Annotated in this window: 54 protein-coding genes (1 of these 54 only partly in view); 29 read left to right on the forward strand and 25 right to left on the reverse strand. The window is 70.9% G+C overall.

Annotation, left to right across the window (positions count from 1 at the left end):
* Positions 1 to 110: 110 nt before the first annotated feature.
* Together ACIA73_RS13110 and ACIA73_RS13115 are read right to left on the reverse strand one after the other, a co-directional pair.
* Complete coding sequence (locus tag ACIA73_RS13110) at positions 111 to 1,952, reverse strand: threonine/serine exporter ThrE family protein (RefSeq protein WP_399438595.1); 1,842 nt, start codon at positions 1,950 to 1,952, stop codon at positions 111 to 113.
* Between the two features lie 203 nt (positions 1,953 to 2,155).
* Positions 2,156 to 2,650: an inorganic diphosphatase gene (locus ACIA73_RS13115; RefSeq protein WP_185034151.1), complete on the reverse strand. Its 495-nt coding sequence runs from the start codon at positions 2,648 to 2,650 to the stop codon at positions 2,156 to 2,158.
* Between the two features lie 179 nt (positions 2,651 to 2,829).
* Between ACIA73_RS13115 and dacB the strand changes: the two genes are divergently transcribed.
* The 6 genes from dacB (at position 2,830) to folE (ending at position 10,296) form a co-directional block, all read left to right on the forward strand.
* Complete coding sequence (gene dacB, locus ACIA73_RS13120; RefSeq protein ID WP_399438508.1) at positions 2,830 to 4,239, forward strand: D-alanyl-D-alanine carboxypeptidase/D-alanyl-D-alanine-endopeptidase; 1,410 nt, start codon at positions 2,830 to 2,832, stop codon at positions 4,237 to 4,239.
* 80 nt (positions 4,240 to 4,319) lie between these two features.
* Positions 4,320 to 5,450 carry a zinc-dependent metalloprotease gene (locus ACIA73_RS13125; RefSeq protein WP_399438509.1) on the forward strand — a complete coding sequence of 377 codons (1,131 nt, stop codon included), beginning with the start codon at positions 4,320 to 4,322 and terminating at the stop codon, positions 5,448 to 5,450.
* Positions 5,451 to 5,638: 188 nt separating this feature from the next.
* Positions 5,639 to 6,736, forward strand: coding sequence for a tRNA lysidine(34) synthetase TilS (gene tilS / locus ACIA73_RS13130; RefSeq protein ID WP_399438510.1), 1,098 nt, complete (start codon positions 5,639 to 5,641; stop codon positions 6,734 to 6,736).
* 29 nt (positions 6,737 to 6,765) lie between these two features.
* Complete coding sequence (gene hpt, locus ACIA73_RS13135) at positions 6,766 to 7,326, forward strand: hypoxanthine phosphoribosyltransferase (protein ID WP_399438511.1); 561 nt, start codon at positions 6,766 to 6,768, stop codon at positions 7,324 to 7,326.
* 209 nt (positions 7,327 to 7,535) lie between these two features.
* Positions 7,536 to 9,569 (forward strand): ATP-dependent zinc metalloprotease FtsH, encoded by a 2,034-nt coding sequence (gene ftsH, locus ACIA73_RS13140; RefSeq protein WP_399438512.1) that lies wholly within the window; start codon positions 7,536 to 7,538, stop codon positions 9,567 to 9,569.
* Positions 9,570 to 9,690: 121 nt separating this feature from the next.
* Positions 9,691 to 10,296: a GTP cyclohydrolase I FolE gene (gene folE / locus ACIA73_RS13145; RefSeq protein ID WP_399438596.1), complete on the forward strand. Its 606-nt coding sequence runs from the start codon at positions 9,691 to 9,693 to the stop codon at positions 10,294 to 10,296.
* A 162-nt stretch (positions 10,297 to 10,458) separates the two neighbouring features.
* Here the strand turns inward: folE and ACIA73_RS13150 are convergent, their stop codons facing one another.
* The 6 genes from ACIA73_RS13150 to ACIA73_RS13175 all read right to left on the reverse strand — a co-directional run bounded on the left by ACIA73_RS13150 (position 10,459) and on the right by ACIA73_RS13175 (position 13,954).
* Positions 10,459 to 10,935, reverse strand: coding sequence for a DUF3180 family protein (locus ACIA73_RS13150; protein ID WP_399438513.1), 477 nt, complete (start codon positions 10,933 to 10,935; stop codon positions 10,459 to 10,461).
* Between the two features lie 63 nt (positions 10,936 to 10,998).
* Positions 10,999 to 11,598 carry a 2-amino-4-hydroxy-6-hydroxymethyldihydropteridine diphosphokinase gene (gene folK, locus ACIA73_RS13155; RefSeq protein WP_399438514.1) on the reverse strand — a complete coding sequence of 200 codons (600 nt, stop codon included), beginning with the start codon at positions 11,596 to 11,598 and terminating at the stop codon, positions 10,999 to 11,001.
* The gene (folB, locus tag ACIA73_RS13160) at positions 11,595 to 11,954 is read right to left on the reverse strand and encodes a dihydroneopterin aldolase (RefSeq protein WP_399438515.1); all 360 of its coding nucleotides are present in this window, start codon (positions 11,952 to 11,954) and stop codon (positions 11,595 to 11,597) included. The genes folK and folB overlap by 4 nt, the downstream gene beginning before the upstream one ends.
* A gap of 179 nt (positions 11,955 to 12,133) precedes the next feature.
* Complete coding sequence (locus ACIA73_RS13165) at positions 12,134 to 12,592, reverse strand: nuclear transport factor 2 family protein (protein WP_399438516.1); 459 nt, start codon at positions 12,590 to 12,592, stop codon at positions 12,134 to 12,136.
* On the reverse strand, positions 12,589 to 13,458 hold the full coding sequence (gene folP / locus ACIA73_RS13170) for a dihydropteroate synthase (protein ID WP_399438517.1): 870 nt from the start codon (positions 13,456 to 13,458) through the stop codon (positions 12,589 to 12,591). Before folP ends, ACIA73_RS13165 begins: the two co-directional genes overlap by 4 nt.
* Before the next feature lie 16 nt (positions 13,459 to 13,474).
* Positions 13,475 to 13,954 carry a MarR family winged helix-turn-helix transcriptional regulator gene (locus ACIA73_RS13175; protein WP_399438518.1) on the reverse strand — a complete coding sequence of 160 codons (480 nt, stop codon included), beginning with the start codon at positions 13,952 to 13,954 and terminating at the stop codon, positions 13,475 to 13,477.
* Positions 13,955 to 14,056: 102 nt separating this feature from the next.
* Here ACIA73_RS13175 and ACIA73_RS13180 point away from each other — a divergent pair, with 102 nt between their 5' ends.
* On the forward strand, positions 14,057 to 14,983 hold the full coding sequence (locus ACIA73_RS13180) for an NADP-dependent oxidoreductase (RefSeq protein WP_399438519.1): 927 nt from the start codon (positions 14,057 to 14,059) through the stop codon (positions 14,981 to 14,983).
* 117 nt (positions 14,984 to 15,100) lie between these two features.
* Here the strand turns inward: ACIA73_RS13180 and ACIA73_RS13185 are convergent, their stop codons facing one another.
* A complete protein-coding gene (locus ACIA73_RS13185) occupies positions 15,101 to 16,948 on the reverse strand; it encodes a phosphatidylglycerol lysyltransferase domain-containing protein (protein WP_399438520.1) in 1,848 nt (615 codons plus the stop codon).
* Positions 16,949 to 17,098: 150 nt separating this feature from the next.
* On the opposite strand from ACIA73_RS13185, the gene ACIA73_RS13190 reads away from it, so the two are divergent.
* The gene (locus tag ACIA73_RS13190; protein ID WP_399438521.1) at positions 17,099 to 18,211 is read left to right on the forward strand and encodes an alpha/beta hydrolase; all 1,113 of its coding nucleotides are present in this window, start codon (positions 17,099 to 17,101) and stop codon (positions 18,209 to 18,211) included.
* A gap of 130 nt (positions 18,212 to 18,341) precedes the next feature.
* Here the strand turns inward: ACIA73_RS13190 and ACIA73_RS13195 are convergent, their stop codons facing one another.
* Positions 18,342 to 19,505, reverse strand: a complete 1,164-nt coding sequence (locus tag ACIA73_RS13195) for a betaine/proline/choline family ABC transporter ATP-binding protein (RefSeq protein WP_399438523.1) — start codon at positions 19,503 to 19,505, stop codon at positions 18,342 to 18,344.
* Between the two features lie 154 nt (positions 19,506 to 19,659).
* On the opposite strand from ACIA73_RS13195, the gene ACIA73_RS13200 reads away from it, so the two are divergent.
* From ACIA73_RS13200 to ACIA73_RS13215, 4 genes are all read left to right on the forward strand, one after another.
* On the forward strand, positions 19,660 to 20,409 hold the full coding sequence (locus ACIA73_RS13200; RefSeq protein ID WP_399438524.1) for an ABC transporter permease: 750 nt from the start codon (positions 19,660 to 19,662) through the stop codon (positions 20,407 to 20,409).
* 5 nt (positions 20,410 to 20,414) lie between these two features.
* Complete coding sequence (locus tag ACIA73_RS13205) at positions 20,415 to 21,083, forward strand: ABC transporter permease (RefSeq protein ID WP_399438525.1); 669 nt, start codon at positions 20,415 to 20,417, stop codon at positions 21,081 to 21,083.
* Between the two features lie 132 nt (positions 21,084 to 21,215).
* Entirely contained in the window at positions 21,216 to 22,205 is a 990-nt protein-coding gene (locus ACIA73_RS13210; RefSeq protein WP_399438526.1) for an ABC transporter substrate-binding protein, read from the forward strand.
* Positions 22,206 to 22,347: 142 nt separating this feature from the next.
* Positions 22,348 to 23,436 (forward strand): hypothetical protein, encoded by a 1,089-nt coding sequence (locus tag ACIA73_RS13215; RefSeq protein WP_399438527.1) that lies wholly within the window; start codon positions 22,348 to 22,350, stop codon positions 23,434 to 23,436.
* 39 nt (positions 23,437 to 23,475) lie between these two features.
* Here ACIA73_RS13215 and ACIA73_RS13220 read toward each other — a convergent pair whose 3' ends face one another.
* Together ACIA73_RS13220 and ACIA73_RS13225 are read right to left on the reverse strand one after the other, a co-directional pair.
* A complete protein-coding gene (locus ACIA73_RS13220) occupies positions 23,476 to 24,633 on the reverse strand; it encodes an NADH-quinone oxidoreductase subunit D (RefSeq protein WP_399438529.1) in 1,158 nt (385 codons plus the stop codon).
* Positions 24,634 to 24,733: 100 nt separating this feature from the next.
* Positions 24,734 to 25,732, reverse strand: a complete 999-nt coding sequence (locus ACIA73_RS13225; RefSeq protein WP_399438597.1) for an SAM-dependent methyltransferase — start codon at positions 25,730 to 25,732, stop codon at positions 24,734 to 24,736.
* Between the two features lie 129 nt (positions 25,733 to 25,861).
* Between ACIA73_RS13225 and ACIA73_RS13230 the strand changes: the two genes are divergently transcribed.
* A complete protein-coding gene (locus ACIA73_RS13230) occupies positions 25,862 to 27,052 on the forward strand; it encodes a sensor histidine kinase (RefSeq protein ID WP_399438530.1) in 1,191 nt (396 codons plus the stop codon).
* A gap of 73 nt (positions 27,053 to 27,125) precedes the next feature.
* Positions 27,126 to 27,809 (forward strand): response regulator, encoded by a 684-nt coding sequence (locus ACIA73_RS13235; protein ID WP_399438531.1) that lies wholly within the window; start codon positions 27,126 to 27,128, stop codon positions 27,807 to 27,809.
* A gap of 54 nt (positions 27,810 to 27,863) precedes the next feature.
* Here ACIA73_RS13235 and ACIA73_RS13240 read toward each other — a convergent pair whose 3' ends face one another.
* Positions 27,864 to 28,988 (reverse strand): DUF5937 family protein, encoded by a 1,125-nt coding sequence (locus ACIA73_RS13240; protein ID WP_399438598.1) that lies wholly within the window; start codon positions 28,986 to 28,988, stop codon positions 27,864 to 27,866.
* A gap of 138 nt (positions 28,989 to 29,126) precedes the next feature.
* Between ACIA73_RS13240 and ACIA73_RS13245 the strand changes: the two genes are divergently transcribed.
* Positions 29,127 to 29,495, forward strand: coding sequence for a hypothetical protein (locus ACIA73_RS13245; protein WP_399438532.1), 369 nt, complete (start codon positions 29,127 to 29,129; stop codon positions 29,493 to 29,495).
* 145 nt (positions 29,496 to 29,640) lie between these two features.
* On the opposite strand, the gene ACIA73_RS13250 is transcribed toward ACIA73_RS13245, so the two are convergent.
* The gene (locus tag ACIA73_RS13250) at positions 29,641 to 30,804 is read right to left on the reverse strand and encodes a threonine aldolase family protein (protein WP_399438533.1); all 1,164 of its coding nucleotides are present in this window, start codon (positions 30,802 to 30,804) and stop codon (positions 29,641 to 29,643) included.
* A gap of 348 nt (positions 30,805 to 31,152) precedes the next feature.
* Between ACIA73_RS13250 and ACIA73_RS13255 the strand changes: the two genes are divergently transcribed.
* From ACIA73_RS13255 to ACIA73_RS13305, 11 genes are all read left to right on the forward strand, one after another.
* Positions 31,153 to 32,013 carry a Rossmann-like and DUF2520 domain-containing protein gene (locus tag ACIA73_RS13255; protein ID WP_399438599.1) on the forward strand — a complete coding sequence of 287 codons (861 nt, stop codon included), beginning with the start codon at positions 31,153 to 31,155 and terminating at the stop codon, positions 32,011 to 32,013.
* Complete coding sequence (panC, locus tag ACIA73_RS13260) at positions 32,010 to 33,056, forward strand: pantoate--beta-alanine ligase (protein ID WP_399438534.1); 1,047 nt, start codon at positions 32,010 to 32,012, stop codon at positions 33,054 to 33,056. Before ACIA73_RS13255 ends, panC begins: the two co-directional genes overlap by 4 nt.
* Positions 33,053 to 34,795 carry an L-aspartate oxidase gene (locus ACIA73_RS13265; RefSeq protein WP_399438535.1) on the forward strand — a complete coding sequence of 581 codons (1,743 nt, stop codon included), beginning with the start codon at positions 33,053 to 33,055 and terminating at the stop codon, positions 34,793 to 34,795. The genes panC and ACIA73_RS13265 overlap by 4 nt, the downstream gene beginning before the upstream one ends.
* Positions 34,792 to 35,823 (forward strand): carboxylating nicotinate-nucleotide diphosphorylase, encoded by a 1,032-nt coding sequence (gene nadC, locus ACIA73_RS13270; protein ID WP_399438536.1) that lies wholly within the window; start codon positions 34,792 to 34,794, stop codon positions 35,821 to 35,823. The genes ACIA73_RS13265 and nadC overlap by 4 nt, the downstream gene beginning before the upstream one ends.
* Positions 35,823 to 36,623: a type III pantothenate kinase gene (locus tag ACIA73_RS13275; RefSeq protein WP_399438537.1), complete on the forward strand. Its 801-nt coding sequence runs from the start codon at positions 35,823 to 35,825 to the stop codon at positions 36,621 to 36,623. Before nadC ends, ACIA73_RS13275 begins: the two co-directional genes overlap by 1 nt.
* Positions 36,624 to 36,666: 43 nt before the next feature.
* Entirely contained in the window at positions 36,667 to 38,115 is a 1,449-nt protein-coding gene (locus ACIA73_RS13280; RefSeq protein ID WP_399438538.1) for a hypothetical protein, read from the forward strand.
* A gap of 99 nt (positions 38,116 to 38,214) precedes the next feature.
* On the forward strand, positions 38,215 to 38,820 hold the full coding sequence (locus tag ACIA73_RS13285; RefSeq protein ID WP_399438600.1) for a hypothetical protein: 606 nt from the start codon (positions 38,215 to 38,217) through the stop codon (positions 38,818 to 38,820).
* Positions 38,821 to 38,833: 13 nt separating this feature from the next.
* Complete coding sequence (locus tag ACIA73_RS13290; RefSeq protein ID WP_399438539.1) at positions 38,834 to 38,989, forward strand: hypothetical protein; 156 nt, start codon at positions 38,834 to 38,836, stop codon at positions 38,987 to 38,989.
* A gap of 137 nt (positions 38,990 to 39,126) precedes the next feature.
* Positions 39,127 to 39,600: a BlaI/MecI/CopY family transcriptional regulator gene (locus ACIA73_RS13295; protein WP_399438540.1), complete on the forward strand. Its 474-nt coding sequence runs from the start codon at positions 39,127 to 39,129 to the stop codon at positions 39,598 to 39,600.
* 9 nt (positions 39,601 to 39,609) lie between these two features.
* On the forward strand, positions 39,610 to 40,140 hold the full coding sequence (locus tag ACIA73_RS13300; protein ID WP_399438541.1) for an amino-acid N-acetyltransferase: 531 nt from the start codon (positions 39,610 to 39,612) through the stop codon (positions 40,138 to 40,140).
* A 145-nt stretch (positions 40,141 to 40,285) separates the two neighbouring features.
* Positions 40,286 to 40,618: an Lsr2 family protein gene (locus tag ACIA73_RS13305; protein WP_399438542.1), complete on the forward strand. Its 333-nt coding sequence runs from the start codon at positions 40,286 to 40,288 to the stop codon at positions 40,616 to 40,618.
* Here ACIA73_RS13305 and ACIA73_RS13310 read toward each other — a convergent pair.
* Positions 40,597 to 41,268 (reverse strand): SCO3374 family protein, encoded by a 672-nt coding sequence (locus ACIA73_RS13310; protein ID WP_399438543.1) that lies wholly within the window; start codon positions 41,266 to 41,268, stop codon positions 40,597 to 40,599. The two genes, ACIA73_RS13305 and ACIA73_RS13310, sit on opposite strands and share 22 nt — an antisense overlap.
* A gap of 429 nt (positions 41,269 to 41,697) precedes the next feature.
* Between ACIA73_RS13310 and ACIA73_RS13315 the strand changes: the two genes are divergently transcribed.
* Positions 41,698 to 44,223 carry an ATP-dependent Clp protease ATP-binding subunit gene (locus tag ACIA73_RS13315; protein ID WP_399438544.1) on the forward strand — a complete coding sequence of 842 codons (2,526 nt, stop codon included), beginning with the start codon at positions 41,698 to 41,700 and terminating at the stop codon, positions 44,221 to 44,223.
* Between the two features lie 74 nt (positions 44,224 to 44,297).
* Here the strand turns inward: ACIA73_RS13315 and ACIA73_RS13320 are convergent, their stop codons facing one another.
* From ACIA73_RS13320 to ACIA73_RS13335, 4 genes are all read right to left on the reverse strand, one after another.
* Entirely contained in the window at positions 44,298 to 46,799 is a 2,502-nt protein-coding gene (locus tag ACIA73_RS13320) for an NACHT domain-containing protein (protein WP_399438545.1), read from the reverse strand.
* Positions 46,800 to 46,812: 13 nt separating this feature from the next.
* On the reverse strand, positions 46,813 to 47,157 hold the full coding sequence (locus ACIA73_RS13325; protein WP_399438546.1) for a trypco2 family protein: 345 nt from the start codon (positions 47,155 to 47,157) through the stop codon (positions 46,813 to 46,815).
* Between the two features lie 84 nt (positions 47,158 to 47,241).
* Entirely contained in the window at positions 47,242 to 47,487 is a 246-nt protein-coding gene (locus ACIA73_RS13330; protein ID WP_399438547.1) for a hypothetical protein, read from the reverse strand.
* Positions 47,484 to 47,852: a hypothetical protein gene (locus ACIA73_RS13335; RefSeq protein ID WP_399438548.1), complete on the reverse strand. Its 369-nt coding sequence runs from the start codon at positions 47,850 to 47,852 to the stop codon at positions 47,484 to 47,486. The genes ACIA73_RS13330 and ACIA73_RS13335 overlap by 4 nt, the downstream gene beginning before the upstream one ends.
* Before the next feature lie 548 nt (positions 47,853 to 48,400).
* Between ACIA73_RS13335 and ACIA73_RS13340 the strand changes: the two genes are divergently transcribed.
* Positions 48,401 to 48,961: a M23 family metallopeptidase gene (locus ACIA73_RS13340; RefSeq protein ID WP_399438549.1), complete on the forward strand. Its 561-nt coding sequence runs from the start codon at positions 48,401 to 48,403 to the stop codon at positions 48,959 to 48,961.
* A gap of 26 nt (positions 48,962 to 48,987) precedes the next feature.
* On the opposite strand, the gene ACIA73_RS13345 is transcribed toward ACIA73_RS13340, so the two are convergent.
* Positions 48,988 to 49,572: a TetR/AcrR family transcriptional regulator gene (locus ACIA73_RS13345; RefSeq protein WP_399438550.1), complete on the reverse strand. Its 585-nt coding sequence runs from the start codon at positions 49,570 to 49,572 to the stop codon at positions 48,988 to 48,990.
* Positions 49,573 to 49,713: 141 nt separating this feature from the next.
* Between ACIA73_RS13345 and ACIA73_RS13350 the strand changes: the two genes are divergently transcribed.
* Positions 49,714 to 51,369 carry an MDR family MFS transporter gene (locus ACIA73_RS13350; protein WP_399438551.1) on the forward strand — a complete coding sequence of 552 codons (1,656 nt, stop codon included), beginning with the start codon at positions 49,714 to 49,716 and terminating at the stop codon, positions 51,367 to 51,369.
* A 217-nt stretch (positions 51,370 to 51,586) separates the two neighbouring features.
* On the opposite strand, the gene cseC is transcribed toward ACIA73_RS13350, so the two are convergent.
* The 5 genes from cseC to ACIA73_RS13375 all read right to left on the reverse strand — a co-directional run.
* Entirely contained in the window at positions 51,587 to 52,891 is a 1,305-nt protein-coding gene (cseC, locus tag ACIA73_RS13355) for a two-component system sensor histidine kinase CseC (protein ID WP_399438553.1), read from the reverse strand.
* Positions 52,892 to 52,915: 24 nt separating this feature from the next.
* Positions 52,916 to 53,623 (reverse strand): two-component system response regulator CseB, encoded by a 708-nt coding sequence (cseB, locus tag ACIA73_RS13360; RefSeq protein WP_399438554.1) that lies wholly within the window; start codon positions 53,621 to 53,623, stop codon positions 52,916 to 52,918.
* 111 nt (positions 53,624 to 53,734) lie between these two features.
* Complete coding sequence (locus ACIA73_RS13365) at positions 53,735 to 54,508, reverse strand: hypothetical protein (RefSeq protein ID WP_399438555.1); 774 nt, start codon at positions 54,506 to 54,508, stop codon at positions 53,735 to 53,737.
* Between the two features lie 62 nt (positions 54,509 to 54,570).
* Complete coding sequence (locus tag ACIA73_RS13370) at positions 54,571 to 55,212, reverse strand: SigE family RNA polymerase sigma factor (protein WP_399438556.1); 642 nt, start codon at positions 55,210 to 55,212, stop codon at positions 54,571 to 54,573.
* Between the two features lie 178 nt (positions 55,213 to 55,390).
* Positions 55,391 to 55,959: the 3' portion of an A/G-specific adenine glycosylase gene (locus tag ACIA73_RS13375; RefSeq protein ID WP_399438557.1), read on the reverse strand. It continues 397 nt past the right edge of the window; 569 of the gene's 966 nt are visible here — the last part of the coding sequence; the start codon falls outside the window, past its right edge; the stop codon is at positions 55,391 to 55,393.

A 55,959-nucleotide genomic window follows, 5' to 3' on the forward strand; every position in this document is an offset into this window, starting at 1 on the left:
GCCCCCCCCCGCCGCGCCCCCCGCCCCCCCCCCGGCCCGCCCCCCGCCGCCCCCCGCCCCCCCCCCCCCCCCCCCCCCCCCCCCCCCCCCCCTCGGCGTACCCCCACGAGTTAGAAGCCGCGCGTCCGCTTCGCCGCGCGCCGTGCGCCGTCCCGCGCCCCCGGCATCCGCAGGAACAGCCGGGAGATCTCACCACCGAGGTTCACCCCGATCGCGATGGCCAGGGCGATCGCCGCCGCCTTGGACAGGGACGCGAGACCGGTGTTCAACGCGTTCTGGGCGATGCCGAGAAGGCCGTAGTACGTCGCCGAACCGGGCAGCAGCGGGCCGATCGCGGCCGTGACGTACGGCAGCGCCGACGCGTACTGGTAGCGCGAGAAGAGCTGGCCGAAGAGGCCGACCAGACCGGCCGCGACCGCCGTCGCGGCCACCACCGAGATGCCGCCGGTGGAGGTCATCGCGCCGAAGACGATCCAGGCGACACCACCGTTCAGGGCCACCATCAGCACCGTGTTGCGCTCCTGCTGGAGCAGGATCGCGAAGGCGAAGGACAGGGCGATCGACGCCAGGATCTGGATGACGGGGCGGGACTGGACCTGCATGGTCGCGTCCGGGTGGAGGTTCGGGTTCAGGCCCGCGCCCGCGTACAGCACGATCAGCACGCCCAGCACGATCGCGATGAAGAAGTACATGACTTCGAGCAGTCGCGCGGACGCGGTGATGTAGTAGCCGGTCAGGCCGTCCTGGACGCCCGCGACCAGCGCACGTCCGGGCAGCAGCGCGAAGAGCCCACCGGTGATGACGGCGGACGGGAGGATTCCGCTCACCACGTTGTCGGGGACGAACGCCAGCCCCACCCCCATCGCCGCCGGAGGCATCGCCGCGGCCACGAACTGGTAGAACTCCGGCAGCCCGCGCCCGGCACACAGCCAGGCCAGCCGGTCGCCCAGAATCGCGCCCAGGCTCGCCACGATGAAGACGATCACCCCACCGCCGACCAGCACCGACGCCGATCCGGCGAGCAGCCCGCTGGCACCGGTGAGCGCCCAGCCGGGGTACGGGTGACGGTTACGGCGGATCTCGGCGAGGCGCCGGTACGCCTCCTCCAGGGTGACGTCGATGTCCTCGGCCGCGATGTCCGCGATCAGCCGGTAGACGCCCGCCAGGCGGGTGTAGTCGGTGCCCCGGCGACGTACCGTACGGCTCGCCGTCACCGGGTCGTCGACCAGCGAGGGCTGGTACGAGATCGAGAGCAGCGTGAAGGTCACATTGGGCTCGCAGCGGTCGAGCCCGTAGGCCCGGCAGACCGCGAACATGGCCGCCTCGACGTCCTCGGCCCCCTCGCCGCCCGCCAGCAGCAGCTCGCCGATACGCAGCGTCAGGTCGAGCACCCGGGGCACGGCCGGACCCGAGTCCTCGTCCTCCCCGTGCCGCTGCACGCTGTCCGGTACCGGGCGGTCGCCGACCGGCATCCGCAGCAGCGTCCGCATCCGGTCCTGCCAGGGGGCTTCCTTGGTCAGCTTGACGACCGGTATGCCGTGCGCGGGCGTGAACGCGGGCGGCGAGTGCCTCGCTCCGTACGTCCGCGGGGTGTCGAACCCGCCCGCCCTGGCGCCCGCGCCCTGCGCCTTCTTCTGCGCGGCGGTCCTCGGCGCGTTGAAGGCGGAACCTTCCTGCACGGCCGGGGCCTCGGGGCTCAGCCCTTTGGGCAGCGCGAATTCGGAGGTCGCCTGCGGGTCCTCCTCGGGCGGCTGGGCCAGCCCCTTGGGCAGCGCGAACTCGGAGGTTGGCTGCTCGTCCTCGACGGCGGGCGGGGCAATGATCGGGATGGCCTGGACGGCGTCCACGCCGGGGGGCGTGGAGAAACCGCTCCGTGCCTCGTCGGACACCGGCTTCCGGTCCTCCGGGGCTGCCGTGCCCTTGCCTTCGGCCCGTCCCGACTCCGCCACCACTCGCCTCTCTCCCGCCACTCCAGCACCTCGGTGCCCCGTCTGCCCAGTATGTCCACGAACCCACGTGGGGGCAGCCGGACAAATCCGCCCCCCACCGGTCGACACGCCTCTTCTCGCCCGCGGCCCCGGCATGCGAAACGGGCGGCTCACCCCCGGTTCGAGGGTGTGCCGCCCGCCGCACGACTACTGGCTGTCTGCCGGTGTCAGTGCGCCCCACCCTGCGCCTCAAGGCGCTTGTAGGAAGCCTCGATCTCCGCCTCGGCCTCCGTGCGGCCGACCCAGTCGGCGCCCTCGACCGACTTGCCCGGCTCCAGGTCCTTGTAGACCTCGAAGAAGTGCTGGATCTCCAGGCGGTCGAACTCCGACACGTGGTGGATGTCGCGCAGGTGCTCCACCCGCGGGTCCGACGCCGGGACGCACAGCAGCTTGTCGTCGCCGCCGGCCTCGTCCGTCATACGGAACATGCCGATGGCGCGGCACTTGATGACACAGCCGGGGAAGGTCGGCTCGTCGAGGATGACCAGCGCGTCCAGCGGGTCACCGTCCTCACCGAGGGTGTTCTCGACGAATCCGTAGTCCGCGGGGTAGCTGGTCGAGGTGAAGAGGCGACGGTCCAGACGGATCCGGCCGGTCTCGTGGTCCACCTCGTACTTGTTCCGCGAACCCTTCGGAATCTCGATGGTGACGTCGAACTCCACGGGTGGCTCCTCCATGATCAACACAATGTTCTCGGGTGTTGCGTCCCCCCGGAGGAAACCGACCCCCGGAGCTCCGGCCGAATGGGCCGGTGTGCCCCGCCAGGTGCTCTGCTCGCGCAAGACGCAGTGATTAAGTGTCCCTCACGCAGACCTGTGATCGCGAAAGGGGCTGGTCCGCAGTGCCCAAGCTCAAAACCTGGCAGTTCACGGCGGGCTCCGCCGTGGCCGGACTGGCGCTGGCGGCCGGTGCGGTGACCGTCGCCGGGCCCTGGGACTCCGGTCAGCGTAAGGCCGAGCGGGAGCTGGCGGCCGCCCAGGACCGAACGGGTGGCGCACATCACGAAACCCGGCGCCCGGATCCGGCCGAACCGGCCCCCGCGCCGAGCGCCCGCAGCGTCCTGGCAGGCCTCGGAGCCCCCGGCGCCCCCGACGCCGCCCGCCTCGGGCGCACCCTGGGACCGCTGCTCGACGACCCGGCCCTCGGCCCCCTCCGTACGGCCTCCGTCGTCGACGTGGCGACCGGCAAGCAGCTGTACGGACGCGGCGCGGACACCGCGATGACCCCCGCCTCCACCGTCAAGATCGCCACCGCGGTCGCGGCCCTCTCCGCCCTGGGCCCCGACCACCGCATCGCGACCACCGTGCTGGCCGCCCCCGACGCCAAGGGCATCGTCCTCAAGGGCGGCGGTGACCCCACCCTGGAGAAGGAGCAGCTCCGCTCCCTCGCCGCCGACACAGCCCGCGCCCTGCGCGACCGGGGTGCGGGACCGGTCTCCCTCTCGTACGACACGACGCTCTACACCGGCCCCGCCGTCCACCCGATCGGCGCGGGCAACGAGAACCTCGCCACGGTCACCTCCCTGATGGTCAACGAGGGCCGCACCGACGGCACCCGCAGCGGCACCGGCGACCGCACCCCCGACCCGGCGGGCGACGCGGCCCGCACCTTCGCGGCCGAACTCCGCTCGCTCGGCGTCAAGCTGACCGGCGACCCCGCCTCCGCCAAGGCCCCGGCCGGCGCCACCCCCGTCGCCAAGACCCTCTCCGCCCCGCTCTCCGCCCTCGTCGAGCGCACCCTCACCAACAGCGACAACGACATCGCCGAGGCACTCGCCCGCCAGACCGCCCTCGCCGCGGGCGAGCAGGCGAGCTTCGAAGGGGCCGGCCGGGCGACGTACGACCGGCTGGCCAAGCTGGGTCTGCCGGGGAAGGGCCTGCTCACCGGGGCCCACTTCGCCGACGGCAGCGGCCTCGACCGCAACGACCGCGTCTCCGCCTCGCTCCTCACCGCCCTGCTCGCCCGTGCGGCGGACCCGGCCCACCCGGAACTCCGCTCGGTCCTCACCGGCCTGCCGGTCGCCGGTTTCTCCGGCACCCTCCAGACCCGGTACTCGGCCGGCTCCTCCGGCACCGGCCTGGTCCGCGCCAAGACCGGCACCCTCTCGCACATCAACACCCTCTCCGGTACGGCCGTGGGCCCCGACGGCCGCCTGCTCGCCTTCGCCTTCCTGGCCGGCGACACGGTGGCCCCCGGCCCGGCCCAGAAGTCACTGGACAAGCTGGCGTCGGCACTGGCCACCGGGGCGTAGGGGGTACGGGGGCGAGGGGGGCGCGGGGCGGCTGCGCCGACCCTCCTCCCCGGACGCCGTTGGCAACGTACGGTTGACGCATGACGAGCATCGGTGGTGCGGAGATGGTCGACTGGAAGCTCGCGGTGGCAACCGCGACACGACTCGTGAGGCCGGGCCCCGACATCGGTCGGGACGAGGCGCGAGCCGTCGTCGCGGAGCTGCGCAGGCATGCCAAGGCGTCCGAGGAACATGTCCGGGCCTTCACCCGGATGATCCCCGAGGGTGTGGAGCCGCAGGACACCCCAGTACTGGTCGTGGACCGGGCAGGCTGGGTCAAGGCCAATGTGGAGGGGTTCCGGGAACTGCTCAAGCCGCTCCTCGGCAAGATGCAGGAACGGCGCGGATCCACTCCCGGCGGCGCCGTGCTCGGCGCGGTCGGCGGCAAGGTCACCGGCGTCGAGGTGGGGATGCTGCTGTCGTTCCTCTCCTCCAGGGTCCTCGGCCAGTACGAGACCTTCGCCCCGGCCGGCCGGGACCTCCCGTCCGGCGGCGAGGGCGGCGGCCGGCTCCTGCTGGTCGCCCCCAACATCGTCCACGTCGAGCGCGAGCTGGAAGTGGACCCGCACGACTTCCGGCTCTGGGTCTGCCTGCACGAGGAGACCCACCGCACCCAGTTCACCGCGGTGCCCTGGCTGCGCGCCCACCTGGAGGGCGAGATCCAGTCGTTCCTCGGCGAGACCGAGGTCGACCCGATGACCGTCCTGGAGCGCTTCCGCGAAGCCGCCCAGGCCTTCGCGGGCGGCCGCCCCGAGGGTGAGCAGGGCGAGGACGGGCGCAGCCTGGTCGAGCTGGTCCAGACCCCCGCCCAGCGGGAGATCCTCGGCCGCCTCACCGCGGTGATGTCGCTGCTCGAAGGGCACGCGGACTACGTCATGGACGGGGTCGGCCCCCAGGTCGTCCCGTCCGTCGCCGAGATCCGCGAGAAGTTCCAGCAGCGTCGCGCCAAGGGCGCCAGCCGCCTGGACCTCGCCCTGCGCAAGCTGCTCGGCATGGACGCCAAGCTGCGGCAGTACAAGGACGGCGAAAGGTTTGTGCGCGCGGTCGTCGACGAGGTGGGAATGGACGGATTCAACCGGGTCTGGACCTCGCCCAACACCCTGCCGACCAAGTCGGAGATCGCCAAACCGGCTGACTGGGTAGCGAGGGTGCACCGTAAGGGAGAAGCGTGAGGGCGGTGCGTACGACGGCAGGAACGGTAAGGGATACGCCCCCTAAATCACCCATCTGAGGGACCGTGAGGGCTGGGTAGGCGTGCAATGCTCGGGTAGTCGCTCGTTTCTGTCACCATCTACGCACTCTGCGTGACAGAGGCGCTCCTCCCCCCGACGCACCCCAACTCCACCGAAGGGCACCGGACATGGGTCCCCATCCTGCGGTCGCAGCGATACGCCTGGCGGTCCGCCGCGTACTCCACGACGTCCTGAACGAACACAGCCGGAACGAACACAGCCGGAACGAACACAGCCTGAACGAACACAGCCCGAGCAGGCGCAGCCCGAACGTCCGCGGCCGATCCGAGGAGAACCCGCGCACGGACGGGCCCGCCCCGCTCGTGCTCGTGGCGTGCTCCGGCGGCGCCGACTCCATGGCGCTCGCCTCCGCCCTCGCCTTCGAAGCCCCCAAGCTCGGCATCCGGGCGGGCGGCGTCACCATCGACCACAATCTCCAGGCAGGCTCCGGCACCCGTGCCACCGAGGTCGTCAGCCGGATGACCGCCCTGGGCCTGGCCCCCGCCGAGGCCGTCGCCGTCACCGTCGGCCGGGCCGGTGGGCCCGAAGCCGCCGCCCGCGACGCCCGCTACGCCGCCCTGGACGGTGCCGCCCTGCGCCACGGCGCCGCCGCCGTCCTCCTCGGCCACACCCGCGACGACCAGGCCGAAACCGTCCTGCTCGGCCTCGCCCGCGGCTCCGGCACCCGTTCGCTCTCCGGAATGGCGGCCGTCTCGGGGGCGGCCGGCCGTTACCGGCGCCCCTTCCTCCAGCTCGACCGGCAGACCGCCCGCAAGGCCTGCATGGTCCAGTCGCTGCCCGTCTGGGACGACCCGCACAACGCGGACCCCGCCTACACCCGCTCCCGGCTCCGCCAGGAGGGCCTGCCCGCCCTGGAGAAGGCGCTCGGCAAGGGCGTCGTCGAGGCGCTCGCGCGTACCGCCCAGCTCTCCCGTGACGACGCTGACGCCCTGGACACCTGGGCCGCCGAAGCCTCCGCCTCCGTACGGGACGACAGCGGGAAGCTGGAGTGCGCCAAGCTCTACGCGCTGCCGCCCGCGGTGCGCCGCCGGGTGCTGCGCCGGGCGGTCGTCGACGCCGGTTCACCCGCGGGGTCGCTCTTCGCCCGGCACATCGAGGAAGTCGACCGCCTGATCACCGGTTGGCGCGGCCAGGGAGCCATCAACCTCCCCGGCCGGGTGGAGGCTCAGCGGCAGGGTGGCAGACTGGTCATTCGGCAGGGCTGATTCGGCAGGGCCGAAGTTCTACGAAAGTGATGCGGGTGGACGCGAACGACATGGGCACCGACCTCAAGTCGGTGCTCATCACCAAGGAAGAGATCGACGCGAAGCTGGCCGAACTGGCCGCCCAGGTCGACGCGGAGTACGCGGGCAAGGACCTCCTCATCGTCGGAGTCCTCAAGGGCGCCGTGATGGTGATGGCGGACCTGGCGCGTGCGCTGTCCACCCCGGTCACCATGGACTGGATGGCGGTGTCGTCCTACGGCGCGGGCACCCAGTCCTCCGGCGTGGTCCGGATCCTCAAGGACCTCGACACCGACATCAAGGGCAAGCACGTCCTGATCGTCGAGGACATCATCGACTCCGGCCTGACGCTGTCGTGGCTGCTGTCGAACCTGGGCTCGCGCGAACCGGCCTCCCTCAATGTGTGCACGCTGCTGCGCAAGCCGGAGGCCGCGAAGGTCGCGATCGACGTGAAGTGGGTCGGTTTCGACATTCCGAATGAGTTCGTCGTCGGATACGGCCTGGATTACGCCGAGAAGTACCGCAACCTCCCCTTCGTCGGGACCCTGGCCCCCCACGTCTACGGGGGCTGAACCGGCTCGGACGGGCCATTGGGGGCTTGTGGCCCCTTCGCGGGGAACCCTCGCGCAATTCCCGCCGTTGGAGCAGGGGAAGGCAGCTTTGTCAGCCGTCCCCTGCGGTCGCGGGTGACAATGCTGGGGTACCGTCCGAAGAACAGTCTTTTATTCAGCGGCATTTACCTACGGGCAGGAGGGACGGGGCATCAGTTCGCCCCGTATGGATGGACGTGAAGCGATACTTCCGTGGGCCGGTCATGTGGATCGTGCTGGCCGTCCTCGCCGTGGTCGTGCTGATGCAGGTCGTCGGCTCGTCTGGCGGCTACAAGACGGTCGACACCGGCAAGGTCATCCAGGCCATCGACAAGGACCAGGTCGATCAGGTCAAACTGACGACCGGTGAAGAACAGATCATCAAGGTGCAGCTGAAGGACGGCCAGAAGGTCGACGACAGCTCCAAGATCCAGGCGAGCTACATCGGGGACCAGGGTTCCCGGCTCTCCGCCAAGCTCGACCAGAAGTACGAGGCAGGCAAGATCAAGGACGGGTACACCGTCTCGCCGACGAAGCAGAACGCCTTCGTCGGGATCCTGCTGACCCTGCTGCCCTTCGTCCTCATCGTCGTCGTCTTCCTGTTCCTGATGAATCAGATGCAGGGTGGCGGCTCCCGGGTCATGCAGTTCGGGAAGTCCAAGGCGAAGCTCATCACCAAGGACACCCCGAAGACGACCTTCTCCGATGTGGCCGGGTCCGACGAGGCGGTCGAGGAACTCCACGAGATCAAGGAGTTCCTCCAGGAGCCGGCGAAGTTCCAGGCCGTCGGCGCCAAGATCCCCAAGGGCGTGCTGCTGTACGGCCCGCCCGGCACCGGCAAGACGCTCCTCGCGCGCGCCGTCGCGGGCGAAGCAGGGGTCCCCTTCTACTCCATCTCGGGTTCCGACTTCGTCGAGATGTTCGTGGGTGTCGGCGCCTCGCGTGTCCGCGACCTCTTCGAGCAGGCCAAGGCGAACGCCCCGGCGATCGTCTTCGTCGACGAGATCGACGCCGTCGGCCGCCACCGCGGCGCCGGCATGGGCGGCGGTCACGACGAGCGCGAGCAGACGCTCAACCAGCTGCTCGTCGAGATGGACGGCTTCGACGTGAAGGGCGGCGTCATCCTGATCGCCGCCACCAACCGCCCGGACATCCTCGACCCGGCGCTGCTGCGCCCGGGCCGTTTCGACCGGCAGATCGCGGTCGACCGCCCGGACATGCAGGGCCGTCTGGAGATCCTCAAGGTTCACCAGAAGGGCAAGCCGGTCGCCCAGGACGTCGACCTGAGCGCGGTTGCTCGTCGTACCCCCGGCTTCACCGGCGCGGACCTGTCGAACGTGCTGAACGAGGCTGCGCTGCTCACCGCGCGCAGCAACAAGAAGCTGATCGACAACCACATGCTCGACGAGGCGATCGACCGCGTCGTGGCCGGTCCGCAGAAGCGCACCCGGATCATGTCCGACAAGGAAAAGAAGATCACCGCGTACCACGAGGGCGGTCACGCCCTGGTCGCCGCGGCCCTTCCGAACTCGGACCCGGTCCACAAGATCACGATCCTGTCGCGCGGCCGGGCCCTGGGTTACACCATGGTCCTGCCCGAGGAGGACAAGTACTCCACCACCCGCAACGAGATGCTCGACCAGCTCGGCTACATGCTGGGCGGGCGTGCTGCGGAGGAGCTGGTCTTCCACGACCCGACGACGGGCGCTGCGAACGACATCGAGAAGGCCACCGGTACGGCCCGCGCGATGGTCACGCAGTACGGCATGACCGAGCGCCTCGGCGCGATCAAGTTCGGCGGCGACAACACCGAGCCCTTCCTGGGCCGGGACATGACGCACCAGCGCGACTACTCGGAAGAGGTCGCCGCGCTCGTCGACGAAGAGGTCAAGAAGCTGATCGAGACCGCGCACAACGAGGCGTGGGAGATCCTGGTCGAGAACCGCGACGTTCTCGACAACCTGGTTCTGGCCCTCCTGGAGAAGGAGACGCTGAACAAGGAGCAGATCGCCGAGATCTTCCAGCCGATCGTGAAGCGCCCGGCCCGCCCCGCGTGGACCGGCTCCTCCCGTCGTACGCCCTCCACCAGGCCTCCGGTGCTCTCGCCGAAGGAACTGGCGCTGACCAACGGCTCGGCCAATGGCGCGACGCCCGCGATCACCTCGGTGACCAAGGACGCCCCGCAGGCCGACCCGGTCCCGGAGGACCGCCCGGAGAACAGCTAGCCCCCTGCGTGCCCGGGGTCACACCCGGTCCGGAATGGATGCCGCGACCCCCAGGTTTTAGCCTGGGGGTCGCGGCATTTTTCGTATGCCCGCGCAGGTGAACCACAGGAACGAGGCACTGATGACCGATCCGGTGACGCTGGACGGCGATGCCACCATCGGCGAGTTCGACGAGAAGCGCGCCGAGAGCGCGGTGCGCGAGCTTCTCATCGCCGTCGGCGAGGACCCGGACCGCGAGGGCCTGCGGGCGACTCCGGGCCGGGTGGCGAGGGCGTACAGGGAGATATACGCCGGGCTGTGGCAGAAGCCGGAGGACGTGCTGACGACGACGTTCGACCTGGGCCACGACGAGATGGTCCTCGTGAAGGACATCGAAGTGATGAGCTCCTGTGAACATCACCTGGTCCCGTTCCACGGTGTGGCGCACGTCGGGTACATCCCGTCCACGGACGGGAAGATCACCGGGCTGTCGAAGCTGGCCCGGCTGGTGGATGTCTTCGCGCGGCGTCCGCAGGTGCAGGAGCGGCTGACCACTCAGGTGGCGGACTCCCTGATGGAAATCCTGGAGCCGCGGGGGGTGATCGTGGTCGTGGAGTGCGAGCACATGTGCATGACGATGCGGGGGGTGCGGAAGCCGGGGGCGAAGACGATCACCTCGGCGGTGCGGGGGCAGTTGCGGGATCCGGCCACCCGCGCGGAGGCGATGAGCCTGATCATGGCTCGCTAGCGTCGGACGACCGGGGCCGGGGCCGGGGCGGGTGGGGTGCGACTCCGTCGGGGGCCGCCCCCTTGCCCGCCCGTTCCGTCTCCGGGGGCGGCCTCGCCGCCGAGGGCGACGACGGTGTGGCGGGGAGGTGGCCCCGCCGCGCGAGGGGGCTGACGGGGGCGCTCAGGCCGCCGCCGCGCCCTCCTCGTCCTCCGGCAGCTTCAGTACCCGCTCCAGGAAGAACGCCGCGGCGATGACGCATGCCGCCGCCAGCACCGAGAAGCCCGAGTAGAGGGCCTGGGTGCGGCGGAGGGGCAGGTCGAGGCCGTCGAGCAGGAGGTAGAGGCCGAGGCCGCCGTAGACACCCGCGGCGAGGGCGGAGACGAGTGCGCTGGCCTGGCCGAAGACGACCGCGCGGGCGGCGAGCATCGGGTCGACGCCCTTGGCGTCCGGGCGGCGCTCGCGCTGCGCGCGCAGCCGGGTGCGCAGCGCCAGCGCGGTGGCCAGCAGGACCGCCGCGATCAGGGCCAGCACGACCGGGGCCGCGACCGGCACCCCGGGAAGGGTGTCGATCGAGGCCCACAGCCGGGCGCCCGCCCAGGACAGCACGCCGGACACGGCGAAGATTCCGGCCAGTACCCCGAGCCGTAGTTGCTTCACGAGGTTCCGCTCTCCGTCAGGTCAGAGGGTCAGAGGGGCAACGCGTCAGTGCCTGTACAACGCTTACTCCGGCAGCCGGAGTTCCAGGTCCGCGCGGGGCATTACGCCGTCCGTTCCGAGGGCGCTGAGGAGCTCGGCGACCGGGCCGTGGCCCGGGACCACGGCTTCCGCGTCCACGTCGTGCCAGGGGGCCAGCACGAAGCCGCGCTCGTGGGCGCGCGGGTGCGGAAGGGTGAGGACGGGGTCGTCGGAGACGACATTGGCGTACGACACGATGTCGACGTCGATGGTGCGCGGGCCCCAGCGCTCCTCGCGGACGCGGTCGAAGGCCTCCTCGATGGCCTGGCCGCGTTCGAGCAGCGAGGACGGCGGGAGGGTGGTCTTCAGGAGGACGACCGCGTTGAAGTACGAGGGCTGGGAGCCGCTCTCGACGCCCCACGGCTCCGTCTCGTACACCGGGGAGACCGCCTTGACCCGGACGCCGGGGGTGTCCTCCAGGAGGTCCACGGCGCCTTGCAGGGTCTCCAGGCGGTTGCCCAGGTTGCTGCCGAGGGCGATGACGGCCCACTTGGGGTTGGAGAGGGTGATGTCCGCGGCGTCGACCTGTTCGGTCACCGAGGCGGGAACCGGCTGGACGGTGGGGTCGCTCTGCATCGGTTTCATACACGGCTCCGGGTGATGGTGATGGTCACGTCGTCGAAGGGGACGGTGATCGGGGCGTCCGGCTTGTGGACGCGGACCTCGACCTCGTCGACCCCGTCGTGCTTGAGGCACTGCTGAGCGATCCGCTCGGCGAGCGTCTCGATCAGATTGACCGGCTCGCCCTGCACGACCTGCACGACCTCCTCGGCCACCACGCCGTAGTGGACGGTCTTCGTCAGGTCGTCGTCGGCCGCCGCGGGCCGGGTGTCCATACCGAGGACGATGTCCACGATGAAGGTCTGGCCCTCCTCGCGTTCCCTGGGGAACACGCCGTGGTGCCCACGGGCCTTGAGGCCGCGCAGCGCGACACGATCCACGCGAATCACTCCTGCTGTTCGTAGCGAAAGGGGGGTCGGTGCCACATGCGGATGGCACTTCCCCTGGATCGAATCTACCTGCGAGCACCGACAGCTCCCGCCCGCGGGGCCGCGGACGCCGCCGGAGGAACCTCGGGCAGGAGCCCCTCCGAGGCCCTTCTTCCAAGGTCTCTACCCATTCAGGAGGAGGAATCGCCGTCCTCGTCGTCCTCGTCCGCGTCCGCCAGCACGGGGGAACCGTGGTGCGCCCACAGCCGCCACCCGTCCGGGGTGCGCCGGAACACATTGGTGGCCACCACCAACTGGCCCACCAGCGGCCCCAGTTCACCGCTCTCCTCGTCGGCGGGGCCGCCGCTGAGGATGTTCTCGGTGCAGGTCGCCAGGGCGGTGTCGCCCATCACGGAGACCTTCACATCGGTGAGGAAGAACTGGATGTAGTCGGTGTGGGCCATGATCAGGGCGTACGAGCGCAGCACCTCGCCCCGCCCGGCGAGCACCGGCCAGCCGGGGTGGACGCAGGTGATCTCGTCGTCCATCCAGAGGGCGGACAGCTCCTCGAAGTCGCCGCGCTCCAGGCACTCGTAGAAGGCGGTGTTGGCCGCCTCGACCCGTTCCGCGTCGGTGCCCCGGGGCGTCACTTGGCGCCTGCCACGGCGCGGGCGACCCGGACCGCGTCGGCGGTCGCCCGTACCTCGTGGACCCGGACCGCCCAGGCGCCCTCGTGGGCGGCGATCGCGGAGACCGCGGCGGTGGCGGCGTCCCGTTCGCGGGCCGGCGGCGGGGTCTCGCCGTCCCCGGCCAGGATGCGGCCCAGGAAGCGTTTGCGGGAGGCGGCGACCAGGATCGGGTGGCCCAGCGCGCGCAGGTCGCCGAGGTGGGCGAGCAGGGCGAGGTCGTGCTCGGCCCGCTTGGCGAAGCCGAGGCCGGGGTCGACGACCAGGCGCTCGGGGGCGACGCCGCCCGCGACGACCGCGTCGATACGGGTGCGCAGTTCCGCCAGGACCTCGGCGACCACGTCGTCGTACACCGCCAGGCTGTTCATGTTCTCGCTGAAGCCGCGCCAGTGCATGACCACGAAGGGGACCTCGGCGGCGGCCACCGCGCGGACCATGCCGGGGTCGGCGAGGCCGCCGGAGACGTCGTTGACCAGGACCGCGCCGGCGGCGATCGCCTGCTCGGCGACGCGGGCGCGCATGGTGTCCACGGAGACGGTGACGCCCTCGGAGACCAGGCCGCGCACCACCGGCACGACCCGCTTGAGTTCCTCGTCCGGATCGACGCGGCTGGCGCCGGGGCGGGTGGACTCACCGCCCACGTCGACCAGGTCGGCGCCCTCCGCGACCAGTGCCAGGCCCCGCTTGACCGCCGCCGAGGTGTCGAACCAGCGGCCGCCGTCGGAGAAGGAGTCCGGCGTCACATTGACGACGCCCATGACCGCACAGCGGTCCCAGTCGGGGAGTCCTGCCGGCTGTCGTTCTGCGGGCCGCGTGCGCAACGTACTCATGCGTCCAGCGTAGGCGTCAGCGCGTCGACTCCGAACCGTCCGTACCGCGCGGGAAGACCCTGCCCAGCAGTGCGTACAGGGCGGTGCGCTCGGTGTCGTCCAGGGTGTCCAGGCCGCTCAGTGTGCTGTGCATGCGGGCGCGGACGGTGTCGATGGTCTGCTCGCCGAGTTCGGTCAGTACGACGTTCTTCACGCGGCGGTCGGTGGCGCCGGGCTCGCGGCGCACCAGCTCGCGCTTCTCCAGGCGGTCGACGATGCCGGTGATGTTGGAGGCGTCACAGGCCAGGGTGGTGGCCAGGGCGCGCATCGGGGCGGGGGAGCCACGCAGCACGCTGAGCGCCTTGGCCTGGCTGGCGGTGAGGCCCGCGGTGGCGGCGGCGAGGGTGAAGTCGCCGTAGTAGAGACCGAAGGAGCCGGCCAGCCGCTCGATGAGCTCGGCCGTCGTCGGTGCCGTCGGGGGTTGGGTGTCCGGCGACGGGGGAGGTGTGGCTGCCATGACACGCAGTGTACGCCGGGAAACTTGACTATCTCAACCTTTGAGGTTTACGGTCACCGAGAAGCTTGAGATCGTCAACCATCGAAAGTGGAGTGGTTTCCCGTGAAGGCCATCTCGTACAGCGCATACGGCAGCCCCGACGCCCTGGAGTACGGCGAGCGGCCGATGCCCAAGCTCGGCCCCGACTCCGTCCTGGTCAAGGTCCGCGCGGCCTCGGTGAACCCGGTCGACTGGAAGGTACTCGGCGGGTATCTGGACCCGGCCCTGGACGCGGTCTTCCCGGTGGTGCCGGGCTGGGACGTGGCGGGGGTGGTCGAGCAGGCGGGCGCCTCGGTGAGCGAGTTCGCGCCGGGCGACGAGGTCATCGGGTACGTCCGCGAGGACTTCGTCTCGCGGGGGACGTTCGCGGAGTACGTCGCGGCGCCGATCCGCACCCTGGCCAGGAAGCCCGCGGGCGTCAGCTTCGAGGAGGCGGCGGGACTGCCGCTGGCCGGCCTCACGGCGTACCAGGCACTCAACCGGAGCCTGAAGGTCCAGCCCGGAGAGACGGTGCTGGTGCACGCGGCGGCGGGCGGGGTCGGCTCGCTGGCCGTGCAGATCGCGCGGGCGCAGGGGGTGAAGGTGATCGGAACGGCGAGTGAGCGCAACCACGAGTACCTGCGGTCGCTGGGCGCGACGCCGGTGACGTACGGGGACGGGCTGGCCGAGCGGGTGCGGGAGCTGGCGCCGGAGGGCGTCGACGCGGTGCTGGACCTGGTGGGCGGGGACGCGCTCCAGATGTCGCCCGAGGTGCTCGCGAAGGGCGGCCGGCTGGCGTCCATCGCGGACGGGGCCGTGAAGGAGCTGGGCGGGGACTACGTCTTCGTACGGCCGGACTCGGCGGATCTGACGGCGCTGACCGAGCTGGTCGAGGCCGGCGAGATCAAGGTCGAGGTGGCGGCGGTGTACCCGCTGCAGAAGGCGGCGGACGCGTTCCGGGACAGCATCGGCGGGCACACGCGCGGGAAGATCGCGATCAGGGTGGCGTGACGTCGGGGAGGTGCCCGCGCCCTCCCGGGGGGCGGGGCACCTCCCTGTGCGGGGTCCTTGTGTGGGGCACTTTCTGAGCGTGTGGGGCACCTCCCGAGCGCGCCGCAGGCGTACCTCTCAGGAGGCCGCCTTCACCTCCGGCACCGCCACCCGCTCCACATGTGCGCAGGGCTTCGGCTGGCGTTTCGCCGACGCCTTGCGGGTGAAGGGGCGGGGCAGTCCCAGCGTCACGAACCCCTCGGCCTGCATGGCGGCGAAGCCGATGCGGGGGAGGTCGCGGGTGGTGCGGAAGACCACGAAGCGGGGCTCCCAGCGCGGCCGGAACTTGGCGTTGAACTTGTAGAGGGACTCGATCTGGAACCAGCGCGAGAGGAAGACCAGCAGGCCCCGCCAGCCCCTCAGGACCGGTCCCGCGCCCAGCTTCTCGCCGCGGGCGAGGGCCGAGCGGAACATCGCGAAGTTGAGGGAGACCTTCTTGATGCCGAGGGCGGGGGCTGCGGTGAGGGACGCGACGATGAGGAGTTCGTTCATGCCCGGGTCGGCCGCGCGGTCGCGCCGCATCAGATCCAGGGACATGCCGTCCGGGCCCCACGGCACGAAGTGCAGTACGGCCTTGATGTCGCCGTAGGGGCCGCTCTGGGCGCCCTCTTCGTCGGCCTTGTGGGCGGTGGCGATGAAGCAGTCCTCGTCACCGGGCTCGCCGACCCGGCCGAGCGCCATCGAGAAACCGCGCTCGGTCTCCGTTCCCCGCCAGTCGGCGGCGGCCCGCCGGATGCGGTCCAGCTCCTCCTGGTCGAGGTCGCCGACCCGGCGGACCCGGGTCTCGTAACCATTGCGCTCGATGCGCTTGACCATCTGCCGTACGTTGCGCATCGCGCGTCCGGCGAGCGAGAAGTCGGGGACGTCGACGACCGCCTCGTCGCCCAGCTCCAGTGCGTCCAGGCCGGTTTCGCGGGTCCAGACCTCGCCGCCGGTCTCCGAGCAGCCCATCACGGCGGGGGTCCAGGAGTGTGCCTTGGCCTCGTCCATGAAGCGCTCTATCGCGCCCGGCCAGGCCTCGACGTCGCCGATCGGGTCGCCGGAGGCCAGCATCACGCCGGAGACCACCCGGTACGTCACGGCCGCCTTGCCGCTCGGCGAGAAGACCGCCGCCTTGTCGTGGCGGAGGGCGAAGTGGCCGAGCGAGTCACGGGCGCCGTGCTTGGCGAGCAGGCCGCGCAGCCGTACCTCGTCCTCCTCGGTGAGCCGGGCGGCCGGGTGCTCGGGGCGCAGCGCCAGATAGACGGTGGTGATCGCGGTGAGCCAGCCCAGTGCGCCGAGCGAGTAGCCGACCGTCCAGGAGACCTGACCGCCGTACGACATCGGACCTTCGAGGCCCACCAGGCCGTACAGCACGTGCTCAAGACGGTCGAGGATGCCCGGGTCGCCGAGCGTCCGCCTCGGGTGCGAGCTGACGATCAGCAGGCCGAGCCCGATCGAGCCCGCGCCCATCAGCACGAAGTTCGCGAGCGCCTTCCAGCGGCTGCGCGGGTCCGGCAGCGCGGAGAATTCACTCCGGCGGACCAGCAGCAGCGCGAAGAGTGCGAGCGCGATCACCACGCCGAGTATCGAGTTCCGGTACGTGTACTGGGCGAGCGCCCCGACCGGCAGCAGGAACACCGCCGAGCGCCAGGCCCGCCGCTTGCGCCGCTTCAGCCCGTGCGCCAGGAGCAGCAGCAGGATGCCCACGGTCAGCGAGAACGCGGCGGCGAAGGGCCCGAAAGTACCGGGCAGCACCTCGGCCAGGCTGTGCATCCGGCTGTGCCGGAAGCGGGGGAACACCCCGGCCGCGACGTCGAGCAGGCCGACGAGCGTGACGGCCGCGCCCACCAGCGCGGGGACCTTCTCGGGACGCGGACCGCGAAAGATCCGCCGCACCCGATCCGGAACCGCTCCGGACTTATCCCCATCTATTCTGATTGACATCGCTTCCCGAGGTTTCCGCGAAATGTTTGTGGCCGGGCGACCTGGAGTAGGTCTCGTCCCGGGCAATCTGCGTCCACTAGGACGGCGCATCCGGGAGGCGGGTTCACTCGTCTCTCAGGAAATTCTCATTCAGGAAGTAACGAACTCGCCATGGGTCTCACCAGCACCAAGGTCCTCGCGCTCGCCGTTCTGATCGCGGTCCTGCTCTTCGCAGCCACGATCTGGCTCTGGCCGCGTCTCGCCGGCCGCAACTGGCGGGCGGTGCTCGGCAGGGTCGGGATGCTCTTCGTGACCCAGCTCGCGCTGTTCGCGGCAGTCGGCCTCGCGGCGAACAAGTCGTTCCTCTTCTACGGCTCCTGGGCCGACCTCTTCGGCCAGGAGGAGCAGATGGGCGTGGTCGTCGACCACGCGGCCGGCGGCGGCAAGGAGGCCCAGCTGATCGGCACCCGCGCCATGGACGTGCCCGGCGGCAACAAGCCGTCCGTCGGCGGGCAGATACAGGAGGTACGGATCGAGGGCCGCGACTCCAGGATCGTCAGCCCGGCCTTCGTGTACCTGCCGCCGGAGTACTTCCAGCCGAAGTACGCCAAGAAGAACTTCCCGGCGACGGTCGTGCTGACCGGCTACCCGGGCACCGCGATGAACCTGATCAAGGGCCTGCGCTACCCGCAGACCGCGCTGATGCAGGCCCGTGCGGGCAAGGCGCAGCCGATGATCATGGTCATGATGCGGCCGACGGTCGCCCCGCCGCGGGACACCGAGTGCGTGGACATTCCGGGTGGTCCGCAGACCGAGACCTTCTTCGCGAAGGATCTGCGGCAGGCGATCTCGTCCTCGTACCGGGTGGGCACCAAGCCGGAGAACTGGGGCTTCATGGGGAACTCGACGGGCGGCTACTGCGCGGTGAAGATCGCCATGCAGCACCCCGACAAGTTCGCGGCGGGCGCGGGTCTCTCGGCGTACTACAAGGCGGCCGACGACCCGACGACCGGTGACCTCTTCGGCGGCGACGACAAGCTGAAGAAGCGGGCCGACCTGCTGTGGTCGCTGGAGAATCTGCCGGCGCCGAAGACGTCGTTGCTGCTGACGACGAGCGAGAAGGGCGAGGACAACCTCAAGCCCACGCTGAGGTTCGTGGAGGAGGCGAAGGCGCCGACGAAGGTGTCGACGATCACCCTGAACAGCGGCGGCCACAACTTCAACACGTGGAAGCGGGAGATCCCGGCGGCGGTGGAGTGGCTCAGCAAGAAGCTGGTGGCCTGAGGGCCCTCTCCGCGTTGCCTCGCCCGCTTGGGCGGCGGGGCCGCCCCCCGGGGGGCGGGACGGGCGGGCAAGGGGGCGGCCCCCGGCGGACGCCGCACCCCTCGCTCCCGACCGGCCCCGGCTTACCGCCCTACGCCCCGCCGACCGTCTCCACGTCCACCTCGGTCCGCGCGACCCTGCGTCCGTCCGCGTCGATGGACCTCCGTAGCGCCTCGTGCAGCCTGGCCGGGGTCAGGACGCCCAGGAAACGGCCCTCGCCCGCCTCGTCGATGACGGCGATCCAGCCCGCGTCGTGCTGGAGCATGGTGGCGAACGCCTGCTTGAGGGACGCGCCGACCGGCAGCCACGCCTCCATGCGGCGGGCGTGTTCGCGGACCGTGCCGCCCGACTGGATGGCGTCGGCCGGGATCCAGCCGTGCAGGTTGTCGTCGCTGTCCAGGACGACGGCCCAGCGGGCGCCCTCGGAGGCGAGACGGGCGGTGGCGGTCCTGAGCGGGTCGTCGAGGTGGACGACCGGCGGCTGGTCGAGGTCGGACTCCTCGATGGGCGTGACGGAGAGCCGCTTGAGGCCGCGGTCGGCGCCGACGAAGTCCGCGACGTACGGGGTGGCGGGCGCGCCCAGTACCGCCGCCGGGGCGTCGAACTGCTCGATGGTGCCCTGGCCGTAGACCGCGATCCGGTCGCCGAGGCGGACCGCCTCCTCGATGTCGTGGGTGACGAAGAGGACCGTCTTGCGGACCTGGGACTGGAGCTTGAGGAACTCGTTCTGGAGGTGCTCGCGGACCACCGGGTCGACCGCGCCGAAGGGCTCGTCCATCAGGAGTACGGGCGGGTCGGCGGCCAACGCCCTTGCCACGCCGACCCGTTGACGCTGTCCGCCGGAGAGCTGCTCGGGGTAGCGGGAGCCGTACACCTTGGGGTCCAGGCCGACCAGGTCGAGCAGTTCGGCGGCCCGGGCGCGGGCCTCGGTGCGCTTCACGCCCAGCAGGTGGGGGACGGTCGCGGTGTTGTCCAGGACCGTTTTGTGCGGGAAGAGGCCGACCTGCTGGATGACATAGCCGATACGGCGCCGGAGTTCGACGGGGTCGCCGGCGGATATGTCCTCGCCGTCGAGCAGGATGCGGCCCCCGGTCGGTTCGATGAGCCGGTTGACCATCTTCATGGTGGTGGTCTTGCCGCAGCCCGACGGGCCCACCAGCGTGACGAGTTCACCCGCGGCGACCTCGAAGGACAGGTCGTCGACGGCGGTGGTGCCGTCGTCGTAGCGCTTGGTGACGTGCTCGAACCGGATCATGGGGCCTCATTGTGGCGGTCGGTGACTGAGGTTGTGTGAAGGGCGTGTTGCCGGGATGTGGCGGGCCGAAGCGGTTGTCAGTGCTCGGGGATATGGTCTTTGAACATACGTTCTCAGGTGACTGGAATCGGCTTTACGGGGGAGGTGGGGACGCGTGAGCGAGCTGAGTCTGAGCCAGGGCCCGAGCTGTCTGGCGACGAATGACTGGATTTGCGGGGAGTACTTGCGTTCCCGCGCCCAGGAGTTGACCGACGCGACCGTCCAGCATGTCTGGATCACGGTGGTATCGGTGCTGATCGGGCTGGCCGTGGCGTTCCCGCTGGCCCTGCTCGCACGGCGCGGCAAGCACTTCGCCGGACCGGTCCTCGGGCTGACCACGATCCTCTACACGGTGCCCTCACTGGCCATGTTCTCGCTGCTGCTGCCGCTGTTCGGACTCTCGTCGGCGCTGGTGATCACCGGCCTGGTGCTCTACTCGCTGACCATCCTGGTGCGGAACATCCTGGCCGGGCTCGAAGCCGTCCCCGAGGAGGCGCGGGAGGCCGCGCGGGGGATGGGGTACGGGCCGGCGCGGATGCTCTGGGAGGTGGAACTCCCGCTCGCGCTTCCGGCGCTGATGGCCGGTGTGCGGATAGCCACCGTGTCGACGGTCGCGCTGACCACCGTCGGTGCCATCGTCGGCCGGGGCGGGCTCGGCAACCTCATCGAGGACGCGCTGCCCACCTTCTTCAAGGCGCAGGTGCTCGCCGCCTCCGTGCTGTGCGTACTGCTCGCCCTGGTCGCCGACCTGCTGCTGCTCGGGGTGCAGCGGCTGCTGACGCCCTGGACCCGGGTGCAGCGCGCCAGGCGTGAGCCGCTGTCGGCCCGGATACGTAAGACTTCTGCGGCTGTTGAGGCGGGCTGATCGCGATGGGTGTGCTCGGTGAGGCCTGGACCTGGCTGATGACCGGCTCCAACTGGTCGGGGGAGGGCGGAGTGCTGAACCGGCTGACGGAGCATCTGTACGTCAGCGGGGTCGCCCTCCTCATCGCCTGCGCCCTCGCCCTGCCGCTGGCCTTCGTGCTCGGTCACCTCGGCAAGGGGGGTGCGCTCGCGGTCAACATCTCCAACGTGGGGCGGGCCGTCCCGGTCTTCGCGGTGCTGGCGCTCTTCATGGTCTCGCCGCTGCGGTCCGCCGGATATGTGCCGACGATCATCGCGCTGGTGCTGTTCGCGGTGCCGCCGCTGCTCACCAACGCGTATGTCGGGATGCGGGAGGTGGACCGGGCGGTGGTGGAGGCCGCGCGGGGGATGGGGATGGACGGGTGGCAGTTGTTCACCCGGGTCGAACTGCCCCTGGCGTATCCGCTGGTGATGACCGGGCTGCGCTCGGCCGCCGTGCAGGTGGTGGCCACCGCCTCGATCGCGGCGATGGTCGGCCAGGGCGGGCTCGGCCGGATCATCACGGCCGGCTTCAACACGTACGACACGGCACAGGTCGTCGCGGGGGCCATCCTCGTGGCGCTGCTCGCGCTGCTGGTGGAGGGGGCGCTGGTGCTGTTCGGCCGGATCTTCTCGCCGCTGCGCAAGACCGTCTGACGTGCGGTGCGGTGCGGGGCGGACCGACGGCGTTCCGGCCCCGTGCCGCATCTCGCTGCTCCTCAACTCCTCTTCTTCTCAACCCCTTCTGTTCCTGCACCTCGTTGTGCACTTTCTGGATGGTGAACCCACATGAGTAAGACCTCACGCCTCGCGGGTGCGGTAGTAGGCCTGGTGGCACTGACCGGTTCGCTGGCCGCGTGCGGCGGCGACAGCCTGGAGAACCAGGGCAAGCCGGGCGGCGGCTCCTCCGCCGGCTCGGCGGGCGGCGGCGAGAAGGGCTCGCTGGTGATCGGCGCGGCCGCCTTCACCGAGTCCAAGGTGCTGGCCGAGCTGTACGCGCAGATACTCAAGGACGCCGGGTACGGCACCTCGGTGACCGTCGTCAAGAACCGCGAGCTGTACGAGCCCTCGCTGGAGAAGGGCGAGATCGACGTCGTGCCGGAGTACGCGGCGACCATCACCGAGTTCCTCAACGCCAAGGTCAACGGCGCCAAGGAGGCGGAGAAGAAGCCGCTCGCGTCGAGCGACGTGGCCGCCACCGTCACCGCCCTGGAGAAGCTGGCGGGCCCGCTCGGGCTGAAGGTGCTGCCCGCCGGGCAGGCCGTCGACCAGAACGCCTTCGCGGTGACCAAGGAGTTCGCCGCGAAGAACAAGCTGAAGACCCTCTCCGACCTCGGCAGGTCCAAGCTCAAGGTGAAGATCGCGGCGGGCGACGAGTGCGAGATCCGGCCGTTCTGCGCGCCGGGCCTCAAATCGAAGTACGGCATCGACGTCACCGGCATCGACCCCAAGGGCGTCGGAACCCCGCAGTCCAAGCAGGCCGTCAAGGACGGGGTGGACCAGCTCGTCCTGACCACCACCACCGACGCCACCATCGACAGCTTCGGCCTGGTCTTCCTTCAGGACGACAAGAAGCTCCAGAACGCCGACAACCTGCTGCCCGTCATCAACGCCAAGGACGCGGGCGACCCGGCGGTCGCCGAGGCCCTCGGCAAGCTCACCAAGGCCCTGACCACGGAGGACCTCGGCGAGCTGAACCGCAAGGTGGACCTTGAGCGGGCCAAGCCGGCCGATGTCGCCAAGGAGTACCTGGAGTCGAAGAGCCTCATCAAGAAGTAGTCGAGAAGGAGCGGACGAGGAGGAGTTGACGAGGGGCGGACGGCGAATGGGGGCGCCCGCGGACCGTGGCCCGGGTAACCGCACGGGAACAGATTGCCGGGTGGTGCCCCATTCGTGTCTTGCGCACGGTAAATTTCGGGCCATGCCACGTGGACGCCACCGCCATTCCCCGCCCCTGCACAAGCTGCTCCCGTCCTCGGCGGTCGCGGGCGGCGCACTCGTGTGTGCCGCCGGTGCCTGGTTCGTGGCGGACCCCCTGGTGCTACGGATGCTGGTCGCCGCCTCCGCGGCCGCCGCTGTCACCGGGGCCGCCCTGATGCGCAGTTGGGACCGTACGGCGGGCCGCAAGGTCGCCGAACTGACCCGCGCGCGCGAGGCCGACGGGTGGAAGGCCGAGGAGCGCGTCGCCGACATCGAGGGCGACCTTGAGGAGTCGCGCGACCTGCGGGCCAAGCTGGAGGCGAAGCTGCGCGCCAAGCGCGTGGAGCTGGCCGGGCTGCGCAACGAGCACGCGGCGCTGCTGCGGCGGTACGCGACGGCGGAGACCGAGCGGGCGAGCGTGCTGGAGAGCCGCCGCCGGCTCGCCCTGGAGGCCGCGCTGCCGGCCAGGCAGCTGACGGCCGCGGGGTCGACGCCGACTCCGGCCGCGTACATGCGGGCGGCCGCCGCGCTGGAAAACCTGGGGCGCAATGGCGAGGCCCAGCGCAGGGCGGCCGAGGCGGCACGGGCCGCGGCGGCCGCCGCGGCCCAGGTGGAGGTACGGGTTCCGGCACCGGCTCCGGTGCGGATGGACGCGCAGGCGCTGACTCCGGTGCGGGTGGCGGTCCCCGCCCCCGTACAGGACCCCGTACGGGACCGGGAAGCGCGCGAGCACACCCGGCCGTCGTCGGCCCTGGCCCCGTACGCCTCGCAGAACCTGCCCGCCGTGCGCAAGACGGGGGGCTTCGACTTCTTCGGTACGAGCGCGGGTGCGGGTGCGACTGCGGCTGCCGGCGCGAGCACGCAGGCGAGTACCGGCGCGGAGGCGCTGGAGCCGGTGCGCGACTCCGTGACGGAGGCCGTGCAGCAGGAGGACCTCGCGGACGTCGTCGGCGAGGAGGCGCTGGCGATCCACCGCTCGTCCCGCCCCGGCGGCGACAGCGACACGGTCGGCGAGGTCATCGACCTCACGGCGCACGACGAGACCGAGCAGTTGGATGTGACGGGGCTCAGGAGCGTGGTCGGCTCCTGAACTCCCGTAGAGCCAGCGGGACTTGAGCTGCTCTACGGCCTACTTGTCGATGTCGCCGACGACGAAGAACAGGGAGCCGAGGATCGCGACCATGTCGGCGACCAGGGTCCCGGGCAGCAGCTCGGTGAGCGCCTGGATGTTGTTGAACGACGCCGAGCGCAGTTTCAGCCGGTACGGGGTCTTCTCGCCCTTGGAGACCAGGTAGTAGCCGTTGATGCCGAGCGGGTTCTCGGTCCAGGCGTAGGTGTGGCCCTCGGGGGCCTTGAGGACCTTGGGCAGGCGCTGGTTGATCGGGCCCGGCGGCAGGCCGGCCATCCGGTCGAGGCAGGCGTCGGCGAGGTCGAGCGCGTTGTGGGTCTGCTCCAGCAGGCACTCGAAGCGGGCGAGGCAGTCGCCCTCCTCGCGGGTGACGACCTTGAGGGTGTCCTGGAGTTCGCCGTAGGCCAGGTAGGGCTCGTCGCGGCGGAGGTCGAAGTCGACGCCGGAGGCGCGGGCGATGGGACCCGAGACGCCGTACGCGTGGACCGCATCGGCGGACAGCACGCCGATGCCGCGGGTGCGGCCCCGGAAGATCTCGTTGCCGAGGACCAGGTTGTCGTAGATGTCCATCCGGGAGCGGACCGAGGCGATCGCGTCGCGGGCGCGGCCGAGCCAGCCGAGCGGGAGGTCCTCCTTGAGGCCGCCGACCCGGTTGAACATGTAGTGCATCCGGCCGCCGGAGATCTCCTCCATGACGGCCTGGATCTCCTCGCGCTCGCGGAACGCGTGGAAGACGGGCGTGATGCCGCCGAGTTCCAGGGGGTACGAGCCGAGGAACATCAGGTGGTTGAGGACCCGGTTCAGCTCGGCGAGCAGGGTGCGGGTCCAGACCGCGCGCTCCGGGACCTCCATGCCGAGCATCCGCTCGACGGACATGACGACGCCGAGTTCGTTGGAGAACGCGGAGAGCCAGTCGTGGCGGTTGGCCAGCATGACGATCTGGCGGTAGTCGCGGGCCTCGAAGAGTTTCTCCGCACCGCGGTGCATATAGCCGATGACGGGCTCGGCGTGCTGGATGCGTTCGCCGTCCAGGACGAGCTTGAGGCGCAGCACGCCGTGGGTGGAGGGGTGCTGGGGGCCGATGTTCAGCACCATGTCGGTGGATTCGGCCGCTCCACCGATGCCGACGGTGGTCGTCTGCGGGGGCGTCTGCGTCATGCCGGACAGTATCGCTTGCGGGCCGGGCGGGGGCAGGGGTGCCCCCCGGGCCCAGGCTCTGCCCCCGCCCCTTGGGTACGGGCGTCGGCGGCCCGGTTCCCTAGCGCCCCGGCGAAAGGCCCACCTCGCAAGTGAGCCAGCCGAAGTCCCCCAGTCCGCCCCGCGCCGTGAGCTCCGCCGCCTCGCCGGCCGAGGACAGGGCCCGTACGTAGGCCGCGGGGTCGGTGGAGGCCAGGGACAGGGGCGGCCGGGCGCCGCCGATGCCCAGCTGGTGGAGGGCGGTGCGCTGGGTGGTGAGGTGGCCGCCGGTGAGGGCCGCGCAGGCGTCGAGGGCGACATGGGAGGTGAGGTCGCGGGTGCCGTCCGGGACCGGGCGGACCTCGCGGCCGGCGGCGAAGCCGGTGAGGGTGCCGAAGGGGGGCCGGGCGTCGCGGGTGTGGGCGTAGTCGGCGGTGACCGCACGGCCCGCGGTGACGGTGGCGACCGCCGCGGCCCAGGCCTCGTCGCGGGGACGGCCGATCTCCGCGCGGTGACCGGGGCGGCCGGTCAGGGGCCACCACCGGGACAGCCAGGCGGCGTCGGTTCCGGTGACCTCGGGGCCGAGCCGTTCGGTGCCGTCCGCGGCCACCTCGACGTACCGGACGACTCCCTCCTCGTCGCACTCGGCGATGTCCACCGGCACGTTGTCCAGCCACTCGTTCGCGAAGAGCAGTCCGGTGACGCGGGCGGGGGGCTCGGCGAGCCACTCGACGCGGTGGTCGAGGGAGGCAGGGCGGGGGGCGAGTTCGACGGCGTACGCGCGCACCGGGAAGCCGGCGGGGAGTGCGGCCAGCACCCCGGTGAGGAGTTCGCCGCGCCCGGCGCCGATGTCGACCAGGTCGACGCCGGAGGGGGGCGCGCCCAGGCTCTCGTACGTCTCGCGGAGCAGTCGCGCCACCGCTTCCGCGAAGAGAGGGGACGCGTGTACGGAGGTACGGAAGTGGCCCGCGGGGCCCTCGGGACGCAGATAGAAGCCGGCCGGGCCGTACAGCGCGGCCTCCGTCGCCTCGCGCCAGCCACACCACTGCGGTCCCGGGGAACACTCGGGCCTCTCGGGCATCTCCTGCCCATTCGGATCGTTCACGGCGCCCAGTCTCCCCTTCCTCTCCACCTTGGGGAGTAGGGGCCCGGGACCGGATCGGCCCTCCGGTTGACCCAACGACCTCTGCGGTTTCCCTACGCTGGAGGTGTGCAGCGCCTCTACGACTTCCTCCGCAGACACCCGACGGGCGTCGACAGCTTCTGGGCTGTGATCCTGTTCGGGTTGTCGGTGCTGTCCAGCGGCGGCCCGAGCGGCCGCAAGCTGGCCGTCGTGATGCTCTGCGTCTTCCTGATGAGCCTCACGGTGGCGCTGCGCCGCCGGGCCCCGGAGAAGATGCTGCTGCTGTCGATCGGTACCGGGCTGCTCCAGCTGGCGACCGGCGTCGAGCCCAACCTGTCCAACCTCGCGATGTTCGCCACCGTCTACACGGTGGCCGCGAACGCCGCCCGCTGGGCGTCCAGGCTGGCGCTCGGTGCCTCGCTGCTCGCCGGGACGCTCTCGCAGATCCGCTGGCAGGTGGAGAAGGGCGATCCCGTCGCGCCGATCGCCTTCGCGTTCTTCCTGACGGTGCCGTTCCTGCTGGCCTGGGTGCTCGGCGACTCGATGCGCACCCGGCGTGCCTACTTCGCGCAGTTGGAGGAGCGGGCGGCCCGGCTGGAGAAGGAGCGCGAGGCGCAGGCCAAGGTCGCGGTCGCCGCCGAACGCGCCAGGATCGCCCGCGAACTGCACGACGTGGTCGCGCACAACGTGTCGGTGATGGTGGTGCAGGCCGACGGTGCGGCGTACGTCATGGACAACTCGCCCGAGCAGGCGAAGCAGGCGCTGGAGACCATCTCCACGACGGGTCGTCAGGCGCTCGCCGAGATGCGCAGACTGCTGGGTGTGCTGCGGACCGGGGAGCGGCAGGAGAGCGGGGAGTACGTCCCGCAGCCCGATGTGCAGCAGATCGAGGACCTGGTCGAGCAGGTACGGGTGGCCGGGCTGACCGTCGACTTCAAGGTCGAGGGCACCGCCCGCCCGCTGCCCAGCGGCGTCGAGCTGACCGCGTACCGGATCGTGCAGGAAGCCCTCACCAACACCCGCAAGCACGGTGGCCCGGACGCCGGCGCGAGTGTCCGGCTGGTCTACTTCGACGACGGGCTCGGCCTGCTGGTGGAGGACGACGGGCGGGGCGCCGCCCACGAGCTGTACCAGGACGGCGGCGCGGACGGTCAGGGCCACGGTCTGATCGGTATGCGCGAGCGGGTCGGTATGGTCGGCGGCACCCTGGACGCGGGGCCGCGCCCCGGCGGCGGCTTCCGGATCAGCGCACTGCTCCCCCTCAAGCCGGCCCACTGATTGCCCACCGCCACCGCTCGAACCGGCCCCACTGATTCCCCACCGCTCCCTACCGCTTTCCGGAAGGTTCCGAATGCCGCCGATCCGCGTGATGCTCGTCGACGACCAGATGCTGCTGCGCACCGGCTTCCGGATGATCCTGGCCGCGCAGGCGGACATGGAGGTCGTCGCGGAGGCGGGCGACGGTCAGGAGGCGCTGGACATCCTGCGCACCACGGGGGTGGACGTCGTGCTGATGGACGTCCGGATGCCCAGGCTGGACGGGGTGGAGGCGACCCGGAAGATCTGTGCCGCGCCGGATGCGCCGAAGGTGCTCATCCTGACCACCTTCGACCTCGACGAGTACGCCTTCTCCGGGCTCCAGGCAGGGGCCAGCGGCTTCATGCTCAAGGACGTACCGCCGCCCGAACTCCTCGACGCGATCCGCTCGGTGCACAGCGGGGACGCGGTGGTCGCCCCGTCCACCACCCGCCGGCTGCTCGACCGGTTCTCCTCGATCCTGCCCGCCACCGGCAACGAGCCGCAGCACAAGGAGGTCGAGAAGCTCACCGAACGCGAGCGCGAGGTGATGCTGCTGGTCGCCCAGGGGCTGTCCAACGGGGAGATCGCCGCCCGTCTGGTCCTCTCCGAGGCGACCGTGAAGACCCATGTCGGCCGCATCCTGACCAAGCTCGGGCTGCGCGACCGCGTGCAGGTGGTCGTGCTCGCGTACGAGACGGGGCTGGTACGGGCGGGGGGCTCGCCGGGGTCCGCCTGAGGACCTGCGGCCGACCGGGTGCGGACACAGGCGCTGAGTGGTGCCAGGCCGGGGCTATCGCAGCACTCCCTCCAGGAAGTCGCTGCCCAGCCGGGCCACCACCGTCATGTCCAGCTGGTGCAGTACGTACCGGCCGCGCCGCCGGGTGGTGAGCAGGCCCGCCTTCTTCAGGACGGTCAGGTGCCGGGACACCTCGGGGGCGGTGATGTTGTACGCGTCGGCCAGTTCGCCCGTGGTCTGCGGGGTGCGGGCGAGCAGCCGGCACAGCCGCATCCGCATCGGGTGGGCCAGCGCCTCGAAGCGCAGCTGGAGCAGCTCCGTCGAACCGGCCGAGGGCAGTTCGGGCGTGGACACCGGGTAGTGGATCACCGGGCGCCAGCCAGGGGCGTACAGCACCAGCAGATGGGGCCAGCCGAAGTGGGAGGCCATCAGGGTCAGTCCGTCGCCGCTCTCGCGGTGGACGGCGGAGGTGCGGGCGGCGGCCAGCTTGTCCACCCGGATCTGCCCGGCCTCCTCGTCGAGGGTGACCGCGTCGGACACCGAGCGCAGCGCGTCCGGCAGGCCGCGGCGGCGCAGCAGTTCCGTCTTGTGCCGGGCGTCGGCGGCGAGCTGGACCCGCACCCGGTTCCAGGTGTCGGCGAAGAAGGCCTCGTCGCAGTCCTCGAAGAGCCTGCGTATCCACCGCCGGACGGTGCCCGGGTCGTCCAGCAGCCGGGTGGCGAACTCCACCTGCTTCGGTCCCCGGGCGGCGGCCAGGTCCAGGACCCGGGTGCGCAGCGCGGGGTCGACGAGCGGGGAGGGGCCGCCCGCCGTGTAACCCGTGGAGCAGGTGATCTCCAGGGCGGCGGTCACGAAGCGCTCGTCGTCCAGCCGGTCCAGCAGGTCCAGGTCCTCCGCGAGGGTCGCCCCCGGACCCCGGACGGCGCCGGGGCCCTCGGCCGGGAGCACGGCGAACGGCAGGAAGATGTCCGCGAAGGTGGAGCGCCACAGGAAGTCCGCCTCGGTCAGCCGGTCCGCGAGGTCCGGCTTGAGTCCGGCGGCGATGGCGGTGGCCCAGTTGTGCTGTGCCGGGTGGTGGTTGGGCTCCGACAGCACGTGCAGGGCCATGCCCAGTTCGGCCAGCGGGGAGATCGCGAAGTCGACGCGCTCGGCCGGCAGTCCCTTGATGTCGATGGACACGCTCATGGCCCCATGGTGCACGCCACCACTGACAACGGGCCCTTCGATTGACGGCAGGCGTCAATCGGAGAGGCGTCGATTGACGGTCCCGGCCAATCGGTTCGCCACCCGCGCCGGACCCGTCGCAGCGTGAAACCCATGAACGCATCCCAGCAGCACCTGCTCGACGCCTACCGCGCCGCCCAGCACGGCACCCCCACCCCGCCCGCCCCCGGCCGGCACGACTGGCAGACGGTCGCCGAACTGCGCGACACCGTCCGCGACGACCTCCGCTTCCGCGCCGTCACCGAGGGCCGCCCGGCCCACACCTACCGCAGGGCGGCCCTGGCCCGAACGGTGGCCGCACTGATGGCCCGGCTGACCGCCCCCTTCACCTCCGCCGCCCGCGCCCCGCACACCACCGCCGAAGCCCGGCCCCGTGACACCGCACGGGGCACGACCGCACGGGGCACGACCGCACGGGGCACCGCCGCACAGCCCCGGACCAGCCCCGCCCGCTGCAACTAGCCGGGCCCAGCGATGACCAGCCCGCCCACCCGCCGGGCAGTCGGACACATCTGACCGCCCGGCACCCAGCCACCCCCCCAGGCCGGGCGGCCACCTGCCCCACAACCCCGGCGGCCACCTGCCCCATTCGCCCGCCCGCCCCCGACTACCCCACCCGTCCCAAGAATTCCCCCACCGCCGCCACCACGTCCCCCTTGCTCCACTCCAGCCCCGGCGACGCCACCGTCACCTCCGTCACCGACATTCCCGGCGGCCCCTCCGGGCACGGGAACCACCGGTGGAAGAGCGTCGTCCCGGTCTCCTGCGCCTGCCGGATCCCCGCCTCCGTCAGCACCTTGTCGTCGTACGGCAGCCACACCTGGAACTGATGGGTGTACGGCACCTCCGGATTCACCCGGAACCACGGGACCTTCGCCGCCTCAAGCCCTTCCCGGAGCCCCTCCGCGACGACCTTCGCGTGCGCCACGTACTCCGGCAGCCGGGGCAGCTCCCGCTCCAGCCCGAGCAGTGCGCTCAGCACCGCCGGATACTGCTGGAAGAGGGCGCCCCCGTACCGGTGGCGCCACGTCTTCGCCTCGTCGATCAGTGTCCGGGGGCCGGCCAGCGCGGCCCCCGACATCCCGTCGAGCGACTTGTAGAAGGACACATAGACGCTGTCCGCGAGCCCCGCGATCTCCGCCAGTGGGCGCCCGAAATGCGGCGTACATTCCCACAGTCGGGCGCCGTCGAAGTGCACGACCGCGTCCCGCTCCCGGGCCGCCTCCACCACCTCGACCAGCTCGTCCCAGTCCGGCAGCACGAACCCGGCCTCCCGGAGCGGCAGTTCGAGCATCAGCGCGCCGAACGGCTCCTCGACATCGCGTACTTCCTCGGCGGTCGGCAGCCGGGCCTCGCCCGTCGGGTGCACCGTGCGCAGCCCGCTGACCACCTGGAAGGCGTTCCCCTCGTGCAGTTCGGGGTGGGCGCGCGGGTGCAGGGCGACGACCGGGTTGCCGGTGCGGCCCGCCCAGCAGCGCAGGGCCACCTGCTGGGCCATGGTGCCGGTGGGGAAGAAGGCGGCGGCCTCGGTGCCGAGGAGGGCGGCGGTGCGGCGTTCCAGTTCGCCGACGATGCCGTCGCCGTACAGATCGACCCAGCCGTCGACGTCGTACGCCTCGGACGCGTGTGCCGTCAGGTCGGCGAGGAGGTCGCCGATCCGGCGCTCGGCGGAGGGCCGCGAGAGGGTGCGGGGTGCGCCGCGCCAGGCGGTCAGCCGGCGGTGCCGTTCCTCGGCAGCGGTGGGCTCGGGGTGGTCCGTGCGGTCGGTCATGCGCTGATGATGCCGTACGCCGCCGACAGGGTGGCAGAGTTTCCCCACAGCCTGTGGATAACTATTCCGGGACGGGCGGTACGGGGTGACGGCGCGAGCCGGCCGGGTCGGCGGCGGCCCCGCCCGGCGACGTAAAGCATCCCAAACCGCACCCCGGGAAGCCTCCGAAACGCTGGCGTAGCATGACGAGCAATCGTCCGGTACCCCCTGCGGACTGGAACGGAAGGCCGTTTCCGCGTGAACGCACAGCACGACTCCCAGCCCCACTTCCCGCACGACCCGCAGTACGCCGCGCAGCACCGCTCCGGGCCCTCCCCGGACCCCGCCGACCGCCCCGCCCGCCTCACTGTGGGCGTCGTCGGAGCGGGCCGGGTCGGCTCCACCCTGGCCGCCGCGCTGCGCCAGGCGGGACACCGCCCGGTGGCCGCGTCCGGCGTCTCGGACGCCTCGGTGCGCAGGGCCGCGACCCTCCTCCCCGACGTCCCGCTGGTCACCCCGGCCGAGGTCTTCGCCCGCGCCGACCTGGTCCTCCTCACCGTCCCTGACGACGCGTTGCCCGGGCTGGTCGAGGGCCTCGCCGAGACCGGCGCGATCCGTCCCGGCCAGCTCGTCGTCCACACCTCGGGCCGGTACGGAACCGGAGTCCTCGCCCCCGCCCTGCGGGCCGGCGCCCTCCCGCTCGCCCTGCACCCCGTGATGACCTTCACCGGCACCTCGGTCGACGTGCAGCGGCTCGCCGGGTGCTCCTTCGGCATCACCGCCCCCGAGGAACTGCGCCTCGCCGCCGAAGCCCTCGTCATCGAGATGGGCGGCGAACCGGAGTGGATCGAGGAGGACGCCCGCCCGCTCTACCACGCGGCCCTCGCCCTCGGCGCGAACCACCTGGTCACCCTGGTCGCCCAGGCCATGGAACTGCTGCGCACCGCGGGCGTCGCCGCCCCCGACCGGATGCTCGGCCCGCTCCTCGGCGCCGCCCTGGACAACGCCCTGCGCTCCGGCGACGCCGCCCTCACCGGCCCGGTCGCCCGCGGCGACGCCGGCACCGTGGCCGCCCATGTCACCGAACTCCGCAAGCACGCCCCGCAGACCGTCGCCGGCTACCTCGCCATGGCCCGCACCACCGCCGACCGCGCCCTCGCACACGGCCTGCTGAAGCCGGAACTGGCGGAGGACCTGCTGGGCGTACTCGCGGAAGGCGACCGGCGATGACCGCCCTCGTCGCCACCTCCGCCGAGCTGGCCGCCCTCCCGCGCACCGGCCGACGTGTCGTCGTCATGACGATGGGCGCCCTGCACGAAGGTCACGCCACCCTGATCCGCACGGCGCGCGCACGCGCCGACCGGGGCGCCACCGCGAAGGCCCCCGGCCAGGTCGTCGTGACCGTCTTCGTGAATCCCCTCCAGTTCGGTGCGGGCGAGGACCTCGACCGGTACCCGCGCACCCTCGACGCCGACCTCAAGATCGCCCAGGAGGCGGGTGCGGACGCCGTGTTCGCCCCGTCCGTCGACGAGGTCTACCCGGGTGGCGAACCCCAGGTCCGGATCACCGCCGGACCCATGGGCGAGCAGCTCGAAGGCGCCATGCGGCCCGGCCACTTCGACGGCATGCTGACCGTCGTCGCCAAGCTGCTGCACCTCACCGCACCCGACGTTGCGCTGTACGGCCAGAAGGACGCCCAGCAACTCGCGCTGATCCGCCGGATGGCCCGCGACCTCAACTTCCCGGTCACCATCGACGGCGTCCCCACCGTCCGCGAGGACGACGGCCTCGCCCTCTCCAGCCGGAACCGGTTCCTCTCCGCCCCCGAGCGCCGCACCGCACTCGCCCTCTCCACCGCCCTGTTCGCCGGCCGCGACCGCCTGGCCGCCCAACAGGCCCTGCACGCACGGGTGCGGGCCCAGCCCGCGGCACCCCGCGCCGAGGCCCTCGCGGCGCTCGGCGAGGAACGCGAGGCGGCCGACGCCCACGCCCTGGAGCGCGCCTCGGGGCCCGCCCCCACCGCCGTACGGGAAGCCGCCCGCGCCGTACTCGAAACGGCCGCCCGCCTCGAACCCCCGCTGCTGCTCGACTACCTGGCCCTGGTCGACCCCGCCGATTTCACCGAGGTCCGCGACGACCACACCGGCGACGCGATCCTCGCCGTCGCCGCCAAGGTCGGCGCGACCCGGCTGATCGACAACCTCCCGCTGACCTTCGGCCCCACCCTCGCCGCCTCCGGCACCCCCGATGTCCCCCAAGGAGCAGACCAGTGACCGGCATACGCCTCGCCGCCCCCGACCCCGGCTGGTCCATCGAAGCCGATGTCGTGGTCGTCGGCTCCGGCGTCGCCGGGCTGACCACCGCACTGCGCTGCACCGCCGCGGGACTCCGTACCGTCGTCGTCACCAAGGCCCGCCTGGACGACGGCTCCACCCGCTGGGCCCAGGGCGGCATCGCCGCGGCGCTCGGCGACGGCGACACCCCCGAGCAGCACCTGGACGACACGCTGGTCGCGGGGGCGGGGCTGTGCGACGAGGAGGCGGTACGTCTCCTGGTGACCGAGGGCCCGGACGCGGTACGCCGGCTGATCGAGACCGGCGCGCACTTCGACACCGATCCGGACTCCGGCGCCATCCAGCTCACCCGCGAGGGCGGGCACCACCGCCGCCGGATCGCGCACGCGGGCGGCGACGCGACCGGCGCGGAGATCTCCCGCGCCCTGGTCGAGGCGGTCCGCTCGCAGGCCGTCGACACCATCGAGAACGCCCTCGTCCTCGACCTCCTCACCGACGCCGAGGGCCGCACCCGCGGCGTCACCCTGCACGTCATGGGCGAGGGCCAGCACGACGGGGTCGGCGCGGTGCACGCCCCCGCCGTCGTCCTCGCCACCGGCGGCATGGGCCAGGTCTTCGCCGCCACCACCAACCCGGCCGTCTCCACCGGCGACGGCGTCGCCCTCGCGCTGCGCGCGGGCGCCGAGGTCTCGGACCTGGAGTTCGTCCAGTTCCACCCGACGGTGCTGTTCCTGGGCGCGGGCGCGGAGGGCCAGCAGCCGCTGGTCTCCGAGGCGGTACGGGGCGAGGGCGCCCACCTGGTCGACGCGGACGGCGTCCGCTTCATGCTCGGGCAGCACGAACTCGCCGAGCTGGCCCCGCGCGACATCGTCGCCAAGGCGATCATGCGCCGGATGCAGGAGCAGGGCGCCGCCCACATGTACCTGGACGCTCGCCACTTCGGCGCCGCCATGTGGGAGTCCCGCTTCCCCACCATCCTGGCCGCCTGCCGCACCCACGGCATCGACCCGATCACCGAACCCATCCCGGTCGCCCCCGCCGCCCACTACGCCTCCGGCGGCATCCGCACCGACCTCCGGGGCCGCACCACCGTCCCCGGCCTCTACGCCTGCGGCGAGACCGCCTGCACCGGCGTCCACGGCGCCAACCGCCTCGCCTCCAACTCCCTCCTGGAGGGCCTGGTCTTCGCCGAACGCATCGCGGACGACATCACCGCCATGCCGCCGCCCCGGCCCGCCCCGACCCATCCCGGTCCGCTCCCCGTCCAGAACCTCGTCGCCCCCGACACCCGCCACCACATCCAGCAGACGATGTCCCAGGGCGCCGGCGTCCTCCGCTCCGCCGCCAGCCTCCAGAGCGCGGCGGACGCCCTGGACGCCGTCCAGCTCAACACCCGTCCGGGCGGCGACAGTCCGGCCAAGCCGACCACCCCCGGCGTCGACGCCTGGGAGACCACCAATCTCCTCTGCGTCTCCCGCGTCCTGGTCACCGCCGCCCAGCACCGCCGGGAAACCCGCGGCTGCCACTGGCGCGAGGACCACCCCGACCGCGACGACGCCACCTGGCACCGCCACCTGGTCCTCCGCCTCACCCCGGACCACGGCCTGCTGGTCCACCGCACCGAGACGGCCGCGTTCCCACCCGTACAGGACCGGGCCGCCGCCCTCCCACCCGTACAGGATCAACCGCACCCCCTCCCGAAGGAGCAGCACCAGTGAGCAGCACCCCCGAAAACCCCCAGCTCCTTCCCCAGGCCGGCGGCTGCGGCGACGCCTGTGGCTGCTCCGGCGCCGCCGAGGGCACCTCCGGCTACCAGGAGGACGGCACCTACGACCTCTCCGACTGCGGCCTCGACCCCCACCTCGCCGAGCTCCTGCTCGACGCCGGACTCGACCCCATCGAGGTCGAGGACATCGCCAACGTCGCGCTCGCCGAGGACCTCGCCCACGGCGTCGACGTCACCACGGTGGCCACCGTCCCCGAAGAGGCCGTGGCCACCGGCGACTTCACCGCCCGCGAGGCCGGTACGGTCGCGGGTCTGCGGATCGCCGAGACCGTCCTGTCCATCGTCTGCACGGACGAGTTCGAGGTCGAGCGCCACGTGGAGGACGGCGACCGGGTCGAGGCCGGCCAGAAGCTCCTCACCGTCACCACCCGCACCCGCGACCTCCTCACCGGCGAACGCAGCGCCCTCAACCTCCTCTGCCGCCTCTCCGGCATCGCCACCGCCACCCGCGCCTGGGCCGACGCCCTGGACGGTACGAAGGCGAAGGTGCGCGACACCCGCAAGACCACCCCGGGCCTGCGCTCCCTGGAGAAGTTCGCGGTGCGCTGCGGCGGCGGCGTCAACCACCGGATGTCGCTCTCCGACGCCGCGCTGGTCAAGGACAACCACGTGGTGGCCGCCGGGGGAGTGGCCCAGGCCTTCAAGCTCGTGCGGGAGCAGTTCCCCGAGCTGGCCATCGAGGTCGAGGTCGACACCCTCGCCCAGGTCACCGAGGTGCTGGACGCGGGCGCCGACCTGATCCTGCTCGACAACTTCACCCCCGAGCAGACCGCCGAGGCCGTCGCCCTGGTCGCGGGCCGCGCCGCCCTGGAGTCCTCCGGCCGCCTCACCCTCGACACCGCCCGCGCCTACGCGGACACCGGCGTCGACTACCTGGCCGTGGGCGCCCTCACCCACTCCTCCCCGATCCTCGACATCGGCCTCGACCTCCGCGAAGCCGAAACGGGGGGCAACGCCTGATGCTCCTCACCATCGATGTCGGCAACACCCACACGGTTCTCGGCCTGTTCGACGGCGAGGAGATCGTCGAGCACTGGCGGATCTCCACCGACGCCCGCCGCACCGCCGACGAACTCGCCGTCCTCCTCCAGGGTCTGATGGGCATGCACCCCATGCTCGGCAACGAACTCGGCGACGGCATCGAGGGCATCGCCATCTGCGCCACCGTCCCCTCCGTCCTGCACGAACTGCGCGAGGTCACCCGCCGCTACTACGGCGACGTCCCCGCCGTCCTGGTCGAACCCGGCGTCAAGACCGGTGTGCCGATCCTGATGGACAACCCCAAGGAGGTCGGCGCCGACCGCATCGTCAACGCCGTCGCCGCCGTCGAGCTCTACGGCGGCCCCGCGGTCGTCGTCGACTTCGGCACCGCCACCACCTTCGACGCGGTCTCCGCCAAGGGCGAGTACGTCGGCGGTGTGATCGCCCCCGGCATCGAGATCTCCGTCGACGCGCTCGGCGTCAGGGGCGCCCAGCTCCGCAAGATCGAACTGGCCCGCCCGCGCAGCGTCATCGGCAAGAACACCGTCGAAGCCATGCAGTCCGGCATCGTCTACGGGTTCGCCGGTCAGGTCGACGGAGTGGTCGCCCGGATGGCCCGCGAACTCTCCCCGGCCGACCCCGAGGACGTCACCGTCATCGCCACCGGCGGCCTCGCCCCGATCATCCTGGGCGAGTCCTCCGCGATCGACGAGCACGAGCCGTGGCTGACGCTGATAGGGCTGCGCCTGGTGTACGAGCGGAACATCGCCCGGATGTAAGGCGGTTGACCGAGCAGGGCCGACGGAAGGTCTCGTACAGTCCATGAACGCACCCCGCACCGCCCTGCTCGGCACCGCCGCCGCCCTCCTGCTCCTCCTGACGGCCTGCGGCGCCACCCCCGACGGCAAACCGCCCACCCCCGACACCCGCACCGGCCAGGCGGATTCGGACGACTGGTGGCGCGTCCCCGCCCTCCTCCACCTCCCGTCCGCGGCCGCCTCCACCGCGTACAACGGCCGCTACCGGGCGGAGTACGTCCAGGTGAGGGGCAGCGACCCGGACCGCGACGTACGCCACGTCTACGACCTGACCCCGCTCAAGGACCGGCTGGAGATCGGCTCCCTGGGCGAGGGCCTGCACTGCACCCGGCAGGGCTACGTCGTCACCTGCCCCTCGCCCCGGTACGGCAACAGCCCCCCGTTCTGGCTGCGGGCCAGGCCCGGCGCCCCGGTCGGCGAAGCGGGCCGCATCGAGCTGAGGATCCAGCGGAAGAACGGCCCGCCCCTGGTCCGTACGACCCAGGTGGTCATCGGCTCCACCCAGTTCCTCAAGAAGCCCCTGCGCAAGTCCCCGGACCAGCGCCCCGGCACCGTGTTCACCCTCAACCCCGCGTTCGCCTACCGCGGCGAGCTGCCGGTCCGTGGCGTCACCGTCCAACTGACCGCGACGACAGCGGACTTCGCCACCCGCCACAGCAACTGCCGTTACGAGAGGCACGCGCCCACCCGGGTCACCGTCGCGGAGTGCGACTTCGGGACCACGGTGACCGACGGCAGCGCCTACCGCCTGCCCGATCCGCTCGGTGCCGTCATCGACCCCGCGGCCAGGGGCGACGACGGGCTGCCCGTCGCCGAAGGCACCCTGACGTACTCGGCCTGGCCGACCGGCGCCCCCGACGAACACCAGGGCCTGAACCCCGACGCCGAGCACGGCGACGGCCCCGCCCTGCGACTGGAGGAGATCACCCCCGGCTCCGGAGGCACGGCCGACGGCTCCGGCTCCGGTGGCACCACGGACCCGGCCGGGCTGACCGAGAAGTCCCGCGGCGGCCTGGCGTTCGCCTCCACCCTCGGCACGGAGGTGCGGGCCGCCGAGCCCGACTACGAGGCGCCCCCGCTCGTCCTCAGGGGCCGGCCCGGGGAGAAGGTCTCGGTGCCGCTGCCCCCGGCGATCGTGCACCGGGGCGGTTACGTCTCCACCCGGCCCCGCCCGCTGCTGCTGATCCTCCCCGAGGGCGTCACCCCGCTGCTGGAGAAGCCGCAGGACCTTCCCTCCGACGCCGGGTACTGCCTGGCTGAGGGGCGGCGCCTCAAGTGCCTCCTGGATCGCAACGACGCCCCGGCCCCCCTGGACGTACGCATCGACCGCCTCGTCCCGGGAGCGAAGGGCCGGGTCGTGCTCCTCGCCGAGGATCCGCGGTCCGGGCAGCACCGGAAGGCCGACGGCAACCCGGCCAACGACACCGCCCCGCTCACGGTGGTGAGCCGGTAGCGGGCGGCAGGGCGCGCCACTGTTACCCCTTTAATGAATATTTGTCCGCTTAGCACTTAAAGTCGCCCCATGCCCACGCCATACGGTTCCCGCGGCGGCATGGCGTTCAGCGCAGACGAACTGCGTGTGCTCCGACGCGCCCTCGCCCTCGCCCTCCGCCCCGCCCCCCTTCCCGCCGACGAGGTACGGGAGTGCCTGCGCCTGGCCGAGTCCGTGGACGAAGCGATCAGTGAGGCGGGCCGGCTGCGCGCCTTCCTGCTCGCCGACCTCGCCCGCTACCGGGAGGCCCTCCCCGGCTCCACCACCGGCTATCTGGAACTCCTCCAGGACGCCCTGGCAGCCGGCTACCGGCCCCAGCCCGACGACCTGGCCGCACTGCGCTCCCTGCGCGAACTCCCGCTCGCCGCCGCCCTGCTGGTCCGCTGCCAGGGCATCGCGGAACGTTCGGTACGGGCCAGGCTCGCCCGTACGACATCGAGCACACCCGCCGCCGCGGCCCCCGCCACACCCGCCCCGCGCACCCGGCTCACCGCCCTGCCCGGCGGCCTCTCGGCCACCGGCCCGGCCCCCAGGAAGCCGGCTCCGGCCGACGGCCCGCCCCGGGAGCGCCCGATGCCCAAGCCCTCCGAGGCCTTCCCGCCCCGCAAGCGGCCCGCACCGCCCGCACCGCCCGCGCCCCCGGGGGAGCGAAGGGAAGCGAGCTAGCTACTCTGGGGGCATGGACTACGTTTCCGCGCTCGTGCCCCCGGTGGTGATGGCCGCCTTCTTCATCGCCCTCATCGTGGTGATCGTCAAGACGCAGGGTGGCTCCAACAAGGCCAAGGAAGACGCCTACCTGGACGCCCAGGAAGCGAAGCGCTCCGAAAGCGCCTGAGGAAGCCCGAGGAAGAGCGTCCGAGGAAGAGCGCCCGAGAACGGCGGGAAGGGGCGCGTGGACCGGTAAATACACCGGACCACGCGCCCCTTCTTTAATAACAGCCCATTCCGGATATCTCACACTAAGGTGACGCTGTGCCACGCCGATTGGGAGAGCTGGAAGACGCCGTCATGACACGCGTGTGGCAGTGGAACCGCCCGGTCACCGTGCGGGAAGTCCTTGAAGATCTTCAGAAGGACCGTTCCATCGCCTACACCACCGTGATGACCGTTATGGACAATCTCCATCAGAAGGGCTGGGTGCGCAGGGAAGTCGACGGCCGGGCATATCGATATACCTCGGTCTCGACCCGCGCCGCCTACTCGGCCGCACTGATGAACGAAGCCTGGTCGACCAGTGACAACCCCGCCGCCGCACTTGTCGCGTTCTTCGGCATGATGTCCGCGGAGCAGCGCGAAGCACTTCAGGACGCGATGCGCGTCGTGCGGCGCGACGACCCGGAAGAAGCGGAAGTCCCCACCGAAGTCCGGCCCGAAGTCCTGCCCGAAGTCCCCGCAGAAGTGGCGGTCGAAGTCCCCGGTGACGATGAGAAGCCTCCGGGGCGATAGCGTCCGGACATGGCCCCAGATCGTATTGCCTCGGCAAAAGCCATCACCGTCCGGCGGGCACGCACCAGCGATGTGCCGTCCATCCGCGCTCTCGTGGACACCTACGCGCGCAGCCGCATCCTGCTCGACAAAGCGAACGTGACGCTTTACGAGGACATCCAGGAGTTCTGGGTCGCGGAACGCGACGACGACGCCAGGGTGGTCGGCTGCGGCGCGCTGCACATCATGTGGGAAGACCTCGCCGAAGTGCGCACTCTCGCGGTCGACCCCGGGTTGAAGGGCGCCGGAGTCGGTCACCAGGTCCTGGACAAACTTCTGCAGACCGCCCGCTGGATCGGAGTGCGCCGGGTATTCTGCCTGACCTTCGAAGTGCAGTTCTTCGTGAAGCACGGCTTCGTGGAGATCGGCGAGGCGCCCGTGGACGGAGATGTCTACAGCGAGCTGCTGCGTTCCTATGACGAGGGCGTAGCAGAGTTCCTCGGTCTCGAACGAGTGAAGCCGAACACCCTCGGCAACAGCCGGATGCTTCTGCACCTCTGAAACGGCTGTAAGTCGAGTAACCCTATGTCCGAATCGCGCACGTTTCCCGTGTTCTCGGGGTACTGAACCTGCGACAGGGGTTTGTGTTTTCCCCGGAAAAGCGGTTTCCTTTCCGCGTACTGCATTTTCGATGAAAGGAAATCCGGTGGCACAGAAGGTTCAGGTCCTTCTTGTTGACGACCTCGACGGCGTCGAGGCGAACGAGACGGTGACGTTCGCTCTGGACGGCAAGACCTATGAGATCGACCTCACCACCGCGAACGCGGAGAAGCTCCGCGGGCTGCTCGACCCGTACACCAAGAACGGCCGTCGCACCGGTGGCCGTGCGGCCGGGCGCGGCAAGGCCCGTACCGTTTCCGGTGGCGGTCAGAACACTGCGGAGATCCGTAAGTGGGCCAAGGAGAACGGCCACGACGTGAACGACCGCGGCCGTGTCCCGGCATCCGTGCGCGAGGCCTACGAGAAGGCCAACGGCTGAGACTGCCGCTTTTTTGACAGTGCCGTATTCGTGTTGAGGGCTGATCCGATCAACCGGTCCCGGTGGCATTCCGTCGCCGCCGCGGCCAGCAGGCGTACGAGATCGGGGGCGGACCCACGGCCTCCGATTCCGCTGCCGCCGAATCCGGTGAATGCGGGAAGTTCCCTTTCGCCCGCCGGTGCGGGGGGTCGCAGCCAGATTGCGGCCCCGCCCGCGCGTACAGCACCGGAGAGCACAGCGGCGGACGGCGCGGAACCGGACGGCACGGCACCGGCCGACGCCGTTCCGGGCGGGGCGGGGGCGGCGATCAGGCCGCCGGGCCCGACCGCCCGCAGATCCAGCCCTACCGAGCCCCACTCCAGCCACTCAAGGAGTCCGGGCACCTCCTCCGCACTCCCCGCGGCCACCAGGAACCGCATCCGCCGCCCGAGCAGCGCGACCGGCCCCGTCGGTCCGGCTCTCCGCAGTACGGCACGACCCGCGGCGGCCGGCAGTTCCAGCACGTCGAACCGGATTCCGGTGCGCAGCAGAAGAGGTTCGCCGGGAGCGGTGACCACGGGCCAGCCGAGCTCGTCTTCGTACCAGGAGACCCACCGCGCGACGTCACCGTCGGGTGGCGGCAGCCGGGGAGGGGGAACGGTGAGGGGCATGACCGGAGAAACGTGCCGTCGCAGCGGTGGTTACGCTGCGTCGGTAGATGGCTGCGTTCCGTGCCGAATTGGGGGCGTACGGGTGCATCCGGTGGCGCAAGGATGTTCGCCCGTAGCTGAGGGAACCGGCGTGCGCCGCATGGAGTGTCAGTCCTTACGGGTAAGACAGTCCTAGTGGGGAGGGGCGACACGCATCCCGAGCGGTCCCACGTTCGCCATCGGCGTAGTGGCGATAGGGGTAACTGCTTGGCCTGCGGGAACATCGTCTCGCACCATCGAGTTGTGGAAGTAGTCGGCTGTTCGGGCCGGGAGGCAAGAACGGGTGTCGGCAGTTGGAATGAGCTGTCCCGCCCTGCGGGACTAGCATGCGGAAGGACAGGGAGGGGACCGACCCCTTAACTGCCCGACCGCTCTGAGGAGCGAATAACGATGTTCGAGAGGTTCACCGACCGCGCGCGGCGGGTTGTCGTCCTGGCTCAGGAAGAAGCCCGGATGCTCAACCACAACTACATCGGCACCGAGCACATCCTCCTGGGTTTGATCCACGAGGGTGAGGGTGTCGCCGCTAAGGCCCTGGAGAGCCTCGGCATTTCGCTTGAGGCGGTTCGCCAGCAGGTCGAGGAGATCATCGGTCAGGGTCAGCAGGCTCCGTCCGGTCACATTCCCTTCACCCCGCGTGCCAAGAAGGTCCTGGAGCTGTCGCTCCGCGAGGCCCTCCAGCTCGGCCACAACTACATCGGCACCGAGCACATCCTGCTCGGCCTGATTCGCGAGGGCGAGGGCGTCGCAGCCCAGGTCCTGGTGAAGCTGGGCGCCGATCTCAACCGGGTCCGGCAGCAGGTCATCCAGCTGCTCTCCGGCTACCAGGGCAAGGAGACCGCCGCAGCAGGCGGACCTGCCGAGGGCACGCCCTCGACGTCCCTGGTGCTCGACCAGTTCGGCCGGAACCTCACCCAGGCCGCTCGTGAGTCCAAGCTCGACCCGGTCATCGGGCGCGAGAAGGAGATCGAGCGGGTCATGCAGGTGCTGTCCCGCCGTACCAAGAACAACCCGGTCCTCATCGGCGAGCCCGGCGTCGGCAAGACCGCCGTCGTCGAAGGCCTGGCGCAGGCCATCGTCAAGGGCGAGGTGCCCGAGACCCTCAAGGACAAGCACCTCTACACCCTCGACCTCGGTGCGCTCGTCGCCGGTTCCCGCTACCGCGGTGACTTCGAGGAGCGGCTGAAGAAGGTCCTCAAGGAGATCCGCACCCGCGGCGACATCATCCTGTTCATCGACGAGCTGCACACGCTCGTGGGTGCGGGTGCCGCAGAGGGCGCGATCGACGCGGCTTCGATCCTGAAGCCGATGCTGGCCCGTGGTGAGCTCCAGACCATCGGTGCCACCACCCTCGACGAGTACCGCAAGCACCTGGAGAAGGACGCCGCTCTTGAGCGCCGCTTCCAGCCGATCCAGGTCGCGGAGCCCTCGCTCCAGCACACCATCGAGATCCTCAAGGGCCTGCGCGACCGGTACGAGGCCCACCACCGCGTCTCCATCACGGACGAGGCCCTCGTCCAGGCGGCGACGCTGGCGGACCGCTACATCTCGGACCGCTTCCTGCCCGACAAGGCGATCGACCTGATCGACGAAGCGGGCTCCCGAATGCGCATCCGCCGGATGACCGCGCCGCCGGACCTCCGCGAGTTCGACGAGAAGATCGCCAATGTCCGCAGGGACAAGGAGTCGGCGATCGACTCGCAGGACTTCGAGAAGGCCGCCTCCCTCCGCGACAAGGAGAAGCAGCTCCTCGCCGCGAAGGCCAAGCGGGAGAAGGAGTGGAAGGCCGGCGACATGGACGTCGTCGCCGAGGTCGACGGCGAGCTGATCGCCGAGGTCCTGGCGACCGCGACCGGCATCCCGGTCTTCAAGCTGACCGAGGAGGAGTCGTCGCGGCTGCTCCGCATGGAGGACGAGCTGCACAAGCGCGTCATCGGCCAGAAGGACGCCATCAAGGCGCTCTCCCAGGCGATCCGGCGTACCCGTGCAGGCCTCAAGGACCCGAAGCGTCCCGGTGGCTCGTTCATCTTCGCCGGCCCCTCGGGTGTCGGTAAGACCGAGCTCTCCAAGACGCTCGCCGAGTTCCTCTTCGGTGACGAGGACGCGCTGATCTCCCTCGACATGTCGGAGTTCAGCGAGAAGCACACGGTCTCGCGTCTCTTCGGTTCGCCCCCCGGCTACGTGGGCTACGAAGAGGGTGGCCAGCTCACCGAGAAGGTCCGTCGCAAGCCGTTCTCCGTCGTCCTCTTCGACGAGGTGGAGAAGGCCCACCCGGACATCTTCAACTCCCTGCTCCAGATCCTGGAGGACGGTCGCCTGACCGACTCCCAGGGCCGGGTCGTGGACTTCAAGAACACCGTCATCATCATGACGACCAACCTCGGCACCCGGGACATCTCCAAGGGCTTCAACCTGGGCTTCGCCGCCCAGGGCGACGTCAAGACCGGGTACGAGCGGATGAAGAACAAGGTCAACGAAGAGCTGAAGCAGCACTTCCGCCCCGAGTTCCTCAACCGTGTCGATGACACCGTGGTCTTCCACCAGCTGACCGAGGAAGACATCATCCAGATCGTCGACCTCATGATCAACAAGGTGGACGAGCGGCTGAAGGACCGCGACATGGGCATCGAGCTGAGCTCGGACGCCAAGTCGCTGCTCGCCAAGAAGGGGTACGACCCCGTGATGGGCGCCCGGCCGCTGCGCCGGACGATCCAGCGCGAGATCGAGGACATCCTCTCGGAGAAGATCCTCTTCGGTGAACTGCGCGCCGGCCACATCGTGGTCGTCGGCACCGAGGGCGAGGGTGACGCCAAGGCGTTCACCTTCCGCGGCGAGGAGAAGACGGCACTGCCGGACGTCCCGCCGATCGAGCAGGCGGCCGGTGGCAACGGGCCGAACATGACGAAGGACGCGTAACGCCTGGCGCTTGCGCCGAGGTGAGCGTGTGAGGGGCCGTCCCCGGAAACCCAAGGGTTTCCGGGGACGGCCCCTCACTGCTGCTGTTGCCGGATCTCGGCGAGCAGGGCGGCGAGGTCGTTGTCGGCGTAGGTGCCGCTCAGGCTGACCACCTCGTGCAGCTCCGGCAGCGCGAGAAGCTGCGCCAGCTGCTCGGCCGTGCTCACCGTGAGCTCGTACGGTGCGGTCGCGAGCCGGGCAAGTACGTCGCGGGCGTACGTAGCGACGGGAAATGAGCTCCAGGCATCCGCGAGGGCCTGGGCGACCTCCTCCTCGTTCGCCAGCGGGGCGAGCCGGGCCGCGTACGCGAAGGCCTCGGGACCGCCGATCCGGCTGAGCATGCGGACCGTGTAGTGGGCCTGGGCCGTGCTCAGCGCGTCCGGAGCGGGCAGCAGCGGGACCACGAACGCACCCAGCCGGGCGAGCTGGGCGGCGTGATCGATTCCGACGGGCGGGACAACGGTGCGCACCAGGTTGCGGACGTGGCGGGCCAGCGTCTCGTCGAGCCAGGTGGCGTGCTGGGCGCACAGGGCGGTGAGGACCGGGCGGGGGACTTCGAGTGCCAGGAGGCCGGTGACCAGGTGGTGGAGTTCACGGCGGTTGCAGTGGCCGGCCGCGAGGAGGACGACGTCTTCCCACTGCGGGTTGTCCGCGCGCTTGAGGAGTTCCGCGAGGTGGTCCCCCTCGATGAATTCCTTCGCGGCCAGGAAGTCCTGGAACGTGCGGTGGGTGAATTGGAGGAAGCCGTCGGTACGTTCCTGGACGAGTCCGGTCCGGTTCACCAGGTGGGTGAGGATGGCGTCGGAGTCGCCCTGGGCGCGGACGCGTTCCATCCCCGCCAGGGCGGGTTGGAGCTGGCGTACCGCCTGGAGGCGGGTGAATTCCGTCTGGCCGCCACGAACCTGCCAGATCGCTATCCGCTGGAGCAACTGGGTGTGTTCCTCGATGGTCATGTCGATGCCCTCGGGACTGCCGACCCTGCGGCGTTTGTCGCGGTTGCCGAGAAGCATGTGCAGGGCGGACTGGTAGAGGGCCCAGCGCGTTTCGGGGAGGAATCCCTGGCGGGCGCGGTGCACGGCGCAGATCACCGCGCACAGCAGGGGAGTGCGAGCGAGGTCGGCGAGGGCCGGATTCTGCCGGAACTGGTGGGAGAGGTCCCGTTCCAGGTCGTCCAGGTCCTCGTGCGCGTCCCGACCGAGCCGGGCGGACCTGTGCCAGGCGGAGACAAAGGACTGGATGTCTTCGTTCCGCATGGGGAGAAGGCGTAATTCTTCGAACTCCTCGGAAGCGAGCCAGTCCGGGTCCACGGCCAGTGGGCGGGAGGTGACGACGCAGCGGTTGTCCGGGTAGCGGGCCAGCAGGTCGGCGAGCCAGGCATGGGCGTCCTCGCGGTCGTCCTGGGAGACCTCGTCGAGGCCGTCCACCAGGATGAGCGCCCGGCCCGCCTTGAGGACCCGGCCCGCCCAGCCGTCCGGGGCCTCGTCGACCATCAGGCGCGAGGCGGCGGGGAGTTGGGCCGGAGTGGGGAAGGTGCGGCCCTGGGCGCGGAGGGTGCGCAGCGGGATCACGTACGGTACGAGGCCGTTGAGGCCGGCGAGTTGGGGGCCGAGGGTGCCGGCGGCCGCGTGCGCGGCGAGCCACCAGACGAGCGTGGTCTTGCCCGCACCCGCGTCGCCCCTCAGCAGCACCCGGGGGCGGGAGGTGAGAAGGTCGTCGATGCGCCGTGCGGACGGCTCGCTGCCCTTCGCGGCCTGCGCCTCAAGGGGCAGGTAGGCGGTGTCCAGGTCCCATTCGGTGTCATGCTTGCCGAGTTCGTCGAGGCCGAAGATCTTGGTCTTGCGGTAGGCGGTGCGCAGGGCGAGAGCGTAGTCGCGCTCGTGGGGCCCGTCCTCGGGGTGCGAGCCGGTGATCCTCTCCAGTCGCTGAGGGACGGGGTTGTCCGGGCCGTAGACGCGGTGCAGCTCCTCCGTGATCAGGGAGACCGGGACGCAGGTCGCGCGGCGAAGGCCACGGCCACGGGGTATCGCCTTGACGAGGCCGAGCAGATTGCCGCCGGAGAACACCGGGGCGCCGGAGAGGCCCGCCAGCGGATGGGGGCCGTCCTCCCGCTCCGAGGCCGGCGGGCGGTCGAACTCGAAGACCAGGTCGCGCCGGATCAGACTGGCGGCCGGCAGCACGCTCCCCGTGTAGTGGTCGCTGTCCAGCTTCTCCCCGTCGTACCGCCCGACGTCGGGGAATCCGAAGACCTCGCAGTTCGGGAGCGCGCGGGAGGTGCCCGGGACGCCCAGCCGGACGCCCTTGCTCCTCCACGGCACGGCGGGGCCGACCGCGATCAGCAGGGCGGCATCGACACCGGAGTGGGACCAGAGGATTTCGTACTCCTGAGTGCCCTGGTGACCGGGCCGCGCGACGGTCACGGTGTTCGTTCCCCTGACCACATGCGCGCAGGTGAGGACGTAACCCCCGTCCAGGAGTACGCCGGTGCCCTGCCGCTCGCCCAGCACCGCGACGATGCCCGGCGCGAATTCGGAGTCCACGATGCCTCGCCGCCTACTCCGCCTCGCCGAACCCGCTCACATCGCCCGGCCGGAGGTTGCCGACGTCCGGCGCCGCCCCCGTCGCCCGCACCTTCGGCTTCAGCGTCAGTGACACCTTGTGGGTCCTGCCCGTCGACCGTGCCGCGTCCGCCCCCGCCTCCACCACCCACGCCTTCACCTTCAGGCCGCCCTTGACCTCCTTGCGGAGTTCGACCGTGAACTCCATCTGGATGTCGCCGACCGTGAAGGTGATGTCCTTGCCGGCCGCGCGCGCGGAGGCGGCGAGGAGTTGGTTGCGGACGGACTCCACCGCGTCCGCCAGCTCGATCCCGTCGAATGCGTGCGTGTCGTCAGCCATGGCCGAACCCCCTGTGCGAAGTGAACTACCCACCTCTACAACGGAGTTTGGTCCGCTCCCGGTTCCCACCGCAAACATTCGGCTTCACGCATGCACAATCCGCACCACCGTCACCACCAGCACCGCCGCACTCACGTAGTAGACGACGACCGCCCCGCCCGCGACCCCCTGGCGGCGGTCCTTCTCGCCCTTGACCTCTCTGGTGTCCTGGCCGTACGGGTCGCGGGCCAGGGCTCGCATCGAGTATTCGAAGCGCTGGCGGAGGTCGGGGTGCATCGCGTGGCGGGCCGTCTCGGCTGCCGGGGCGTACTGAATGCGGAGGCGGCTCATGAGGCTTCCGGACGGGGGTCGGGGCCGGGGCGCGGCTCGTCGGGGGAGGCGGCCACACAGTCGGAGAAGTCGCCGGTCGCGAGGCGGGCGAAGACCGCCTCGTCCTCCTCGGCGGCGTCCGTCGGGGCGAGCGCCCAGCGGGCCAGGACTAAGGGGAGGTCGAGGGCAGGGGTGCGGGCGATCTCGGCATCCAGGTCGGCGGCCTGGGCCGCGGTGAGGGCGGCGCGGATGGTGGGGAGCGTGGCGGGGAGGTCGATCCGGCGGCCGCTGACGACCGTGTGCCAGGTGACCTCGGGATTGCCGCCGCCGTGCGACGCGCCGTCGTGGTGATCCCTGCCGCTCCTGTACGAACGGTCCTCGCCCATACGGTTCCCCTCCCGCCCGGCCACAGCCCTGCGCCACCACGGTACGCCGACGCCCCTCATGCGGTTGAGACTTGCGCACGAGGAACGAACGGTCGAGGGGATTGGCGGTGAGTCGCTCGTACGAGTGGTCGAGGGGTGTCGAATTGACGCCCGAGGGGTCCCGGTGGAGGCTTCACGGCCCCCGCCCGTGACAAGGCGCACAGACCATTTGCCGCCTACTAGCCGCAATAGTGGGGCGTGAGGGACCTTTCGCGGGACCTTGGTCGAGGGGGTGGCCGGGACCTGCGGCCCGGTGGGAAGGGGCCGGGCGGGCCGGGGCCGGATGTCCGATTAGAGCCGATCTGGCGTGGGGCTAAACCCGTCCCGTACAAGATCTTTAGGTACGTCGACGGAGTCCGTCCGGGGCGTCAAGGGGCGGATTCCCCCCGCCGCCCCTACGAGGGCACCTAGTAGCGAGGTGGTTTGGGCTGCCGACGGGGCCGGGTTACCAATGTGGAGCAAGCCCGGCGAACCCGCCGGGTTCACGTATCTCCGGAGGTATCGCCCGTATGCCGAAGCGCGCCCTGTCCCGCCGATTCCGTACCGCACTCGTCGCCGCCACCCTCGGCGCGACGGCAGCGGCCGGAACCGGGACCGCCTTCGCCGCCGCGACCGCCGCCCCCGCCAAGGCCCCGCAGAAGAAGGCCGCCAAGTCGTGGGCCAAGCCCGTGCAGGGCTACGCGCTCTCCGCCACCTACGGCAAGGGCGGCGGCATGTGGGCGCACAAGCACTCCGGCCAGGACTTCGCCGTGCCGATCGGCACCAAGGTGAAGGCCGCCGCGGCCGGCACCGTCGTCAAGGCGGGCTCCAACGGTGCCGGCGACGGCCCCGCGTACGGCAACGCCGTCGTCGTACGGCACGCCGACCACACGTACTCCCAGTACGCCCACCTCTCGCGCGTCCAGGTCAACGTCGGCCAGCACGTCTCCGCGGGCCAGCAGATAGCCCTCTCCGGCAACACCGGGAACTCCTCGGGCCCGCACCTGCACTTCGAGATCCGCACCACCGCGAACTACGGCTCCGCCATCAACCCGGTCTCCTACCTGCGCTCGGTGGGCGTGAGCGTCTGAGAACCCGCGTCTGAACCCCGGCCCGGCTACCGCCCCCGCTGGGCCTGCGTGACCAGATCGATGGCGACTTCGAGGACAGCCTTCCGCTTCTCCTCGGGGTCGCCTTCGACGTCCTTCAGCGCGAACATCCCCGCATGCATCGTGAACAGGGCACTGATGCACCTCACCTGGTCGACCAGCGGAGCCTCGGGCTCCTTCATCAGGTCCATCATGCGGATCATCCGCTCCTTGAAGCCGTCGCCGACGCTCAGCTCCCGTACGGTCGCCTGGTTCTCCTGCATGAAGCGGAAGAGCGGGGCGACGTCGTTCAGTGCCGCGCTGTAGCGGTTCAGCATCTCGGTCTTGGTCTCCAGCGTGGGCGGCTGCTCCCGCCCCCACTCGATCAGCTCGTCCAGCGGCCTGGTCAGGTCCTCGAAGAGGCTGATCAGGATGTCTTCCTTGGTCTTGAAGTGGTAGTAGAGCGCCGCCTTGGTGACGTCCAGCTTCTCGGCGATCTCCCGCAGCGAGGTTTTCTCGTACCCACGGTCCGCGAACATCTCCAGCGCGACGTCCTGAATGCGCTGACGCGTGTCACCCCGGCGCTGCCTGCCCGTACCGCTGGTGCTGCTCATCGACGTACTCCCAAGGCTTGTTCAACTCTGCGGATTCCGACCGAACTTACTTGACGCCCGGCTAGTTAGCCGTCTACCTTCCAGAAGTGTAGTCAACTTGCCGGGCGGCAAGTAAGTGTCGAGAGGGAGCGGGGCAGCGAAATGACGAAGGTGGAGAAAGCGAAGGTGCGGGTGGACAAAGCGAAGGTGAAGGCGGAGAAGCAGCCGCGCAGTGTGCGGGTGGTGCTGCTCGCGCTGATGATCGCCATGTTGCTGGCCATGCTGGACAACATGATCATCGGCACCGCGATGCCGACCATCGTCGGTGAACTCGGCGGTCTGGAGCACCTGTCCTGGGTGGTCACCGCCTACACCCTGACCACTGCCGCCTCGACCCCCATCTGGGGAAAGCTCGGCGACCTCTACGGCCGCAAGGGCATCTTCCTCACCGCGATAGTCGTCTTCGTCCTCGGCTCCGTGCTCAGCGGAATGTCCCAGGACATGGGCCAGCTGATCGGCTTCCGGGCCCTTCAGGGGCTGGGCGCGGGCGGTCTGATGGTTGGCGTGATGGCGATCATCGGTGACCTGATTCCGCCGCGTGAGCGCGGCAAGTACCAGGGCATGATGGCCGGCGTGATGGCACTCGCCATGATCGGCGGCCCGCTGGTGGGCGGCGCGCTCACCGACCACCTCGGCTGGCGCTGGTCCTTCTACATCAACGTCCCGCTGGGCGCGATCGCCCTCGCGATGATCATCTCCGTTCTGCATCTGCCGAAGAAGGAGAAGGTCAAGGGCCGGATCGACTACCTGGGCGCCGCGCTGCTGACCATCGGCATCACCGCGATCGTGCTGGTCACCACGTGGGGCGGCACCGAGTACGCCTGGGGCTCCGGCCAGATCCTCGGCCTGATGGCGGTCGGCCTGCTCGCCGTCACGAGCTTCCTGTACGTCGAGACCAAGGCGGCGGAGCCGATCATTCCGCTGCACATCTTCCGGAACCGCAACTTCACCCTGATGTCGGTGATCGGCTTCATCGTCGGGTTCGTGATGTTCGGCGCGGTGCTGTACCTGCCGCTGTTCCAGCAGTCGGTGCAGGGGGCGTCGGCGACCAACTCCGGTCTGCTGCTCCTCCCGATGCTGCTGTCGATGATGGTCGTGTCGCTGGTCGTCGGCCGGGTCACCACCAACACCGGCAAGTACAAGATGTTCCCGATCGCGGGCGGTGCGCTGATCACGGTCGGCCTCTTCCTGCTGGCGCAGATGGACACCGGGACCTCCCAGCTGACCTCAGGCGTCTACATGGCGATCCTCGGTGCGGGCATGGGCTTCCTGATGCAGATCACCATGCTGGTGGCGCAGAACAGCGTCGAGCCCAAGGACATGGGCGTCGCCTCCTCCTCCACGACGCTCTTCCGGACACTGGGGTCCTCCTTCGGCGTCTCCGTGATGGGCGCGCTCTTCACGGCGCGGGTCACGGACTCGCTGGTCGCCCAGGGGGCACCGGCCGGGGGCATCCCGAAGGGTGCGGCGGTGAGCGCGGACGCGCTGGCGAAGCTGCCCGCGGAGATGCGGGAGATGTTCCAGTCGGCGATCGCTGCCGGCACCCACGGGGCGTTCCTGCTGGGGGCGGGGGTCGCGGTGGTGGCCTTCGTGGCGGCGTTCTTCGTCAAGGAGGTCGTACTGAAGGGCGCGGGGCCGAAGGACGGTCTGGCGGCGGACTCGGGCTCGGACGCGAACGCGGACCCGGGCCGGGGCCGGGGGTCGGACCCGGGGCCGGTCTCGGGTGAGGTGCGGGCCGCGGTGCCTGCGAAGGCGTAGGCGTTGAGGCGGGGCAGCTGTTACGGCGCGGCAGCTGTTACGTACGAGGAAGGGCCCCCGGGACTTGGTTCCGGGGGCCCTTCCCCGTACGTGCGGCGGGCAGGGGCCGTGCGGAGGGGAGCGGGCGCCCTCGGCCCCCGTACCCCCGCCCCCTACCCCCGCCCCCTACCCCCGCCCCCTACCCCCGCCCCCTACCCCCGTGGCCTACCGCCGTGGCCTACCGCCGTCGCGGTGGCAGGTCCGCCAGGTTCACGATGGGGAAGCTGCCGGTGGCCGTGGGGGCGTGTTCCGGGAGCCACAGGACGGCGATCGCGCCGCCGTCCTGCTGGGCGTTGCGGAAGGTGAGGCGGGCGCCGAGGATCCTGGCCTGGCCGGCGGCAATGGTGAGGCCCAGGCCGTGGCCGTGGCCCGCGCGATCGGAGGAGCCGGTGCGGAAGCGGCTGGGGCCCTCACGCAGGAGGTCGGCGGGGAAGCCCTTGCCGTGGTCGCGGACTCGGACGACACGGCCCTCGACGGTGACCTCGAAGGGGGGCGCGCCGTGCTTGGCGGCGTTGCCGAGGAGGTTGCCGAGGATGCGTTCCAGGCGGCGGGGGTCGGTGTTGACGTAGCTCTCGTGGACGATCCGTACGACCGCGTCGGGGTACAGCGAGGTGACGCGGCGCGAGACGAACTCGCCGAGGGCCAGCTCCTGGAGTTCGGCGCGCTCGGCGGCACTGTCCAGGCGGGCGACTTCGAGGACGTCCTCGACCAGGGTGCGCAGCGCCTGGGCGCGGTCGCGGACGAGTTCGGTGGGGCGGCCAGGAGGGAGCAGTTCCGCGGCGGTGAGCAGGCCGGTCACCGGGGTGCGGAGCTCGTGGGCGATGTCGGCGGTGACCCGGCGTTCCGCCTCGACGCGCTCCTGGAGGGCGTCGGTCAGCGCGTCGACCGCGCTGGCGAGTTCGTCAGTCTCGTCGCGGACGAAACCGCCGATGGCCTCGCGGACCCGTACCTGCGAGTTGCCGTGGGCCACGTCGGTCGCCGCCGACGCCGCCTTGCGCAGCCGGCGCGAGATGGAGCCGCCGATCAGGATGCCGAGCGCGCAGCCGCCGAAGAGGACGGTGACGGAGCCGATGATCAGGGCCTTGTCGAGGTCCTCGACGACGGCGGAGTTGCCGGGGAAGCGGGTGTGCAGGGAGAGGATGTCGTTGCCCGGGTAGGGGACGGCGGCCCAGACCTCCGGAACTCCGTCGGCGTCCTCCTGGACATGGGTGGCGCGGCGGCCGTGGGCCAGCTTGGCGCGGAGTTCGGCCGGGAGCTCGGGGTCGTTGAGCTTGGAGCCGACCTTGGGGTCGCGGGAGGATTCGTACAGCCGCTGCGCGAACTGGAGCCGCTCCAGCTGGAGGTCACGGGCGTTGTCGAGCATCGAGACCCGGGCGGAGTTGTGCACGACGAGGCTGAGCGCGACGGCGATGAGCGCACTGACCGCGGCGATGGCGACACTGATCTTCCAGCGGATGCCGGTGCGCAGCACGAACCGCTTCATGGCGTGTCCATCCGGGAGTGTGCCTCAGGCCTTCAACTTGTAGCCGAAACCGCGGACCGTCTCGATCCGGTCCTGGCCGATCTTGGTGCGCAGCCGCTGGACGTGGACGTCCACCACCCGGGTGTCGCCGCCCCAGCCGTAGTCCCAGACCCGCTCCAGGAGCTTGTCGCGGGAGAGCACCGTGCCGGGGGAGGAGGAGAATTCGAGGAGCAGCCGCATCTCGGTCGGGGTCAGCGCCACCGTCTCGCCGGCCTTGCGGACCTCCATGCCCTCGGTGTCGACCACCAGCTCGCCGAAGGTGAGGACGCCGCCCTCGCCACCGGCCGGCTCCGGCTCCGTACCCCCGCCGGGACCGCCCGAGGCGTGGCCGAAGCGGCGCAGCACGGCGCGGATCCTGGCAACCAGGACCGAGCCGTCGAAGGGCTTGGTGACGTAGTCGTCGGCGCCCGCCTCCAGACCGAGAACCACGTCGATCGAGTCGGCGCGTGCCGAAAGCATGATCACCGGGACGGTGGACTCGTCGCGGATACGCCGGCAGAGGCTGACTCCGTCCATCCCCGGCAGCATCACGTCGAGCAGCGCGATGTCCGGCTGCTGCGCGCGGAACGCCTCCAGGCCGAGCAGCCCGTCCGGCATCGCGGTCACGGTGAAACCGTCCCGCTCCAGCGCCAGCTGGGTCGCCTCGCGGATCACATCGTCGTCCTCGACGAACAGGACGTGGGTGTCTGCCATGCGCTCTGCTCTCTCGCTGCTCGGGCGGATGATTCGGGGGGCCGGGGGGCCGGGGGGCCGGGGGGCCGGGGGGCCGGGGGCTGGTGGGGGGCAGGTGGGGCCTGAGGTCCGTCAGCCCGTGGGAGAGGAACCCGGAGCAGCGGTCCTCCCCGAATTGTCCTCCACGTCGGGCGAGGCCGACGGGGTGGCCGTCGGCGCGGACGGCTGCGCGGAGATCCCGGCCTCCTTCTTGCGCCGCTGGTCCTCCTCCTCGGCCCTCTGCTGCTGCGGGTCGGGCTCGGTGGTCTTCTCACCGCCGCCGACGACCTTGCTGTAGCTGTTCTCCACGCGGTCGTGCTCGGTGAATTTGTCCCCGGTCCAGCGGTACGTCACCACCACCTCGCCCGACGGGAACGCCACCGGGTCGCCCTGCTTGTACTGCGGCCGGGTCACCACCAGGTCGCCCCGGTCGATCTCCGCGTACACCGCGGGCTCCTCGGCGGCGAAGACGTTCTCGTAGTGCCCCTTGTTCTCGCGGAACACATACGAGCCGATGCCGACCGCATCGCCGCAGGTCATCACATTGACCACGACGTCGTCGACGGCATTGCCGGTGACCTTCCCGTAGGAGGCGTCGACCGGGAAGATGTCCTTCACACAGGGCTTGAGGTCCTGCTTGACGGTCTCGCTGACCTTCGGGTCGTTCTTGAGCAGCTCGACCGGATCCGCCCGCTCGGCGGGCAGCATGCTGGGCGCCGCGGCGGTGGACCGCGGCGTCGGGGTGACCTTGGCCGCGACTGGATCCGAGCGGGCCGGACCCTCGTCACGCGTACCGGTACCGCCCGTACCGCAGGAGACCGCGAACAGCCCGAAGGCGGCGAGCCCGGCCACTGCCGTGGTGCTCACCGCCATGACGCCCCGATGGGACCGGTCCCCGACGGACCGGTCCCCGACGCCGTTCTCGCTGCCTAGGCCGCGCACCGCTCCTGCCCCCGTTCGCCCTGCACTCCACCACGCATGTCAGCGCCGCCGTGGCTGCTGGTGTTACTGATGCCCCGCTGCCCGCCGACCCGGCCCTCGACCGGCCGCCCCTCGCCGCGCTCCAGGGCCCGGAAGTCCAGGTCCCTGCTCTCCAGCTCCTGGCGGAGCCTGGCGAGCGCGCGGTGCAGGGTGCTCTTGACGGTACCGGCAGACATACCCAGTGCGGCAGCGGTCTCTTCGGTGCTCATCTGCTCCCAGTGCCGCAATACGACCACGCTGCGCTGCTTGGGCGCCAATACGCCGAGGATGTCCATCAGCAGGGCGCGGTCCGCGCGCTGCTCCGTACCGTCCTCGACGCGGGCGTCGGGCAGCTGCTCGGTGGGGACCTCGTCCAGCTTGCGGGCCCGCCACCACTCCGTACGCGTGTTGATCATGACGCGGCGGAGGTAGGCGTCCGCGAGCGACTTGTCCTCGATGCCGTCCCAGCGGCCGTACGTCCTGGCCAGCGCCGTCTGGAGCAGGTCCTGGGCGTCGACCGGGTCCGGGACGAGTCGGCGTGCACTGCGCAGCAGCGCCTCCTGCCGCGTGCGTACGTACTCCTCGAATCCGAGCACCTCGCCGTGCGCCATTCGAACCGCCTCCGTCCCGTCCCACGTTTTCAGCTGGTTGCTGTCAGCAGCTCCGCAAGCTGCGCAGCCCCTGTGCTCATGAAGCTACGGAGGGCTTGTCACGGGGCTGTGCGGGCCAGCGCTCGGAGGACGCACGGCTGTCCATCGGTTGTGTAACGAAGAGTTGGTCCCGGGAGGTTTAACTCTGCGGAAGCCGGTACCGCCCGCCCGCCAGCGGCTCCACCAGACCGTCCGAAACCAGCCCGTCCAAGGCGCGTGCCCGCTGCACCGGTTCGTGCCACACCATGTCGAGTGACGCCTGCGGTACGGGAGTTGTGGCCTCGCGCAGTACGGCGAGCAGCCGGCCGCGCACTTGGCGGTCGGTGCCCGCGTACGCCTGGGTACGGCGCGCGGGACCCTCGTGCGGGGGCTTCCCCGCGGCCAGCCAGGCGCACTGCGCGGCGATCGGGCAGCGCCCGCACTCCGGGTTCTTCGCGGAGCAGACCAGGGCGCCGAGCTCCATCGAGGAGGCCGCCCAGCGCGCGGCGGTCGGTACGTCCTCGGGGAGCAGCGCCCGGGCCAGCTTGCGCTCGGCGGCGGTGGTCGCGTTCGGCGGGTACTCGACGCCGGTCACCGCGCGGGCGATCACCCGGCGCACATTGGTGTCCAGCACCGCATGCCGCTGTCCGTACGCGAAGGAGGCGACGGCCGCCGCCGTGTACTCGCCGATCCCGGGCAGCGCGAGCAGTTGCGAATGCTCCTGCGGTA

Source organism: Streptomyces sp. NPDC051561 (assembly GCF_044454195.1).
In the GTDB taxonomy this organism is placed as follows: Bacteria; Actinomycetota; Actinomycetes; order Streptomycetales; family Streptomycetaceae; genus Streptomyces.

Excerpts from the sequence above, each read along its gene's own strand:
- ACIA73_RS13335 (WP_399438548.1), bottom strand. The coding sequence starts at position 47,852 with ATGGGCGAGGACCGTTCGTACAGGAGCGGCAGGGATCACCACGACGGC.
- panC (WP_399438534.1), top strand. The coding sequence starts at position 32,010 with ATGACCGCCCTCGTCGCCACCTCCGCCGAGCTGGCCGCCCTCCCGCGC.
- ACIA73_RS13185 (WP_399438520.1), bottom strand. The coding sequence starts at position 16,948 with ATGTCAATCAGAATAGATGGGGATAAGTCCGGAGCGGTTCCGGATCGG.
- ACIA73_RS13370 (WP_399438556.1), bottom strand. The coding sequence starts at position 55,212 with ATGGCGCACGGCGAGGTGCTCGGATTCGAGGAGTACGTACGCACGCGG.
- ACIA73_RS13280 (WP_399438538.1), top strand. The coding sequence starts at position 36,667 with ATGAACGCACCCCGCACCGCCCTGCTCGGCACCGCCGCCGCCCTCCTG.
- hpt (WP_399438511.1), top strand. The coding sequence starts at position 6,766 with ATGCGGGTGGACGCGAACGACATGGGCACCGACCTCAAGTCGGTGCTC.
- ACIA73_RS13340 (WP_399438549.1), top strand. The coding sequence starts at position 48,401 with ATGCCGAAGCGCGCCCTGTCCCGCCGATTCCGTACCGCACTCGTCGCC.
- ACIA73_RS13300 (WP_399438541.1), top strand. The coding sequence starts at position 39,610 with ATGGCCCCAGATCGTATTGCCTCGGCAAAAGCCATCACCGTCCGGCGG.
- ACIA73_RS13125 (WP_399438509.1), top strand. The coding sequence starts at position 4,320 with ATGACGAGCATCGGTGGTGCGGAGATGGTCGACTGGAAGCTCGCGGTG.
- ACIA73_RS13220 (WP_399438529.1), bottom strand. The coding sequence starts at position 24,633 with ATGACGCAGACGCCCCCGCAGACGACCACCGTCGGCATCGGTGGAGCG.
- ACIA73_RS13250 (WP_399438533.1), bottom strand. The coding sequence starts at position 30,804 with ATGACCGACCGCACGGACCACCCCGAGCCCACCGCTGCCGAGGAACGG.
- ACIA73_RS13330 (WP_399438547.1), bottom strand. The coding sequence starts at position 47,487 with ATGAGCCGCCTCCGCATTCAGTACGCCCCGGCAGCCGAGACGGCCCGC.
- ACIA73_RS13315 (WP_399438544.1), top strand. The coding sequence starts at position 41,698 with ATGTTCGAGAGGTTCACCGACCGCGCGCGGCGGGTTGTCGTCCTGGCT.
- ACIA73_RS13290 (WP_399438539.1), top strand. The coding sequence starts at position 38,834 with ATGGACTACGTTTCCGCGCTCGTGCCCCCGGTGGTGATGGCCGCCTTC.
- ACIA73_RS13310 (WP_399438543.1), bottom strand. The coding sequence starts at position 41,268 with ATGCCCCTCACCGTTCCCCCTCCCCGGCTGCCGCCACCCGACGGTGAC.
- ACIA73_RS13195 (WP_399438523.1), bottom strand. The coding sequence starts at position 19,505 with ATGATCCGGTTCGAGCACGTCACCAAGCGCTACGACGACGGCACCACC.
- ACIA73_RS13190 (WP_399438521.1), top strand. The coding sequence starts at position 17,099 with ATGGGTCTCACCAGCACCAAGGTCCTCGCGCTCGCCGTTCTGATCGCG.
- ACIA73_RS13210 (WP_399438526.1), top strand. The coding sequence starts at position 21,216 with ATGAGTAAGACCTCACGCCTCGCGGGTGCGGTAGTAGGCCTGGTGGCA.
- ACIA73_RS13225 (WP_399438597.1), bottom strand. The coding sequence starts at position 25,732 with ATGCCCGAGAGGCCCGAGTGTTCCCCGGGACCGCAGTGGTGTGGCTGG.
- ACIA73_RS13205 (WP_399438525.1), top strand. The coding sequence starts at position 20,415 with ATGGGTGTGCTCGGTGAGGCCTGGACCTGGCTGATGACCGGCTCCAAC.
- ACIA73_RS13350 (WP_399438551.1), top strand. The coding sequence starts at position 49,714 with ATGACGAAGGTGGAGAAAGCGAAGGTGCGGGTGGACAAAGCGAAGGTG.
- ACIA73_RS13235 (WP_399438531.1), top strand. The coding sequence starts at position 27,126 with ATGCCGCCGATCCGCGTGATGCTCGTCGACGACCAGATGCTGCTGCGC.
- folK (WP_399438514.1), bottom strand. The coding sequence starts at position 11,598 with ATGAAACCGATGCAGAGCGACCCCACCGTCCAGCCGGTTCCCGCCTCG.
- ACIA73_RS13175 (WP_399438518.1), bottom strand. The coding sequence starts at position 13,954 with ATGGCAGCCACACCTCCCCCGTCGCCGGACACCCAACCCCCGACGGCA.
- ACIA73_RS13325 (WP_399438546.1), bottom strand. The coding sequence starts at position 47,157 with ATGGCTGACGACACGCACGCATTCGACGGGATCGAGCTGGCGGACGCG.
- ftsH (WP_399438512.1), top strand. The coding sequence starts at position 7,536 with ATGGACGTGAAGCGATACTTCCGTGGGCCGGTCATGTGGATCGTGCTG.
- ACIA73_RS13345 (WP_399438550.1), bottom strand. The coding sequence starts at position 49,572 with ATGAGCAGCACCAGCGGTACGGGCAGGCAGCGCCGGGGTGACACGCGT.
- ACIA73_RS13275 (WP_399438537.1), top strand. The coding sequence starts at position 35,823 with ATGCTCCTCACCATCGATGTCGGCAACACCCACACGGTTCTCGGCCTG.
- folP (WP_399438517.1), bottom strand. The coding sequence starts at position 13,458 with ATGAGTACGTTGCGCACGCGGCCCGCAGAACGACAGCCGGCAGGACTC.
- folE (WP_399438596.1), top strand. The coding sequence starts at position 9,691 with ATGACCGATCCGGTGACGCTGGACGGCGATGCCACCATCGGCGAGTTC.
- tilS (WP_399438510.1), top strand. The coding sequence starts at position 5,639 with ATGGGTCCCCATCCTGCGGTCGCAGCGATACGCCTGGCGGTCCGCCGC.
- ACIA73_RS13285 (WP_399438600.1), top strand. The coding sequence starts at position 38,215 with ATGGCGTTCAGCGCAGACGAACTGCGTGTGCTCCGACGCGCCCTCGCC.
- ACIA73_RS13245 (WP_399438532.1), top strand. The coding sequence starts at position 29,127 with ATGAACGCATCCCAGCAGCACCTGCTCGACGCCTACCGCGCCGCCCAG.
- cseC (WP_399438553.1), bottom strand. The coding sequence starts at position 52,891 with ATGAAGCGGTTCGTGCTGCGCACCGGCATCCGCTGGAAGATCAGTGTC.
- ACIA73_RS13215 (WP_399438527.1), top strand. The coding sequence starts at position 22,348 with ATGCCACGTGGACGCCACCGCCATTCCCCGCCCCTGCACAAGCTGCTC.
- cseB (WP_399438554.1), bottom strand. The coding sequence starts at position 53,623 with ATGGCAGACACCCACGTCCTGTTCGTCGAGGACGACGATGTGATCCGC.